Source organism: Staphylococcus sp. NWU MK-U1 (assembly GCF_033283505.1).
Taxonomy (GTDB): Bacteria; Bacillota; Bacilli; order Staphylococcales; family Staphylococcaceae; genus Staphylococcus; species Staphylococcus haemolyticus.
The window spans coordinates 1-57,671 of record NZ_JAVSMG010000010.1 but is presented as its reverse complement, the minus strand read 5'-3'; the positions used below and the strand labels follow the sequence as shown (position 1 = coordinate 57,671).

At 32.6% G+C, this 57,671-nt stretch carries 62 protein-coding genes, 2 tRNA genes and 1 riboswitch (1 of these 65 running past the window's edge); of the genes, 8 read left to right on the top strand and 56 right to left on the bottom strand.

Annotation, left to right across the window (positions count from 1 at the left end):
• The 4 genes from thiD to SBL16_RS11275 all read right to left on the bottom strand — a co-directional run.
• A protein-coding gene (gene thiD, locus SBL16_RS11290; protein WP_037538797.1) for a bifunctional hydroxymethylpyrimidine kinase/phosphomethylpyrimidine kinase crosses the window boundary here: on the bottom strand, nt 1-535 show its 5' portion. 287 nt of this gene lie to the left of the window's left edge; 535 of the gene's 822 nt are visible here — the first part of the coding sequence; its start codon is at nt 533-535; its stop codon lies off the left edge, out of view.
• Nucleotides 528-1,217, bottom strand: a complete 690-nt coding sequence (gene tenA / locus SBL16_RS11285; RefSeq protein WP_037538799.1) for a thiaminase II — start codon at nt 1,215-1,217, stop codon at nt 528-530. The genes thiD and tenA overlap by 8 nt, the downstream gene beginning before the upstream one ends.
• A gap of 75 nt (nt 1,218-1,292) precedes the next feature.
• A riboswitch (TPP riboswitch) is annotated at nt 1,293-1,395 on the bottom strand.
• Between the two features lie 110 nt (nt 1,396-1,505).
• Nucleotides 1,506-2,213, bottom strand: a complete 708-nt coding sequence (locus tag SBL16_RS11280) for a transglycosylase family protein (RefSeq protein ID WP_107611863.1) — start codon at nt 2,211-2,213, stop codon at nt 1,506-1,508.
• A gap of 337 nt (nt 2,214-2,550) precedes the next feature.
• Nucleotides 2,551-2,949 carry a single-stranded DNA-binding protein gene (locus SBL16_RS11275; protein ID WP_011275249.1) on the bottom strand — a complete coding sequence of 133 codons (399 nt, stop codon included), beginning with the start codon at nt 2,947-2,949 and terminating at the stop codon, nt 2,551-2,553.
• A 188-nt stretch (nt 2,950-3,137) separates the two neighbouring features.
• Between SBL16_RS11275 and SBL16_RS11270 the strand changes: the two genes are divergently transcribed.
• Nucleotides 3,138-3,581, top strand: coding sequence for a YwpF-like family protein (locus SBL16_RS11270; protein WP_011275248.1), 444 nt, complete (start codon nt 3,138-3,140; stop codon nt 3,579-3,581).
• Between the two features lie 50 nt (nt 3,582-3,631).
• On the opposite strand, the gene fabZ is transcribed toward SBL16_RS11270, so the two are convergent.
• From fabZ to fdaB, 27 genes are all read right to left on the bottom strand, one after another.
• Nucleotides 3,632-4,069 (bottom strand): 3-hydroxyacyl-ACP dehydratase FabZ, encoded by a 438-nt coding sequence (gene fabZ / locus SBL16_RS11265; protein ID WP_016931213.1) that lies wholly within the window; start codon nt 4,067-4,069, stop codon nt 3,632-3,634.
• A 39-nt stretch (nt 4,070-4,108) separates the two neighbouring features.
• Nucleotides 4,109-5,374, bottom strand: coding sequence for a UDP-N-acetylglucosamine 1-carboxyvinyltransferase (murA, locus tag SBL16_RS11260; protein WP_016931214.1), 1,266 nt, complete (start codon nt 5,372-5,374; stop codon nt 4,109-4,111).
• Between the two features lie 108 nt (nt 5,375-5,482).
• Entirely contained in the window at nt 5,483-5,716 is a 234-nt protein-coding gene (locus SBL16_RS11255; protein WP_011275245.1) for a DUF1146 family protein, read from the bottom strand.
• A 127-nt stretch (nt 5,717-5,843) separates the two neighbouring features.
• Nucleotides 5,844-6,245 (bottom strand): F0F1 ATP synthase subunit epsilon, encoded by a 402-nt coding sequence (locus SBL16_RS11250; protein ID WP_011275244.1) that lies wholly within the window; start codon nt 6,243-6,245, stop codon nt 5,844-5,846.
• A 20-nt stretch (nt 6,246-6,265) separates the two neighbouring features.
• On the bottom strand, nt 6,266-7,678 hold the full coding sequence (gene atpD, locus SBL16_RS11245; RefSeq protein WP_011275243.1) for a F0F1 ATP synthase subunit beta: 1,413 nt from the start codon (nt 7,676-7,678) through the stop codon (nt 6,266-6,268).
• Between the two features lie 21 nt (nt 7,679-7,699).
• Nucleotides 7,700-8,566 carry an ATP synthase F1 subunit gamma gene (atpG, locus tag SBL16_RS11240; protein WP_107611861.1) on the bottom strand — a complete coding sequence of 289 codons (867 nt, stop codon included), beginning with the start codon at nt 8,564-8,566 and terminating at the stop codon, nt 7,700-7,702.
• Between the two features lie 31 nt (nt 8,567-8,597).
• Nucleotides 8,598-10,106: a F0F1 ATP synthase subunit alpha gene (gene atpA, locus SBL16_RS11235; protein WP_107611860.1), complete on the bottom strand. Its 1,509-nt coding sequence runs from the start codon at nt 10,104-10,106 to the stop codon at nt 8,598-8,600.
• Between the two features lie 20 nt (nt 10,107-10,126).
• Nucleotides 10,127-10,666, bottom strand: coding sequence for a F0F1 ATP synthase subunit delta (locus tag SBL16_RS11230; protein ID WP_107611859.1), 540 nt, complete (start codon nt 10,664-10,666; stop codon nt 10,127-10,129).
• The gene (locus SBL16_RS11225; protein WP_016931216.1) at nt 10,666-11,196 is read right to left on the bottom strand and encodes a F0F1 ATP synthase subunit B; all 531 of its coding nucleotides are present in this window, start codon (nt 11,194-11,196) and stop codon (nt 10,666-10,668) included. The genes SBL16_RS11230 and SBL16_RS11225 overlap by 1 nt, the downstream gene beginning before the upstream one ends.
• Before the next feature lie 85 nt (nt 11,197-11,281).
• Nucleotides 11,282-11,494 carry a F0F1 ATP synthase subunit C gene (gene atpE, locus SBL16_RS11220; RefSeq protein ID WP_011275238.1) on the bottom strand — a complete coding sequence of 71 codons (213 nt, stop codon included), beginning with the start codon at nt 11,492-11,494 and terminating at the stop codon, nt 11,282-11,284.
• 32 nt (nt 11,495-11,526) lie between these two features.
• A complete protein-coding gene (gene atpB, locus SBL16_RS11215; RefSeq protein ID WP_107611858.1) occupies nt 11,527-12,252 on the bottom strand; it encodes a F0F1 ATP synthase subunit A in 726 nt (241 codons plus the stop codon).
• Between the two features lie 27 nt (nt 12,253-12,279).
• Nucleotides 12,280-12,630: an ATP synthase subunit I gene (locus SBL16_RS11210; RefSeq protein ID WP_107611857.1), complete on the bottom strand. Its 351-nt coding sequence runs from the start codon at nt 12,628-12,630 to the stop codon at nt 12,280-12,282.
• A 154-nt stretch (nt 12,631-12,784) separates the two neighbouring features.
• Entirely contained in the window at nt 12,785-13,918 is a 1,134-nt protein-coding gene (wecB, locus tag SBL16_RS11205; protein WP_107611856.1) for a non-hydrolyzing UDP-N-acetylglucosamine 2-epimerase, read from the bottom strand.
• 18 nt (nt 13,919-13,936) lie between these two features.
• Complete coding sequence (gene upp, locus SBL16_RS11200) at nt 13,937-14,566, bottom strand: uracil phosphoribosyltransferase (protein WP_011275234.1); 630 nt, start codon at nt 14,564-14,566, stop codon at nt 13,937-13,939.
• A 26-nt stretch (nt 14,567-14,592) separates the two neighbouring features.
• Nucleotides 14,593-15,831: a serine hydroxymethyltransferase gene (glyA, locus tag SBL16_RS11195; RefSeq protein WP_016931218.1), complete on the bottom strand. Its 1,239-nt coding sequence runs from the start codon at nt 15,829-15,831 to the stop codon at nt 14,593-14,595.
• 26 nt (nt 15,832-15,857) lie between these two features.
• On the bottom strand, nt 15,858-16,382 hold the full coding sequence (locus SBL16_RS11190; protein ID WP_107611855.1) for a TIGR01440 family protein: 525 nt from the start codon (nt 16,380-16,382) through the stop codon (nt 15,858-15,860).
• Between the two features lie 110 nt (nt 16,383-16,492).
• Complete coding sequence (locus SBL16_RS11185; RefSeq protein ID WP_107611854.1) at nt 16,493-16,909, bottom strand: low molecular weight protein arginine phosphatase; 417 nt, start codon at nt 16,907-16,909, stop codon at nt 16,493-16,495.
• Nucleotides 16,906-17,949, bottom strand: a complete 1,044-nt coding sequence (locus tag SBL16_RS11180) for an L-threonylcarbamoyladenylate synthase (protein WP_317954121.1) — start codon at nt 17,947-17,949, stop codon at nt 16,906-16,908. The genes SBL16_RS11185 and SBL16_RS11180 overlap by 4 nt, the downstream gene beginning before the upstream one ends.
• A gap of 83 nt (nt 17,950-18,032) precedes the next feature.
• Entirely contained in the window at nt 18,033-18,869 is an 837-nt protein-coding gene (gene prmC, locus SBL16_RS11175) for a peptide chain release factor N(5)-glutamine methyltransferase (RefSeq protein ID WP_107611852.1), read from the bottom strand.
• The gene (gene prfA / locus SBL16_RS11170; RefSeq protein WP_107611851.1) at nt 18,856-19,932 is read right to left on the bottom strand and encodes a peptide chain release factor 1; all 1,077 of its coding nucleotides are present in this window, start codon (nt 19,930-19,932) and stop codon (nt 18,856-18,858) included. Before prfA ends, prmC begins: the two co-directional genes overlap by 14 nt.
• Nucleotides 19,932-20,531 carry a thymidine kinase gene (locus SBL16_RS11165; protein ID WP_317954115.1) on the bottom strand — a complete coding sequence of 200 codons (600 nt, stop codon included), beginning with the start codon at nt 20,529-20,531 and terminating at the stop codon, nt 19,932-19,934. Before SBL16_RS11165 ends, prfA begins: the two co-directional genes overlap by 1 nt.
• 150 nt (nt 20,532-20,681) lie before the next feature.
• Nucleotides 20,682-20,939, bottom strand: a complete 258-nt coding sequence (locus SBL16_RS11160; protein WP_011275226.1) for a type B 50S ribosomal protein L31 — start codon at nt 20,937-20,939, stop codon at nt 20,682-20,684.
• A gap of 119 nt (nt 20,940-21,058) precedes the next feature.
• The gene (gene rho / locus SBL16_RS11155; RefSeq protein ID WP_107611850.1) at nt 21,059-22,375 is read right to left on the bottom strand and encodes a transcription termination factor Rho; all 1,317 of its coding nucleotides are present in this window, start codon (nt 22,373-22,375) and stop codon (nt 21,059-21,061) included.
• Between the two features lie 266 nt (nt 22,376-22,641).
• Nucleotides 22,642-24,069, bottom strand: a complete 1,428-nt coding sequence (locus SBL16_RS11150; protein WP_107611849.1) for an aldehyde dehydrogenase family protein — start codon at nt 24,067-24,069, stop codon at nt 22,642-22,644.
• A gap of 168 nt (nt 24,070-24,237) precedes the next feature.
• Nucleotides 24,238-24,573, bottom strand: coding sequence for a winged helix-turn-helix transcriptional regulator (locus SBL16_RS11145; RefSeq protein ID WP_011275223.1), 336 nt, complete (start codon nt 24,571-24,573; stop codon nt 24,238-24,240).
• A gap of 186 nt (nt 24,574-24,759) precedes the next feature.
• Nucleotides 24,760-26,031, bottom strand: coding sequence for a UDP-N-acetylglucosamine 1-carboxyvinyltransferase (locus SBL16_RS11140; protein WP_317954110.1), 1,272 nt, complete (start codon nt 26,029-26,031; stop codon nt 24,760-24,762).
• A 282-nt stretch (nt 26,032-26,313) separates the two neighbouring features.
• On the bottom strand, nt 26,314-27,171 hold the full coding sequence (gene fdaB, locus SBL16_RS11135; RefSeq protein ID WP_011275221.1) for a class IIb fructose-bisphosphate aldolase FdaB: 858 nt from the start codon (nt 27,169-27,171) through the stop codon (nt 26,314-26,316).
• Between the two features lie 200 nt (nt 27,172-27,371).
• Here fdaB and SBL16_RS11130 point away from each other — a divergent pair, with 200 nt between their 5' ends.
• The gene (locus SBL16_RS11130) at nt 27,372-27,893 is read left to right on the top strand and encodes a DUF2529 family protein (protein WP_037538834.1); all 522 of its coding nucleotides are present in this window, start codon (nt 27,372-27,374) and stop codon (nt 27,891-27,893) included.
• 75 nt (nt 27,894-27,968) lie between these two features.
• Here the strand turns inward: SBL16_RS11130 and SBL16_RS11125 are convergent, their stop codons facing one another.
• The 3 genes from SBL16_RS11125 to SBL16_RS11115 all read right to left on the bottom strand — a co-directional run bounded on the left by SBL16_RS11125 (nt 27,969) and on the right by SBL16_RS11115 (nt 31,285).
• Complete coding sequence (locus SBL16_RS11125) at nt 27,969-29,576, bottom strand: CTP synthase (protein ID WP_037551917.1); 1,608 nt, start codon at nt 29,574-29,576, stop codon at nt 27,969-27,971.
• Between the two features lie 215 nt (nt 29,577-29,791).
• Entirely contained in the window at nt 29,792-30,310 is a 519-nt protein-coding gene (rpoE, locus tag SBL16_RS11120) for a DNA-directed RNA polymerase subunit delta (RefSeq protein WP_011275218.1), read from the bottom strand.
• A 114-nt stretch (nt 30,311-30,424) separates the two neighbouring features.
• Complete coding sequence (locus SBL16_RS11115; RefSeq protein ID WP_037538840.1) at nt 30,425-31,285, bottom strand: GNAT family N-acetyltransferase; 861 nt, start codon at nt 31,283-31,285, stop codon at nt 30,425-30,427.
• 190 nt (nt 31,286-31,475) lie between these two features.
• Here SBL16_RS11115 and coaW point away from each other — a divergent pair, with 190 nt between their 5' ends.
• The gene (gene coaW / locus SBL16_RS11110; RefSeq protein WP_011275216.1) at nt 31,476-32,276 is read left to right on the top strand and encodes a type II pantothenate kinase; all 801 of its coding nucleotides are present in this window, start codon (nt 31,476-31,478) and stop codon (nt 32,274-32,276) included.
• A 157-nt stretch (nt 32,277-32,433) separates the two neighbouring features.
• Here the strand turns inward: coaW and SBL16_RS11105 are convergent, their stop codons facing one another.
• From SBL16_RS11105 to SBL16_RS11095, 3 genes are all read right to left on the bottom strand, one after another.
• Nucleotides 32,434-33,099: a DUF2750 domain-containing protein gene (locus SBL16_RS11105; protein ID WP_037538845.1), complete on the bottom strand. Its 666-nt coding sequence runs from the start codon at nt 33,097-33,099 to the stop codon at nt 32,434-32,436.
• 255 nt (nt 33,100-33,354) lie between these two features.
• The gene (gene ldmS / locus SBL16_RS11100; protein WP_107611847.1) at nt 33,355-34,548 is read right to left on the bottom strand and encodes an L-aspartate--L-methionine ligase LdmS; all 1,194 of its coding nucleotides are present in this window, start codon (nt 34,546-34,548) and stop codon (nt 33,355-33,357) included.
• Complete coding sequence (locus SBL16_RS11095; protein WP_107611846.1) at nt 34,545-35,729, bottom strand: M20 family metallopeptidase; 1,185 nt, start codon at nt 35,727-35,729, stop codon at nt 34,545-34,547. Before SBL16_RS11095 ends, ldmS begins: the two co-directional genes overlap by 4 nt.
• Before the next feature lie 255 nt (nt 35,730-35,984).
• Between SBL16_RS11095 and SBL16_RS11090 the strand changes: the two genes are divergently transcribed.
• Entirely contained in the window at nt 35,985-36,455 is a 471-nt protein-coding gene (locus SBL16_RS11090; protein WP_107611845.1) for an S-ribosylhomocysteine lyase, read from the top strand.
• 70 nt (nt 36,456-36,525) lie between these two features.
• Here the strand turns inward: SBL16_RS11090 and SBL16_RS11085 are convergent, their stop codons facing one another.
• The 4 genes from SBL16_RS11085 to deoC all read right to left on the bottom strand — a co-directional run bounded on the left by SBL16_RS11085 (nt 36,526) and on the right by deoC (nt 40,100).
• On the bottom strand, nt 36,526-36,876 hold the full coding sequence (locus SBL16_RS11085) for a hypothetical protein (RefSeq protein WP_107611844.1): 351 nt from the start codon (nt 36,874-36,876) through the stop codon (nt 36,526-36,528).
• Entirely contained in the window at nt 36,876-38,063 is a 1,188-nt protein-coding gene (gene deoB / locus SBL16_RS11080) for a phosphopentomutase (protein ID WP_107611843.1), read from the bottom strand. The genes SBL16_RS11085 and deoB overlap by 1 nt, the downstream gene beginning before the upstream one ends.
• A gap of 11 nt (nt 38,064-38,074) precedes the next feature.
• The gene (locus SBL16_RS11075) at nt 38,075-39,376 is read right to left on the bottom strand and encodes a pyrimidine-nucleoside phosphorylase (protein ID WP_107611842.1); all 1,302 of its coding nucleotides are present in this window, start codon (nt 39,374-39,376) and stop codon (nt 38,075-38,077) included.
• Nucleotides 39,377-39,437: 61 nt separating this feature from the next.
• The gene (gene deoC, locus SBL16_RS11070) at nt 39,438-40,100 is read right to left on the bottom strand and encodes a deoxyribose-phosphate aldolase (protein ID WP_107611841.1); all 663 of its coding nucleotides are present in this window, start codon (nt 40,098-40,100) and stop codon (nt 39,438-39,440) included.
• A gap of 166 nt (nt 40,101-40,266) precedes the next feature.
• Between deoC and deoD the strand changes: the two genes are divergently transcribed.
• Nucleotides 40,267-40,977 (top strand): purine-nucleoside phosphorylase, encoded by a 711-nt coding sequence (deoD, locus tag SBL16_RS11065; protein ID WP_033079614.1) that lies wholly within the window; start codon nt 40,267-40,269, stop codon nt 40,975-40,977.
• Nucleotides 40,978-41,050: 73 nt separating this feature from the next.
• Here deoD and SBL16_RS11060 read toward each other — a convergent pair whose 3' ends face one another.
• The 6 genes from SBL16_RS11060 to SBL16_RS11035 all read right to left on the bottom strand — a co-directional run bounded on the left by SBL16_RS11060 (nt 41,051) and on the right by SBL16_RS11035 (nt 46,127).
• Nucleotides 41,051-41,494: a Dps family protein gene (locus SBL16_RS11060; protein WP_029376676.1), complete on the bottom strand. Its 444-nt coding sequence runs from the start codon at nt 41,492-41,494 to the stop codon at nt 41,051-41,053.
• A 239-nt stretch (nt 41,495-41,733) separates the two neighbouring features.
• Entirely contained in the window at nt 41,734-42,129 is a 396-nt protein-coding gene (locus SBL16_RS11055) for a thiol-disulfide oxidoreductase DCC family protein (RefSeq protein ID WP_107634606.1), read from the bottom strand.
• A 190-nt stretch (nt 42,130-42,319) separates the two neighbouring features.
• Nucleotides 42,320-43,693, bottom strand: a complete 1,374-nt coding sequence (locus SBL16_RS11050; protein WP_107611839.1) for an EVE domain-containing protein — start codon at nt 43,691-43,693, stop codon at nt 42,320-42,322.
• A 227-nt stretch (nt 43,694-43,920) separates the two neighbouring features.
• On the bottom strand, nt 43,921-44,151 hold the full coding sequence (locus SBL16_RS11045; RefSeq protein WP_107611838.1) for a hypothetical protein: 231 nt from the start codon (nt 44,149-44,151) through the stop codon (nt 43,921-43,923).
• Nucleotides 44,152-44,204: 53 nt separating this feature from the next.
• Nucleotides 44,205-45,137, bottom strand: coding sequence for a type I phosphomannose isomerase catalytic subunit (locus tag SBL16_RS11040; protein ID WP_107611837.1), 933 nt, complete (start codon nt 45,135-45,137; stop codon nt 44,205-44,207).
• A gap of 333 nt (nt 45,138-45,470) precedes the next feature.
• Nucleotides 45,471-46,127, bottom strand: a complete 657-nt coding sequence (locus tag SBL16_RS11035; RefSeq protein ID WP_107612579.1) for an NAD(P)-binding oxidoreductase — start codon at nt 46,125-46,127, stop codon at nt 45,471-45,473.
• A 141-nt stretch (nt 46,128-46,268) separates the two neighbouring features.
• On the opposite strand from SBL16_RS11035, the gene SBL16_RS11030 reads away from it, so the two are divergent.
• Nucleotides 46,269-46,598, top strand: coding sequence for an ArsR/SmtB family transcription factor (locus tag SBL16_RS11030; protein WP_053041906.1), 330 nt, complete (start codon nt 46,269-46,271; stop codon nt 46,596-46,598).
• On the top strand, nt 46,591-47,541 hold the full coding sequence (gene czrB, locus SBL16_RS11025; RefSeq protein WP_107612581.1) for a CDF family zinc efflux transporter CzrB: 951 nt from the start codon (nt 46,591-46,593) through the stop codon (nt 47,539-47,541). The genes SBL16_RS11030 and czrB overlap by 8 nt, the downstream gene beginning before the upstream one ends.
• A 77-nt stretch (nt 47,542-47,618) precedes the next feature.
• On the opposite strand, the gene SBL16_RS11020 is transcribed toward czrB, so the two are convergent.
• The gene (locus tag SBL16_RS11020; protein WP_107612583.1) at nt 47,619-48,350 is read right to left on the bottom strand and encodes a metallophosphoesterase family protein; all 732 of its coding nucleotides are present in this window, start codon (nt 48,348-48,350) and stop codon (nt 47,619-47,621) included.
• Nucleotides 48,351-48,481: 131 nt separating this feature from the next.
• Here SBL16_RS11020 and SBL16_RS11015 point away from each other — a divergent pair, with 131 nt between their 5' ends.
• Nucleotides 48,482-49,600 carry a lytic transglycosylase gene (locus SBL16_RS11015; RefSeq protein ID WP_107612585.1) on the top strand — a complete coding sequence of 373 codons (1,119 nt, stop codon included), beginning with the start codon at nt 48,482-48,484 and terminating at the stop codon, nt 49,598-49,600.
• A 56-nt stretch (nt 49,601-49,656) separates the two neighbouring features.
• Here SBL16_RS11015 and SBL16_RS11010 read toward each other — a convergent pair whose 3' ends face one another.
• From SBL16_RS11010 to SBL16_RS10975, 8 genes are all read right to left on the bottom strand, one after another.
• The gene (locus tag SBL16_RS11010; protein ID WP_233641638.1) at nt 49,657-50,511 is read right to left on the bottom strand and encodes an HAD family hydrolase; all 855 of its coding nucleotides are present in this window, start codon (nt 50,509-50,511) and stop codon (nt 49,657-49,659) included.
• A gap of 71 nt (nt 50,512-50,582) precedes the next feature.
• Nucleotides 50,583-51,365: an ABC transporter ATP-binding protein gene (locus SBL16_RS11005; protein ID WP_107612589.1), complete on the bottom strand. Its 783-nt coding sequence runs from the start codon at nt 51,363-51,365 to the stop codon at nt 50,583-50,585.
• Nucleotides 51,366-51,624: 259 nt separating this feature from the next.
• A complete protein-coding gene (gene glmS / locus SBL16_RS11000; RefSeq protein WP_037538885.1) occupies nt 51,625-53,430 on the bottom strand; it encodes a glutamine--fructose-6-phosphate transaminase (isomerizing) in 1,806 nt (601 codons plus the stop codon).
• 668 nt (nt 53,431-54,098) lie between these two features.
• Complete coding sequence (glmM, locus tag SBL16_RS10995; protein WP_107612591.1) at nt 54,099-55,451, bottom strand: phosphoglucosamine mutase; 1,353 nt, start codon at nt 55,449-55,451, stop codon at nt 54,099-54,101.
• Between the two features lie 23 nt (nt 55,452-55,474).
• The gene (locus tag SBL16_RS10990) at nt 55,475-56,407 is read right to left on the bottom strand and encodes a YbbR-like domain-containing protein (protein ID WP_107612593.1); all 933 of its coding nucleotides are present in this window, start codon (nt 56,405-56,407) and stop codon (nt 55,475-55,477) included.
• Between the two features lies 1 nt (nt 56,408).
• Entirely contained in the window at nt 56,409-57,215 is an 807-nt protein-coding gene (cdaA, locus tag SBL16_RS10985) for a diadenylate cyclase CdaA (RefSeq protein WP_011275189.1), read from the bottom strand.
• Between the two features lie 223 nt (nt 57,216-57,438).
• Nucleotides 57,439-57,511: transfer RNA gene (locus tag SBL16_RS10980), tRNA-Lys, on the bottom strand.
• Nucleotides 57,512-57,514: 3 nt separating this feature from the next.
• Nucleotides 57,515-57,589: transfer RNA gene (locus SBL16_RS10975), tRNA-Gln, on the bottom strand.
• Between the last annotated feature and the right edge of the window lie 82 nt (nt 57,590-57,671).

The window sequence follows — 57,671 nt, the reverse complement described above, 5'->3', positions numbered from 1 at the left end:
CACCTTTTATAACGACGCCTTTACTACCTATCTCGTTAATAAATATGTTACCAGCTTTTCGTATATTTTCTTCAGTGTCTATTTTGATACCAGTAATTTCCTCTGCTTCAGGAATATTAGGCGTAACGACATCTGCTAAAGGTAGTAATGTATTCTGTAAATGTTTCTTAGTATCATCATCCATAAGTGAATCACCACTTTTAGCAAGCATAACTGGATCAATAACGTATGGAATATCTGAATGTTGTTTCAAATAATGTTGGATTAACTCCATTGTTTCATGAGTTGCAATCATGCCTGTCTTAATAGCATGTGGTAATTCATCATTAAAGACACTGTCTAATTGTTCTTGTACCCAACTTGTCTCAAGATTATGGATGTGTTGAACGCCTTTAGTGTTTTGCGCAACAATACTTGTTATTGCTGCCATACCGTAGACGCCACAGGCATGAAATGATTTTAAATCGGCCATCACACCAGCGCCACCTGATGGATCAGTTCCTGCAATTGTTAAAGCAATTTTGGGTTTATGCATTTTTGTCGCCTCCGAAGTTCCACTGTTCATTAATATAAGCCATATTAAAGAAATTACGTTCATGTATAGTACTTTGTAAGAAACTTTCTTTAATATCTTTTTTCTCTTGTTCTGTACAATTTGCTGTTAATTCATCTAATAAATTGTCAAATACTTCGATTAATGGTCGCATTTCTGTGCTATAGAAATCAAACCATTTCGCTGTTACTGAATCTCTATTTAGATTTTGATCATCTAATGCCATTTTAGCTACTACTTCATATACATAAGGACAAGGTGCCATTGCAGCTATAGTATACGCAGCATTTTCATGTGCATATGCGTGATAATACATATGTTTAATATAATGATCTCCACTAGGTGGCCATACTTTTTCTTTAACAATTTCTTCATAAGGTTCGTTGATATAATCTGCTAGGATTTCATGTGCCTCAACCTCACCATCAAGCATAAATTCAATTTGTTCAACTAAAAATTTAACATCCTTCATTGATGGCGCTTTTGGGATAAGAAGTGCATATAAATTTGTAAATTCTTTCAAATATGATGCATCTGCTCTTAAATATTGACGTACTGCTTGAGCATCTAAATCCCCTTTTAATAGGTCTTGTATAAAACCATCATTATAAATTTCTTCAATAATAGGTTGCGCAGCCTCTTTAATCTCAGTTGAAAATGTCATATTAATCCTCCTTAAAATTAAAAAATGCTACATTTCAACGTAGAAATGTAGCTATCATTCAATAAAGAGAACGTAACATTTACATAACTACTTTCCTACGTTGGTGCTAACCAAATCAGGTTATAAGGGTCTGAATTAATCATCTCAGCCATTTACTATGGCTCCCCTAGTAGCATTAATTTATTAATTTAACAATATCAAAATGACTGCGTTTTATCAAACAAAACAAAAAAGAGTGGAACAAAATTCACTGTTCCACTCTTACTTTAAAATGATTAAATTACTATATTATGCAGTTACCCATTGTGAAGCGCCTGCAGTGTTATATAATTTAACTGCTGCAGCATCTTGTACGTCTTCAGGAGCTTGTGCTGGTGAAACACCTTTATATTCATCAGGAGCTACTGAATCCCAAGTAGATTGTAGGAATTGATATTTACCTGCTGCACCTGAACTTGGGTTGATAGCAGTAATGTCGCCACCAGATTCACGTTGTGCAATTTGTTGTAAATGACTGTTAACATTTACAGAAGAACCACTTGAAGTATTGTTATTTGAAGAACTTGAGTTAGAAGTTGTAGCTTCAGTTTGTGGTTGTTGTGTTTGTTCAGTTTGAGGTGCTTGTTGAGTTTGAGTTGGTTGAGCTTGACTAGATTGTTGTTGTGAACCAACTTGTTCAGCTGAAGTTTGATTAGAAACAGTTGAAGCTTGTGCACTTACATCTTGTTGTTGAGAAGCTTGACCTGATTGTGCATAGTTCCAACTCCAATTAGTACCATCTGATTCAAAATGGTAAGTGAAACCTTCATAATCAAAAGTTACATTGTAAGCACCCTCTTGGATAGGGCTATCATTTAATGATTGATCATTTGATTGAGCTAATTGAGCTAATTCTGCTTTATTTACTTGAGCTTCGCTCGCATCTGCGTGTCCAGCGTTGCCAGCAACTACTCCTAAACCTACTGCTAATGATGAAGCAATAATTGTCTTTTTCATAATATATATATCCTCCTAAGAATGTTTGTGTCTTAATTAATTTTATAAGTAACACTTTAACATCCATAAAATCATAGTAGGTTACAGTGAAATAAAAAAAGACAGGACTTTTTTACATAGAAATTACATTAGTAAAACCATAATTATTTCAATTGCAAACTATCATGACAGTTTTGAATAGGTATATAAACATCTTATCTTTGTAATATTTATGAAATCTTTCAGATAATTAAATGGATAATTTAATAGCCTCCCTTATAAATTCTTTATATAAGAGAGGCCATGAGTATAATTAAAAGAAGTTTTTATAGTAAATAGGGATGGAGTTATTAGAACATTAGTTAACATCAATCACTTCAAGGTGATCAAAGGAATAAGCGTCTTCATCATATGAGGTGTTAGGAAGAATATTATCGTTTTTAGATTTAGGGGACATAAATTTAATTGTTTCAACATATAATTCAGTCACAAAGTGCGTTTGGCCATCTTTATCGTATTTACGAGATCTCATTTGTCCTGTAATACCAACTAAAGTGCCTTGGTCTGTATATGATTCTATATTTGTTGCTGTTTTACCAAATGCCTTACAAAAAATATAATCACAAGCTATTTCATTATTTTCATCTTTATAATTACGTTCAGTTGCAACACAGAACGTAGCTATCTTCACCTCCTCGTTTTCAAATATTTGTGCCTTTTTGGTCAATCGACCTACTATCACAATTTTATTTAGCATGTGTCACCTCCTTCTATAACTATATTATTCATTTATAATTTAGGCGTCAAAATTCTATTTTTAATATTTTTATTCCTCTTAATACACAAAGTTTGATATATTTAAAGAAAATAATTGTAAAACTCATATTAGATTATTAATAATTTCATTTTTTTGCATAATTTTAAATTTTTTGGGGATGTGATGAAGTGAAGACATTTAAAGCTGTACGTTTTCAAATCGTAAACGAGAATGGTGGAATAACTGAATTCGAGTTAGAAGATGGTGTAATCATTAATAAAGAAAATAGTGGCACAGGTTGGCTCTTAGAGGTTGTCATTTCAAATGCACATTATGAGACAATGAAAAAATATTATGATGATCAAACTTTATTGGACATTAGAGTCGTGATAACGCGTCCTTCAAATGATCCCGCTTTATTTGATGCCACAATTAAAAGCATTTCTGAATTCGAAACAACAATGTCAATAGTATTTGACTGTCATATTTATACTTTACGTCAAGTATATGCAGAGAGTTTATTAGAACAGTTAATTGATGAAGGTCTTTCTGGTGAAGAGTTAAAAATAACATTCAATCGAATGATGCAATCAAAACCAAAACTTAAAGAAGAAAAATTTGAGAGAGAATAAAAAATTGCCTCCTAACACTTTATTAAGTTAGGAGGCAATTTTTTTATTATTTAGGCATCTTGAATTGCGAAAGTTAGTTCACAACTGCAAGCTAATTGTCCATCAACAGTTGCTTTAGCTGTACCTTTTCCAATCGGACCTTTAATTTTAGTAATTTCTACTTCTAACATTAAAGTATCACCAGGAGTTACTTGCTTTTTAAATCTACATTTATCAATACCTGCAAATAAAGCAATTTTACCTTTATTCTCTTCACTGTTAAGCATAGCAACAGCCCCTGTTTGAGCTAATGCTTCAGTAATTAGTACGCCAGGCATTACAGCATAATCTGGAAAGTGTCCTTGGAAAAATGGCTCATTACCAGATACTTGTTTTAAGCCCACACATCTTTTGCCTTCTTCATATTCAACTACACGGTCAATTAGTAAAAACGGTTGTCTATGTGGAATGATTTGTTTAATTTGATTATAATCGAAAATTGTTTCCATAATGTAAGTCCTCCAGAAGTTTATACGATAATTATCTTATTAATCATTTACTCTTTCAATGTTGGCGCCCAATGATTTTAATTTCTCATGGAAATTAACGTAACCACGGTCTAAATGTTTCAATTCAGTAACCTGGGTTGTACCTTCAGCTACTAAACCAGCTAATATTAATGCCGCAGCTGCACGTAAATCCGTTGCTTTAACTTGAGCACCTTGTAATTGACTCTTACCTTGTATTTTAGCGCTTCTGCCTTCTACAGTAATATTTGCATTCATACGTCTGAATTCGGCAACGTGCATAAATCTATTTTCGAAGACTGTTTCAGTTATCACTTTATGACCTTCAGCTGTTAATAATAACGCCATCATTTGTGATTGCATATCTGTTGGGAATCCAGGATGTGGCAATGTTTTAACGTCAACTGGTTTAAGTTCATCCTCAGCAGTGACTCTTACACCATCTTCTTGGAAATCTAAATTAACACCCATTTCTTCTAGTTTATAAATTAAACTAGTCATGTGTTCCTTCACAGCGTCTCTAACAAATACATCACCACGTGTAATTGCAGCAGCTATGATAAGGGTACCTGCTTCAATTCTATCTGGAATAATTGAATGTTCAACACCTCTTAATTTTTCGACACCATGAATTGTAATAGTATCAGTACCAGCTCCGGTAACTTTACCACCCATTTCATTGATATAGTTTGCTAAATCAACAATTTCAGGTTCTTTAGCAACATTTTCAATTACTGTTTTACCCTTTGCAAGTGAAGCAGCCATAATAATGTTTTGAGTTGCACCTACACTAGGGAAATCCAAATGAATATCTGTACCTTTTAAACCATCTTTTGTACTTGCATAAATATTTCCATTTTCAAGGTGAATTTCAGCACCTAGAGCTTCAAAACCTTTAATATGTTGCTCTATTGGTCGTGCACCAATTGCACAACCACCTGGTAATGCGACAATGGCATGTCCTAATCGAGCTAGTAAAGGACCCATAACCAATATGCTCGCACGCATCTTACTAACATATTCATAAGGTGCCTCTTCTTTTAATGTTGTAGATGCATCAACTAATACAGCACCTTCTTCTTTGTTATACTCCACATTAGCGTTTAATGTTGATAACACATTATTTATTGTTACAACATCACTTAGATCTGGAACGTTAACAAGTTTACTTTGACCTTCTGATGCTAACAGTGATGCAGTTAGTACTGGTAAAACTGCATTTTTAGCTCCTTCAACTTTAACTTCTCCAGTTAGGCGATTGCCACCTTTTATAACTATTTTATCCATAATAATCCTCCACTTTAAACTCCTATTACTATCATCATTTCCCGATTTTCAATCAATTATTTATTTATTTATTATATCCATTTTTAAAAAGAATTTACAATAACCTCATTATTGAAATAAAAATTTCACTTGTGTTGAGAATTGTAATAAATCAATTAAAAAATTACTAACAGCTGTACCCAATAATACCGCTAAAAACATTAGACAAACTTGTACTTGAGTAGCATAGCCTTTTTTAAAAAATTGATCTAATTTAAGAGAGTTTAATGCCCAATAAGCTATACAAATACACAGAACATGTAAAATTAAGTGTACTATTGCAAATTGTCCAATATAATCCATGACATTCTCTCCTTTTAGATTTCTGTACTATATTGTACATTAAATAAGCACAGAATGATACTAATCGTGACTATGATACAACATAAAAAAGGTTTGAAAACTAAAGTTAGTTTCCAAACCTTTTTTATTATTTTAATTCTGCTACGCGTAAGCGGTTTTCAGCTCTTGCCAACGCTCTTTTAGCTCTGTTTATATCACTGTTATCCTGATCTTCTAAATGAGATTGTGCTCTTTGACGAGCTAATTTAGCTCGTTCTACATCAATTTCACTTGCAGTTTCAGCTGTTTGAACAATGACAGATACTTTATGTTGTCTAATTTCAACAAAGCCACCACTAACAGCTATATATTCAGTACCATTTCTAAAATTCACTTTTACATGGCCTGTTTTTAATGCGGCAACTGTCGGAATATGCCCACTCATGACACCCATTTCACCAGCTGTAGTTTGAAAAACAACTAATTCAACGTCATCTTTTTCGTAGACTGAACCATTAGGAGTGACAATATCAAGATTAACTGTACTCATTATCTATACCTCCTAATTGTTTAGACTTCAACACCCATATCTTTTGCTTTGGCAATTACATCTTCCATACTTCCAACTAAACGGAAAGCATCTTCAGGAATATGGTCATATTTACCATCTAAAATGTCTTTAAAATCAGCTACTGTAGTTTTAACAGGAACGTATGAACCTTTTTGACCAGTGAATTGTTCTGCTACATGGAAGTTTTGTGACAAGAAGAATTGAATTCGACGTGCACGTTCTACAGTCAATTTATCTTCTTCTGATAACTCATCCATACCTAAAATAGCAATGATATCTTGTAATTCTCTATATTTTTGAAGTGTTGATTGGACATCTCGTGCCACTTCATAATGCTCTTGACCAACAATTGCTGGTTCTAATGCTCTTGATGTAGATGCTAAAGGATCCACGGCAGGATAGATACCCATCTCAGTTAATTTACGTTCTAAGTTAGTTGTAGCATCTAAGTGAGCAAATGCAGTTGCTGGCGCTGGGTCAGTATAGTCATCGGCTGGTACGAATACAGCTTGAATTGAGGTTACTGAACCTTTATTCGTTGATGTAATACGTTCTTGTAATTGACCCATTTCCGTAGCTAAAGTAGGTTGATAACCTACAGCTGAAGGCATGCGTCCTAATAATGCTGATACTTCCGAACCTGCTTGAGTAAATCTGAAAATGTTATCGATGAATAACAGAACGTCTTGTCCTTGTTCATCACGGAAATACTCAGCCATTGTCAATGCAGAAAGTGCCACACGCATACGTGCACCAGGTGGCTCGTTCATTTGACCAAATACCATTGCTGTTTTCTTAATAACACCACTATCTCTCATTTCATAATATAGGTCGTTACCTTCACGTGTACGTTCACCTACACCAGCAAATACTGAGATACCACCATGTTCTTGTGCGATATTATTAATCAATTCTTGGATTAAAACGGTTTTACCAACACCGGCACCACCAAACAGACCGATTTTACCACCTTTGATGTATGGTGCTAACAAGTCTACAACTTTGATTCCAGTTTCAAGAATTTCTACTTCAGTAGATAATTCGTCAAAGTTAGGTGATTGTCTATGAATTGGATCACGTCTTACTGAACCATCTAATTTATCTTCTAAATCAATTGTGTCACCTAATACGTTAAATACACGTCCTAAAGTTACTTCGCCAACTGGTACTGAAATGTCTTTTCCAGTGTTCTGAACTTCCATACCACGTTGAACACCATCTGTTGAATCCATAGCAATTGTACGGACAACGTCATCACCTAGTTGTAATGCAACTTCAAGCGTTAATTCAAAAGTACCATCTTCTTTGGGAACTTCGATGATTAAGGCGTTATTAATTTCAGGTACTTCATTATGTTCAAAACGAACGTCAATAACAGGACCCATAACCTGAGTTACACGGCCATTACTCATGTTGTTTCCTCCTTTAAATTATTATTCAAGTGCTGCGGAACCACCAACAATTTCAGTGATTTGTTGAGTGATTTCAGCTTGTCTAGCTCTATTATATTGTAATGATAAGTCATCAATAAGTTCAGTTGCATTATCAGAAGCATTTTTCATTGCAGTCATTCTCGCTGCATGTTCACTAGCCTTAGCATCTAAAATCGTTCCATAAATTAAACTTTCAACATATTGAGGAAGAATAACACTTAGGATAGACTCTTTATCAGGCTCAAATTCATACGAAGACATTTGACCTTGACCTTGGCTAGAATCTTCACGAGATAATGGTAAAACTTGTTTAGTTGTTGGTTTATTCTCAAGAACACTAACATAGTGACTATAATAAATTTTTAATTCGTCAATATGTTCTTCACTGAATAAGTCAATCGCATGTTTAGCAATTGCTTGTATTGATTTAAATGAAGGTTGATCAGGAACATCAACAAGCGAATTCTCAATTTCATAACCTCTATTTTTAAGGAAATCAACACCAGATTGACCCAATACAATAATGCTATATTCGTCACTACTAGTATGCTTTTCTTTAATGTCATTAATAAGTCGTTTTAGTACATTTGAACTATAAGCACCTGCTAAGCCTTTATCACTTGTAATAACTAGGTAGCCACTACATTGAACTTGTCTAGGTCTAAGCATAGGATGACTAGAATTTTTACTAGCACCTGCAATTGCAGTAATAGCATCTTGCATTTTCTCCATATAAGGTTCAAATTGTTTAGTGTTTTTTTCAGCTCGACGTAATTTTGAACTTGATACCATGTTCATCGCTTTGGTAATTTGTTTCATTTTTTTCGTCGATTTAATACGACCATCTATTTCTTTTAATGAAGCCATTATCTCACCACCCTTTCAATTTAAAGTTTAATTATTCAGATTTGCTAAAGCTTTTCTTGAATTCATTAATAGTTGCTTCAAATTTATCATCAGATGGTAAGCCACCAGTTTCTCTAATTTCATTTAATAAGTCTGAACCATTTGATTTAGTCCAACTATTCAATTCATTTTCAAAACGTGTGATGTCTTCTACAGGAATATCATCTAGGTAACCTTTTGTTAATGCATAGATAATTAAAACTTGATTTTCAACAGGAAGTGGTTTGTTTTGATCTTGTTTCAAGACTTCAACCGTACGTTTACCTCTTTCAAGTTTTCTAGCTGTAAATTCATCTAAATCAGAACCGAATTGTGCAAATGATTCTAATTCTCTATACGAAGCTAAGTCTAAACGTAGTGTACCTGCTACTTTCTTCATCGCTTTAATTTGAGCAGATCCACCTACACGTGAAACTGATTGTCCTGCGTTAATCGCTGGTCTTACACCTGAGAAGAATAAATCAGATTGTAAGAAAATTTGTCCATCTGTAATTGAAATTACGTTAGTTGGTACGTATGCAGAAATATCCCCTGCTTGTGTTTCAATGATTGGTAACGCAGTAATTGAACCGCCACCTAAATCATCATTTAGTTTAGCTGCTCTTTCTAATAATCTACTATGTAGGTAGAATACGTCACCTGGATACGCTTCACGACCTGGTGGTCTACGTAATAATAATGATAACTCACGGTAAGCAGCAGCTTGTTTAGTTAAATCATCGTAAACGATTAATACATGTTTACCATTGAACATAAACTCTTCACCCATAGTTACACCTGAGTAAGGTGCAATGTAAAGTAATGGTGAAGGTTCAGATGCTGAAGCTGAAACAACAATTGTGTAATCTAATGCACCAGCTTGACGCAATTTTTCTACATTTGCACGTACAGTTGAATCTTTTTGACCAATTGCTACGTAAATACAAATTGTATCTAAACCTTTTTGGTTTAAGATTGTATCAATACCGATTGTTGTTTTACCTGTTTGTCTATCTCCGATAATTAACTCACGTTGACCGCGTCCAATTGGAACTAGTGCGTCAATCGCTTTAATACCAGTTTGAAGTGGTTCGTCAACAGATTTACGAGCCATTACACCTGTAGCTTTTTGTTCAACAGGACGTGTTTTAGTTGTATTGATAGGACCTTGTCCATCAATAGGTTGACCTAGTGGGTTAACAACACGACCAATAAGTTCTTCCCCTACTGGAACTTCCATAATACGTCCAGTACGTCTAACTTCGTCGCCTTCAGTAATTTCAGTATATGGTCCTAAAATAACTACACCCACATTTGATTCTTCAAGGTTTTGAGCTAAACCAAGAACACCATTTGAGAACTCTACTAGCTCACCAGCCATACAGTCATTTAATCCGTGAATTAATGCGATACCGTCACCAATTTGGAGTACCGTACCAACATCAGTTACAGACATTTCAGACTCATAATTTTCAATTTGTGAGCGAAGTAATGCACTGATTTCTTCAGCTTTTATGGCCATCTATGTCACTCCTCTTTATTTTAGTTTACTCTTCTAAATTTGCGTTCGATTTGTTCTAAATCTTTTTTAACACTGCCATCTAGCACAGTAGTACCAACTTTAACTCTAAATCCTCCAATTAATTCTGGATTTATTTTCGTAGTAATATGTACTTGTGATAAATTAGTTTGTTTTAAAATTAAGTCTTTAATGCGATCAAGTTCTTCATCACTTAATTGATAAACTGATTCAACAATTGCTGAATCTTCATTATGATATTCATTATATAAACTTTTGAATTCTTTAAAAATTGAATTGATAAGTACTAAATGACGATTATTAGCTAATATCATTAGCATATTTTTTAAGTAATAATTAGCATCTCCAAAAACGATACCAACAAATTTGCGTCTTTCAGAAGCTGGTTGGTTTGGATTTGAGTCAATTGCTCTTAAATCTTCACCATAGTTTCTTGTAGCTTCACTAACTTCACTCAATTCATCATACATTAAATCTAATCTGTCTTTATCAATAGCGACGTCAAATAATGCTTTAGCGTATTTATTTGCTACATTTGTCATTATTTATCGCCTGCCTCTTTTAAATACTTATCAACAAGTTCTTTTTGATCTTGTTCTGAAATTTCTTTTTGAAGTACTTTAGAAGCAATCAATACTGATAATTCAGACACTTGATTGTTAATATCCGCTAATGCACGTTCTTTCTCGCTATTGATTTCACTTTGAGCAGTTTCAATCATACCGTTTGCACGAATATTTGCTTCATGAATGATTTCTTCATGTTGTTTACGTGCTTGAACTCTAGCATCTTCTAAAATACGTTGAACTTCATCTTGAGTTTGTTTTAGTGTCTTTTTGTTTTCTTCTTCAAGTTTTTGTGCATTTAATTTTGCTTCTTCGGCTTCATCAATGTCTCTGTTGATGTCACGTTCACGTTTATCCATTACTTCTTTTAATGGACCCCAAGCAAATTTCTTAAGTAGTGCTAGTAATATAGCAAATGTGATAACTGTTACAATTACAGTACCCCATTCAACACCACCACCTGCTGCACCTAGAACGAATGAATTAGTTAATGCATTCACTGGCATTTGACACTCCTTTCATAATTAATCACCACTTGCCATTAAATAAAACGAACGGCGAAGATCCAAGTGACTTCGCCATGAAATTTTCTTATTGGAAAAGAGTCATGAATGCGATTACAACACCGATGATAGGTAATGCCTCAACTAAACCAATACCGATGAACATGATACTCATTAATTGTCCACGTGCTTCTGGTTGGCGAGCTACACCTTCTACTGTTCTTGAAACGATAAGACCGTTACCGATACCTGCGCCTAGTGCTGATAAACCAATTGCAATTGCTGCTGCGATTAAACCCATATTAATAATTCCTCCTAAAATGTTTGTTTAAGTTAATGTGTGTCCGCTACTTTGTGGGACATGTAAACCATTGAAAGCATGATAAATATATATGCCTGGATTGAGCCAACAAAGATTGAAAATCCTTGCCATACGATTAAACCTGGAATACCTATAATCCAACCCCAAGCACTACTTACAACTAAACCGGCTAATAATGAAAGTAATAATTCACCGGCAAAAATATTACCGTATAAACGTAGTCCAAGTGTTAGTGTTGAAGAGAATTCTTCAAAAACATTGATAATTGCTAAGGGCCAGAATGGTTTGAAGTAATTACCTATGTATGCCTTAGTACCACGCATTTTCACACCATAATAGTGTGTAAGTAATATCATCATAGTTGACAATGTCAATGTGACTGTTGCATCTGCTGTTGGTGATTTCCACCATAGATAATGATCTTTAGTCACTATAGCAAATGGTAACCCTAACATGTTTGCAACAAAGATAAATAATATCAATGTTACAGCTAAGAAGTGAAAATGACCACCTTTTTTCCAAGCCATATTACTCTCAATGATGCTTCTCACAAAGTCAAAGATCCATTCGATAAAATTCTGTTTACCTGATGGTCTTTTCTTTAAATTACGTGTACAAATAATAGCTATAAGAAAAACAATGATTGCTGTAATAACTAACATCATGATGCTTGCTAAATTGAAAACGAGATCAAAACCAAACACATTCCAACTCACGAGCGGGTTTTTGTGATCCATGTACTCACCTCTTTCGTTCTTAAAATTTTAACTCTTTAGCAGTAGAGGGCGTAGTATGATTAAAACATAAGAAAACATAAGACCTATCATTACTCCAATAATATTGACATAATCTTTTAATAAAAACCATATTACGCACGCAATGATAGCGACTAAGTACCTCCAAGTATTGCCCGTAGAAATATGTATGTTATCTGGTTGCTTTGCCCGAGATAAATATAATTCGAAAATATAGGTATTTATTAAAGATCCAACTGTGCCGATTATCAATCCAAGAATAAAAGGTTTTGGAATAATGATATACAATACACCAAATAAAATTAGAAAATAAATATAATATTGAATGAATTGTTTAAATATGATGCTGAAACGCCTCATTTTTTTCCTCCAAATTAACTTATGACAACCATGTAAACCGTTCCACTCATACAAATTTAATAATAATATAGGGTAAATAGTGTGTCAATTCTATTCAAATTGTTGTAAAAATTAACTCTTTAATTGTCACAAAATGTTCACAATTATGATTATTTTATGAATTGAAAGACTTTGGCATTTTTGAAGTTAAGCCGAAATAATATTTTATACTCTCACATATTCTCAAAGATGCATTTCCATCACCATAAGGATTTTGAGTTAGCGCCATTTGATCATAAATCATTTGATTTTCTAAGATTTCTGTTGTTGATTTAAAAACATTATCAAAATCAGTACCTACAACCTTTAAAGTACCTGCTGTTACACCTTCTGGTCTTTCAGTTACATCTCTTAGAACAAGAACAGGTTTATTTAATGAAGGGGCTTCTTCTTGAATCCCCCCTGAATCAGTCAAAATTAAATATGCTTTATTTGCAAAGTTATGAAAATCTACAACATCGAGTGGTTCAATTAATTCTATACGTTCATGTTCTCCTAAATACTCGTAAGCTAGTTTTCTTACTTTAGGATTTAAATGCAATGGAGACACAATAACGATATCTTCATATTCATCCACAATTTTGCGCATCGCTTTGTAAATATCAATCATTGGCTGTCCGACATTTTCTCGTCTATGTACAGTTAATAATATAATACGTTTACCTTGATGTTTTCTTATAATATCTGAAGTATATTCTTTTTGTATTGTTAGTTCGAGTGTGTCGATAGCAGTATTTCCAGTAATAATTATTGAATCAGGACTCTTGTTTTCTTGAAGTAGATTATTAGCCGCCCCTTTAGTAGGTGCAAAATGTAAATCGGCTAAATTGCTAACCATTTGCCTATTCACTTCTTCTGGAAATGGCGCATATTTATGTCGCGTTCTTAAACCTGCTTCAACATGACCAATAGCAACTTTATTATAAAAAGCAGCAAGAGCACCAGAAAATGTTGTAGTTGTGTCGCCATGAACTAATACCATATCTGGTCTCTCTTTTTTTATAACATCTTCAAGTTTCGTCATAGCTCTTGAGGTAATGTCGGAAAGTGTTTGACCTTCCTTCATAATATTTAAATCATAATGTGGCTTAATGTTAAAAGTATGTAATACTGAATCTAACATCTCACGATGCTGAGCAGTTACAACAATCATTGGTTCTAACTCAGCATCATATTCGAGTGCCTTTACTAAAGGTGCCATCTTAATTGCTTCTGGTCTAGTTCCAAAGACTGTCATAATTTTTTTCATACTTTAAGCTCCTAAATACTATTTTGTACCAAATAATCTGTCCCCAGCATCACCTAAACCAGGCGTAATGTATGCTTTGTCATTTAATTTTTCATCTAATGCTGCAATATAAATATCTACATCATCATGCGCCTCTTGCATCTTTTCTACACCTTCTGGTGCTGCAATTAAACACATAAATCTAATATTTTTTGCACCGCGTTTCTTTAATGAATTGATGGCTTCAATTGCTGATGCTCCAGTTGCTAGCATTGGATCTACAACAATGATTTGTCTCTCATCAATATCTTGTGGAAGTTTAGCAAAGTATTCTACTGCTTTTAATGTGTTAGGATCACGATATAGACCAATATGACCTACTCTAGCTGCTGGTACTAGACTTAACACACCATCTGTCATACCTAAACCAGCTCTAAGAATTGGAACGATAGCTAATTTTTTACCAGCTAATCTTTTTGCAGTCATTGTTGTTACTGGCGTTTTAATTTCTACATCTTGTAGTTCTAAATCTCTAGTAACTTCATACGCCATTAACATGCCTACTTCATCAACAAGTTCTCTAAATTCTTTAGTTCCCGTATTCATATCACGGATGTAACTTAATTTGTGTTGAATTAGTGGGTGATCAAATACATGTACTTTACTCATTTATATTTCCTCCAAAATTTTATAAATTATTCATATAGCGGATATTTAGCAGTTAAACGACTTACTCTTTCTCTTGCTTCTTTTAATTTAGTATCATTATTAGGATTTTTTAGTGCTAAGCTAATAATACGACCTACTTCTTTAAACGCTTCCTCATCAAAGCCTCTCGTAGTCGCTGCAGGTGTACCTAAACGTATACCACTTGTTACGAAAGCTTTTTCTTGATCAAATGGGATTGTATTTTTATTACATGTTATTCCAATAGAATCTAAAGTCGCTTCAGCTTCTTTACCAGTAACATTAACTGAATTTTTAACATCTACAGAAAGTAAATGATTATCAGTCCCTCCTGAAACAATTCTAAAGCCTTCTTCTTGCAATGTTTGTGAAAGTACTTTAGCGTTTTTAATTACTTGTTCTTGATAAACTTTAAAATCTTGCTCAAGCGCTTCACCAAACGCAACTGCTTTAGCTGCAATGACATGCTCTAATGGGCCACCTTGAATTCCAGGGAATATTGTTTTATCTATATCTTTCTTATACTCTTCTTTACAAAGAATTAAGCCTCCACGTGGACCACGTAATGTTTTATGAGTAGTTGTAGTGACAAAGTCTGCATGTTCAACAGGATTTGGATGTAAACCTGCTGCTACTAAACCAGCGATATGGGCCATATCAACCATTAATTTAGCACCAACTTCATCAGCGATTTCTTTAAACTTTTTAAAATCCAGTTGTCTAGAATATGCTGATGTACCTGCAACTATTAATTTAGGTTTATGTTCATGTGCTAATTGACGCACCACTTCATAGTCAATTTTTTCAGTTTCCTTATCTACACCATAGTCAACAAAGTTATAGAATTTACCACTAAAATTAACTGGTGACCCGTGTGTTAAGTGACCACCATGACTTAAATTCATTCCTAAAACAGTATCACCCATCTCAAGAGCGACAAGATAAACTGCCATGTTTGCTTGAGAACCTGAATGTGGTTGCACATTTACATGTTCAGCACCAAATAATGCTTTAGCTCGTTCGATAGCAATTGTTTCAGTAACATCTACATAATCACAACCACCATAATAACGACGACCAGGATAGCCTTCAGCATATTTATTAGTCATTACAGAACCTTGTGCTTCCATTACCGCTTCAGATACAAAATTTTCAGATGCTATTAATTCAATGTTGTTATTTTGTCTATTGTATTCATTTTGAATCGCTTCATAGACAGCTTTATCTTGATTTTGGATATAAGACATAAAAATCCCCTCCTACGCTTTCAAGCTTATTCGTATTTAGCTCGTTCACCACCGATTTTCTTAGGTCTTGAGGTTGCAATCGTTACAATTGCTTCACCAACCTGTTTGACACTTGTCCTAACCGGTACACAAACGTGTTTAATATGCATTCCAATTAATGTTTGACCTATATCAATACCTTTAGGTACAGAAATATGTTCAACTACGATTGGGTCATTCATATGCTTATAAGCATATGTAGCAAGACTACCTCCTGCGTGAACATCGGGAACAACAGTGACTTCTTCCATAGTTAGAGGGTTGAAATCTTCACTTTCAATTGTGACTGCCCTATTAATGTGTTCACAACCTTGGAATGCAAAAGAAACACCAGTATCTTGTTTCACTTCTTCTAATGCATTAAAGATCGCTTCAGCAACTTCCATTGACCCTACAGAACCAATCTTCTGTCCTATAACTTCAGAAGTCGAACATCCTATCACACAAATTTCATTTTCATTGAAAAATGATTGCGATTTAAGTTCATCAAGCAAAGTTTTAAGTTCTTGCATTGAAATCTCCACCTTAAATACATAATTAAAAAGAAGCATAGCAAACTAGCTATACTTCTTCATTATAACTTATTTAAAGCTTAACATATACTAATTGTATAATATTTGACTTATGAATTTGTACGTAACTTACCTATCAAATACAGAAGTTGTTCAAAGGTTTGACGGTAAGTATCTATGCTACCACCAAAAGGATCAACAATGTCACCTATTTCTCCAACATATTCACTGAGTTGATAAATGCGACCATTGTCACCATAATGAGAAACCAGTTGTTGTTTATGCATATCTGTCATCGTTAAAATTAAGTCACTATTCAAATCTTCCTCACTAAATTGCTTAGCTACAGTAGGTTCAGGCAAATTATGCTCCATAATGACTTCTAATGACTCTGGTGATACGGATTGACCATCAATCGCGAACAGTCCTCTAGAATTAATTGTGTCATCTACAAGCATTTTCTTCGCGATACTTTCGGCTATTGGACTTCGGCAAGTGTTTCCAGTACATACAAATGTTATTCTCATAAGTTATCACCTCGAACAATGTGATTACCTGTAGCTTTAATAATCCGATTCATTATTGCTTCAGATTCATCTGTTTTATCAAAAGCATAAATATATGCTTGATCTATTGATGGATTTTCATCAATACTATGAAGTATTTGATACAAGTTATGATTAGCTTGTCTTATATCTTTTTCATCTTTACAAAGTTTAATGAATAGTGCATCACTTGGAGCATACTGCTTCAAAGTTTCCGGTAAAATAAAAGCTATATTACTCCATTCTTTAATTGTTTTAATAGGTTTACTAAGATGCGTTAGCATCGTTACTGGTGTATCAGGGGCATAGTGCTTATACTTCATTCCAGGTGCTATTGGTTGGCTATTGACGTCATAATGATAATCCTCAACACTTCCTGGAAAAACATCATTAAGCATTGCTTGTGTTATTGATCCTGGTCTTGCTATTCTGAAAGGAAACTGTGTACAATCTAACACAGTGCTTTCTAATCCTTCTTCACTTTGATCACCATTGACTATACCGTCAATTTTGCCATTTAAATCATTAAAAACGTGTTGAAAGGTTGTAGGAGAAGGTCGCCCACTTACATTAGCACTAGGGGCAGCGATAGGCATATCAATGTATTGAAGTATAGCTCTTCCTATTGGATGGCTTGGCATTCTTACCGCAATTGATTGTAAGCCACCTGTTACTTTCTCACAAAGATAACCCTGTCTTAAAGGTAAAATAAATGAAATAGGTCCAGGCCAAAATTCATCCATCATACATTTGGCTTCTTCAGGCAAATGAGAAACAATTTGATCAAGCTGAGATTTATCATGTATATGGACAATTAATGGATTATCAGAAGGACGTCCTTTGGCTTGATATATATTTGAAACTGCATGTTGGTTTCGAGCATCTGCACCCAATCCGTAAACAGTCTCTGTTGGAATTGCAATTAACCCACCATCATTATATACCTGTTTTATATTTTCCAATTCTGGATAATCCAATGGCGATTCTTGATAATCACGCATATCCCATATCTCAGTTTTCATCAAGCTCACTCCTTCATTATTGTTTTATTCATATATATGAAAAGTTACTCATCTAAATTTTATCAGATAAGTAACTTTGAGTTTTACCATTTAAATGACACTATTCTTTCATTACCGTTTATATCTTTAATAACTTTAACATCAAGTTTTGGATACTTTTCTAAAATAATATTTTTTAACCTTTCACCTTGGTTATAACCAATTTCGAAGGTGACATAAGCATCTTTATTTAAAACTTTAGGCAAATCATTAAGGATTAATTCATAAATAGCGAAACCCTTATTCTCTGCAAACAATGCTGTATGAGGTTCATACTTAACAACTGTGTTCTCCATCATTTCCATCTCATCGACATCGATATATGGTGGATTAGAAACAATACCATCCAATTTTATATTATTTTGTATGAAAGGTTTCAATGCATTGCCTTTTAAAAAAGTTACAGCTGCCTCATGATAATGTGCATTATCTGATGCAACTTCTAAGGTCTCTTGAACAATGTCTGTTGCATAAACAGTGAAATCTTTATTCAACTTTTTTAAAGTAACAGCTAAAACACCACTGCCAGTTCCAATATCAGCGATTGTAGCACTTGATTTACAATTTTCAAGAAAATGCAACATCACTTCCTCCGTTTCAGGACGTGGAATTAAACAATGTTCATTAACTTGAAATTGATAGCCATAGAAAGATTGAAAACCAACAATATATTGTATAGGTTCACCTAAAAGCATCCGTTCAGTCGCGAGTGAAAACTTGATTTCTTCTGCTTTTGACATGTCATCATACATGTGAATTAAATAATCAGTTCTTGACCACCCAAATAAATCAAGCATCAACCATTCTGCTCTCGATTGTTCATAACCCTTATCTACAGCTTGTTTAATCGCATAATCTAATTGTTCTTTAAAGTTCACCATTGTTTAGTTCTTTCAACTTCTCAGTTTGTTCAGATAAAGTTAATGCATCAATAATTTCATCTAATTTACCTTCCATAATTTGATCTAACTTTTGTAAAGTTAATCCTATTCTATGGTCAGTTACACGGCTTTGAGGATAGTTATATGTTCTAACTCTTTCAGATCTATCTCCTGTACCCACTGCTGATTTACGTTGTGCTGCATATTTTTGTTGTTCTTCCTGTAATTTCATATCATATAAACGTGCTTTTAAAACTTTCAACGCTTTTTCACGGTTTTGAATTTGAGATTTTTCAGAAGAAGTTGCAATAACACCAGTAGGTAAGTGAGTGATACGAACAGCTGAGTCAGTTGTATTAACGTGCTGACCACCAGCACCACTTGAGCGATATGTGTCTATTTTCAAATCTTCATTACGGATTTCAATCTCAACATCTTCAACTTCAGGAAGAACAGCAACTGTCGCTGTTGAAGTATGAATTCGTCCACCTGATTCTGTTTCAGGTACACGTTGAACTCGGTGTGCACCATTTTCAAATTTTAATTTACTATAAGCACCGCTACCTGAAACTGAGAAACTAATTTCTTTATAACCACCATGGTCACTTTCAGCCGCTTCAACAATTTCAGTTTTAAAGTTTTGAGATTCTGCATACTTACTATACATTCTTAGTAAATCGCCAGCGAAGATTGCCGCTTCATCTCCACCTGCTGCTGCTCTGATTTCAACGATAACGTCTTTCTCATCATTAGGGTCTTTTGGAATTAATAAAAATTTAAGTTGTTCTTCCAACTCAGGAATCGCAGTTTTCAAACTAGCACTTTCCTCTTTCAACATTTCAATTTCTTCTTTATCTTCTGTTTCATTTAACATTTCATCAATTTCAGCAATTTCTTCTTTTTTACTTTTATAATCTCTATATACATCAACTGTTTTTTGTAAATCAGCTTGTTCTTTTGAATATTTACGTAACTTATCTGAATCATTAACAATCTCAGGGTCACTTAACATTTCATTGAGTTGTTCATATCTTTCTTCAACGATATCTAATTGATCAAACACTACATTTCCTCCTCGTCACTTGTACTTGGTGCTACGATATGATGTGCACGACATCTCGGTTCATAACTTTCTTTCGCCCCAACTAAAATGATAGGATCATCTACTTTAGCTGGCTGTCCATCGATTAAGCGTTGTGTTCTACTTGATGATGAACCACATACTGCACATACAGCCTGTAATTTAGTAACTTGTTCACTTACCGCCATGATTTGTGGCATGGGTTCGAATGGTTCCCCTCTGAAATCCATATCTAAGCCTGCAACCACTACTCGATGGCCATTTTCAGCAAGCTTTTCCACTATATTTACAATTTCTTTATCGAAAAATTGAATCTCATCAATACCAATGACATCAACATGAGACAAATCCTGTAATAATATATCTCTTGAAGTAGAAATATTAATTGCTTCTAATTCATTACCGTCATGAGAAACAACTTTTTCTTTATGATAACGATCATCAATCGCTGGTTTAAACACTACTACTTTTTGTTTAGCATATATCCCTCTTCTTAGTCTACGAATTAGTTCTTCTGACTTACCGCTAAACATACTTCCAGTAATGCATTCAATCCAACCGGAATGGTAAGTTTCATACATTATAAGTTCCACCTTTTACAAAAACATAATCGCTTAATTATATCATATTTCTATGTATTATAAATATCTCTTTAAATACTACTTAAATTTAAAAAAACTGTCTACGCATTTCTATATAAAATAGATTAGGCAGACAGTTTAAACTTATAATTAGTTGTTGTTTGATTTGAGACCAAACTTTTTGTTGAAACGTTCCACACGACCATCCGCAGCAGCGAATTTTTGACGTCCTGTGTAGAATGGGTGTGAATCAGAAGATACATCTAAACGAATAACTGGGTATTCATTACCATCTTCCCATTCCATTGTTTCTGAAGATGTTTTAGTTGAACCACTTAAAAATTTAAAGTTAGTAGTTGTATCTAAAAAGATAACTTTGTGATAATCAGGATGGATTCCTTGTCTCATTAATTTTCAGCTCCTTTGCCCTGAACCATCTGGAACAGAGTTATTTGTGAGTTTTTTACCCAATACTTGGTAATTATAATAGTTATTAGATTAAAACGCAACCCTCAAACTGACATTCGTTAAATAATCGGTTTTCCTGTTTTTGTACTTTCTTCAGCAGCCTTTTGCAACTGTTGGAAAAATTCTTTATTACTTTTAGAGCGTTTTAATTTTCTAATAAATCTTTCTGTGAAATCTGTGGAGTCTGTGAACATGTTTCTTAACTGCCATAGTGAATCAAGTTCAGATTTACTAATTAGTAATTCTTCTTTACGCGTAGAACTTCTTCCAATATCAATCGCAGGGAAAATTCGACGTTCAGATAATTTACGATCAAGATGAAGTTCCATATTTCCTGTTCCTTTGAATTCTTCATAAATCATATCGTCCATGCGTGATCCAGTTTCAACTAATGCAGTGGCTAATATCGTTAAACTTCCTCCTGCTTCAATGTTACGTGCAGCACCAAAGAATGCTTTAGGTTTGTGTAATGAAGCAGGATCAAGACCACCTGATAATGTTCTTCCACTTGGCGGTATAACTAAGTTATACGCTCTTGCCAATCGAGTAATTGAGTCCATCAGAATAATAACATCTTGACCAATCTCAACTAATCGTTTAGCACGTTCTAGTAATAATTCAGCTACTTTAACATGGTGTTCTGGTGGCTCATCAAAAGTCGAGTGCACTACTTCAGCAGATTCAACAGATCTTTCAATATCAGTTACTTCTTCCGGACGTTCCCCAACTAATAAAATAAATAATTTTGCATTAGGTTTATTTTTACTAATCGCATTTGCAATTTCTTTTAATAAAGACGTTTTACCCGCTTTAGGAGGTGCAACAATAAGTCCACGTTGACCTAGACCAATAGGCGTAACTAAATCCATTATACGTGTTGAATAATTTTGGGGATCTGTTTCTAAAACGATTCTTTCCTCAGGATAGAGAGGCGTTAAAGCTTGAAAGTGAGGGCGTTTTTTTACAACTTCAGCATTCTCATCATTAACAAAGTCAACTTGCAATAAACCATAATATTTTTCATTATCTTTAGGTTTACGAACTTTTCCGGTTACTTTATCACCACGTTTAATTTCGAAACGTCGTATTTGACTTGCAGATATATAAATATCTTTTTCACCTTTTGAATAGTTGACTGTTCTTAGGAACCCGTAACCATCAGGCTGGATATCATCTAAGACACCCTCCATGTAATAGTTACCATCTTTTTCCATTTGGGCTTCCATGATAGCTAAAACTAATTCACTCTTATTCAATTTACTATAATTAGTAAGTTTTAATGTTTTTGCTTTTTGTGTTAATTCTTTCGTTGTGTAATTTTTATACAATTCATGAAACGACTCATACTGTGGAGATGTACGTACTTTTTCAGGCATAAATTGCACCCATTTCTTATATATTTATAAAGACTTCAATTTGATTAGAGAAGAGATATTTTAAATAGTTTCATTTCAAGAACTCACTAAATCTATTTGTGATATCTCATAAAATAATATTTAAAGTCTTGAATACTAGAATTAATATAGCAAATTTTCAATTTAAATACAAAACGATTTTATTAAATTTCCAAAAATAAAACAGCTCATGGAACTAAAAATATTCCATGAACTGATATAAATAATATATAAATTAATTTTTTAAATTAACTGAAATAACCAGCAATTGATTTCACTTCTAAGAATTCTTCTATACCATAATCGCCCCACTCACGACCAATTCCAGATTGTTTATATCCACCAAATGGTAAATCTGGTTGGTTGCCAGCTTCATTGATTTCAATTCTACCTGCTTCAATTGAACGAGCTACTTTTTGAAGTGTTTCTTTATCTTTACCTATTACATATCCTGCTAATCCATATTTAGTATCATTAGCAATCTTGATTGCTTCATCTAAATTATTATATGTGATTACAGAAGCAACTGGTCCAAAGATTTCTTCTTGAGCAATTGTCATGTTATTGTCTACATTGATAAAAATAGTTGGTCTCGCGAAATAACCAGTATTTAATCCTTCAGGTTTACCAGGACCACCGTAAAATAACTCTGCACCTTCTTCAATACCTTTATCAATATATGATTGGACTGTATCAAATTGTTTCTTACTAATAATCGGTCCAACTTGAGTACCTTCTTCTCGTGGATCTCCAACTTTAACTTTACTAAATTCTTCTTTGAGTGCAGTTAAGAAGTCTTCTTTTTTGCTTTCAGGAATTAAAATACGAGTACCTGCAGTACATACTTGACCTGTGTTGTTAACTACTTTGCCAGTAGTTGCTTTCGCTGCTTCTTTAACATCAACATCATCTAATACGATATAAGGCGATTTACCACCTAATTCAAGTGATACTTTTTTGAAATCTTTAGAAGCTTTTTCCATTATTTTTGAACCTGTGCGTCCTGAACCAGTAAATGACATCATTCTAACTTTTGGATGTTCACTTAGTGGATTACCTACACCTTCGCCGTCACCATTAACAAGATTAAATACACCTTTTGGTACGCCTACTTTATCGAATATTTCAGCTAAAATGACTGCAGCAAATGGTGTTTCTTCAGAAGGTTTTAGAACTACAGGACTACCTGCTGCAAAAGCGGCTGCCAATTTCAATGAAGTTTGATTAGTTGGGAAATTCCAAGGTGTTACTAAACCTGAAACACCAATTGCCTCTTTAGTAACTAATGCATCTCCACGTCTTTCTTCAAATTCGAATGAATCTAGTGCTCTACTTGCCTCTTCAAAATGATTTAGTCCCATTTGGTAGTGGACATTCTCAGATAATGTTAAAGGTGCACCTAATTCATCCGTTATAGCTTCTATAATATCTTGTTTTCTATTTTTATATTCTTCTACAATTTTATCTAATAGTTCTTTTCTTTCTTTCACTGAGCTATGACGAAATTCTAAATAAACGTTATTTGCAGCTTCTACTGCTTTTTCCACATCATTAGCATTACCTTTAGCTACTTTACCAATAACTTCTTCAGTTGCTGGATTGATTACTTCAATCGTTTTATTACTATCGCTATCAATCCATTCGCCATTTATATATTGTTGAGTATAATTTCTCATCAATTCTTCACTCCTTAAGAATCGTTATATCATTTGTGTACCTTTTTTCATCGAAAATTAAACATACCATCTTAGTATGAAATAGCAAAAGAGTTTTGCACCTGGCAATGATGAACAATTATAAAAGTGATTATTCATTCTATATAAGGCACAAAACTCTTTATTATATTATTTAGATTTAACTTCTTCTTCAAGTGTTACATGTTCTTGAGCCCATTTTTCAATGGGTTTTAAAGCTTCTGCTAAAGCTTTACCTTTATCAGTCAATTCATAAATGATTGAAACTGGACTAGTTGAGACTACTTTCTTTTCAACTAATCCCCATTCACCTAAATCAGTTAATTTAATACTTAATGCACGTGGTGTAATGGTCTTTAAATCCCTTTTCATATCGGAAAAGTGCGCAGTATAATCAGTGCATCGTGATAGATAATTAATGATTAAACCGTTCCAACTTCTACCAACAATTTTAAAGGTTTCTTCAAGATATGGACAGATTTCCATTGTCTTCACCTCTATTCAAAACTTCTTTAGATTGTAGGTACTAAAAATCGCTTATAAATATAAACATTGTATAGGCTTTAATGATATCTATAAGCCAAAATCTTATTAGTATCTAATATAATTATTATACCAGAAAAAGCTAATATGTCGAGAGTTGAAACTGCCAATATTAACTTATCAATACCTTTAGACTTCTTCAGTCCAAATATTTGCACCTAATTCTTTTAAATGCTTAACAATGTCAGTATAGCCTCTATAAATATGTCTAACGTTATAAATTGTAGTAACGCCTTCAGCTAAAAGACCTGCAATAATTAAACATGCACCTGCACGCAAATCACTTGCATATACTTCAGCACCATTAAGTGATGATGGTTTAATTGTAGCAGTTCCAGTTTCCATATCGGCTTCAATATTAGCACCCATATTTTTTAACTCATCGACATGTCTAAAACGTGCAGGATATATTGTTTCTGATACAAATGAAGGGCCGTCTGCCATAAACAATAAAGGCGTGATTGGTTGTTGTAAATCTGTTGCAAACCCAGGGTATACTAATGTTTTAATATTTACATTTTTATAAGATGATTTGCGTTTGATGATTGCTTTTTCAGCATCACCATCTACTTGGATGTCTACACCAAGTTCTTTTAATTTAACAGTAAGTGCTTCAACATGTTTTGGAACAATATTATTAATAGTAATTTCTTCTCCAACTGCTGCCGCTATACACATGTACGTCCCTGCTTCAATACGATCAGGGATAATTTGATATTCAGAACCATGTAAGCTATCAACACCATTAATTTTTAACGTACTTGTCCCTGCCCCTTTAATATCTGCACCAAGACTGTTCAAGAAATTAGCAACATCTACAACTTCAGGTTCTTTAGCTGCATTTTCAATGACTGTTTGACCAGTTGCATGAACAGCTGCCAACATAATGTTGATTGTTGCGCCTACACTAACCATATCTAAGAAGATATTAGCACCATGTAGTTCTTTAGCTTCTATTTTCATAGATGTATCATTTGATTCATCTATTTCTGCTCCTAATGCTTTAAAACCTTTAATATGTTGATCAATTGGACGTGGCCCTAATGGACAACCACCAGGTAATCCTATTACACATTTTTTAAAATGCCCTAACATTGCTCCCATCATGTAATAAGATGCTCTAAGAGATTCAACTTTATTGTTAGGCAGTGGTGCATTTTCAATTTCTGTAGTATCTACTTCTAAAGTTTTTCCATTTAAATGGGCTTTAATATTTAAATCTTCCAATAAACTAACTAGCGTCTCTACATCGGAAATTTGTGGTAAGCCATCTAATTTAACTTGGCCTTGAGCTAATAATGTTGCTGGGATAATTGCTACCGCACTATTTTTGGCACCACTTATCGTAACGTCTCCCTTTAGTGTTTGACCACCGCGAATTTTTATTACCTCTTGAGTCATAAGTTTATCTCCTTTGTTTCTCATTTATTTAAAATAATACATTAGTAGCATTATAAAAAACATATTCTTTATTTGTAAAACATAAATTATTACGAATTAATGATAATTGCAATTATTAAAATTATCGATTCAAACTTTATAAAACTAATTCGAGAATTATATATACAAATATTATAAATCATTTTTGAAAAATATTTAAATATGAATACTCAAATTATAAAGAAAAAGAGTGAAACGACTTAACGTTTCACTCCTAGTTCAAAACATCTTCAATTACATTATTTATTTAGCACGATTAGAAGTACCAAATTCTCTAATTTTACCTTTAACTGTTTCTTTAATCGCTTCACGAGCAGGTCCTAAATATTTACGTGGATCATATACATCTTGATCATTATTTAATACTTCTCTTACTGCTTTAGCTGAAGCAATTTGGTTTTCAGTATTAACATTAATTTTAGCAGTACCATAAGGGATTGCTTTTTGAATGTCTTTAGTTGGGATACCAGTACCACCATGTAAAACTAATGGTAAACCAGTTGATGCACCAATTTCTTCCATTTCTTTGAATCCTAATTTAGGTTCACCTTTATATGGCCCGTGAACTGAACCTAATGCTGGAGCTAAAGTATCAATGCCAGTTCTTTCAACTAATTCTTGGCATTCTTTAGGATCAGCATAAATAATGCCACCTACAACATCATCTTCTTGTCCACCAACTGTTCCTAATTCAGCTTCTACTGATACACCATGTTGATGAGCATACTCTACAACTTTTGAAGTGATTTCGATATTTTCTTCAAAAGGACTATGAGAAGCATCGATCATTACTGAAGTGAATCCAGCATCAATCGCTTCTTTACATTTTTCAAAGCTTGAACCATGGTCTAAGTGAATAGCTACAGGTACAGTAATGTTTAAGTCATGAATTAAACCTTCAACCATTTTAACTACTGTATAGAAACCACTCATATAACGTGCAGCACCTTCTGAAACACCTAAGATAACTGGCGCGTTCTCTTCTTGTGAAGCTTCTAAAATAGCTTGAGTAAATTCTAAGTTATTTAAGTTGTATTGACCAACCGCATAACCATTTTCTTTCGCATCGATTAACATTTCTTTCATTGAAACTAATGGCATGAAAGTTCCTCCTTGTGTGCAACTGCACAATTTTTAAAATCATTATATCAGATATTTTTTTGAATTGCATGTGAATGCATGCTTGATTTAAAATAAACTTTTACTATTAAATACTAAATTACTAATAATTCAATATATGAACGGTTTCATTGCACATAAGTTTGAGTTTATTTACAATACATATGAAACGGAGGAACAACATGTCTAAAATATTACAAACTCAATTAACGGGTATATTTAATCGGTTAGAAGATCAAGCTTTAGATATTCAAATGGCTGCTCAATGTCTAATACAAGCAATCGGTGGCGAAGGTTATGTATACATTAAAGGCTATGGCGATTTGAAATTTTTCGAGCCTTTCGTTATAGAAAGTGAAGAGCACCTTAAATCTAGTAAATTATTATCCACGCTCACAACATTTGATGATATAGATTCAACTGATCGCGTGTTACTCTTTTCACCATATTACACTGAAGAAGTAGCTAAAGATGTACAAACATTAGTAGATAATGATATAGATGTTGTCTTAATTTGTAATCGACCCAAAGATTTAGAAATACCAGAACACTTTATACATTTCATCAATCTAGCTACCCCTAGACCAATTGTTTATACTGAGGATTATGATAAAGTGGTTCAACCTCATACGATATCTTTTAATTACATATATTATGAAATTTACACTCAAATGATTGAAATGACACGAGATTTAGAATTGTAATGTCATATACCAATACTCATTTTAAAAATCAACCCTTACGTCACCATTTCAGTACGTAAGGGTTGATTTATTATATTATTTATTTTGATGTTTATAAGCCGCTTCTACAAACGATTTGAAAATAGGTTGAGGTCTGTTAGGTCTTGATAAGAATTCAGGATGGAATTGACATGCGATATAGAAGTCATTCTCTGGAATTTCTACCATTTCTACTAATCGACCATCTGGACTAGTACCAGAGAACACCATACCATTAGCTTCTAATTGTTCTCTAAATTCATTGTTAAATTCATATCTATGACGGTGTCTTTCTTCAATATTTATTGCGTCATAAATTTGATGTGCTAATGTGTTTTCTTTGATTTTACATGGATATAATCCTAAACGTAACGTACCACCTAAATCTTCAATATCCTTTTGCTCAGGTAATAAATCAATTATTGGATAAGGTGTGCTAGGATCAAGTTCTGCTGAGTGTGCTCCCTCTAAACCTAGTACATTGCGCGCAAACTCAACAGTCGCTAATTGCATACCTAAGCAAATACCAAAGTATGGAACATTATTTTCACGAGCGTATTTAATTGCAGCAATTTTACCCTCGCTTGCTCTAAATCCAAAACCACCTGGTACAAGAATGCCATCTACATCTTTTAAATAGTCTTCAACATTATTATCATTAACTTCGCCAGAATCAATCCACTTAACTACAACGTCTTTCTTCAATGGGTAGCCAGCATGTTTCAATGACTCTACAACTGATAAGTATGCATCTTGTAAGCTAACATATTTACCTACTAATCCGATAGTGATTGTACCATCAAGTGAATTAACAGTATCTAGTAAATATTGCCATTCATCTAATTGCGTTTCATATTTAGCATCTAAATCTAATCGCTTGATAACAATATCATCCATATCCTGTGCACTTAATTGTAATGGAATTTCATATAAAGATGATGCGTCTCTACATTCTATAACGCTCTCTTTATTAATATCACAGAATAATGCAATTTTATCTTTTAAATCTTGTGTCATTTCATATTCTGTACGCACTACAATTAAATCTGGCTGAATACCTAAACCACGTAGTTCCTTAACACTGTGTTGTGTTGGTTTTGTTTTCATTTCACCAGCAGCTTTAATGTATGGAAGCAAAGTACAATGTACATACATTACGTTTTCACGACCTAAATCACTTCTAATCTGTCTAATTGCTTCGATAAATGGAAGTGATTCAATGTCTCCAGTTGTACCACCGATTTCAGTAATAACTACATCTGCGTTTGTACTCTCACCAGCAAGTAGTAATCGTTCTTTAATTTCATTAGTAATATGTGGAATAACTTGAACTGTTCCACCTAAATAATCACCACGACGTTCTTTCTTAAGTACATGTGAATAAACTTTCCCAGCTGTAACATTTGAATATTTATTTAAATTAATATCAATAAAGCGCTCATAGTGTCCTAAATCTAAGTCAGTTTCAGCACCATCATCTGTAACAAATACTTCTCCATGTTGATACGGACTCATAGTTCCTGGATCAACATTTAAATATGGATCAAATTTTTGAATTGTTACTTTTAAGCCTCTATCTTTTAACAATCTACCTAGAGAAGCGGCTGTGATACCTTTTCCTAATGATGATACTACTCCGCCCGTTACAAAAATAAATTTTGTCATTTCCTGACCTCCTAATTTATAAAGGGATGCTTCCTTACCTATTTATTCTTTTTAAATAATCACTTTTGAAAAATAAAAAAATCGCTCCCTCTCACATATCTGTAAGGGGAGCGTATATGATTTATACACGTGTCCTATTTAAAGGAGCCCGAATAAAATTCTATCATTTTTTAAGTAAAAGTCAATTAAAACTAAAATTTAGTTTTAAAATCTTCTTAGTCTTCGAATTCGTCCTCGTCTTCTTCGTCGAGTTCATCATCTTCGTCATCTTCAATTACTAAATCTGATTCACTAATCTCGTCTTCTACTTGTTCATCTTCAGGGTCGTCTAAAGTTTCTTGATCATCCGTTTGGGCTGGAATGTCATCGTCGTCATCCATTTCGTCATCACCCAATAATTTAAGATTTTTATCTTCTTCATCTTCATCATCAAGAATATCGAATTTTTGAATTGTAGGTGCGATTTTTTCTTCAATATCGTCTACAGAATACCAATCACGTAATCCCCATTGATTTTCACCAACGTTTAAGAAACGTCCATCAGTATTTAAATCTGTATAGAACTGAACTACACGATTTTCAATCTCTTCAAATTCATAACCACCTAAATCTTTGAATTCATCGATGATATCGTATAAATTCATCGTTGCACCTTTATCATTTAATAACGTATAAGCCATATCGATAAATGACTTTTCATCAACCATTTCTTTAGTATAATCTTGGATTTTCATTATAGCTAATCTTCCTTTCGAAGAATTTTTTAATTATGTCGTTGGATTTCATTAATTAATAGTAACAAAAATAAATTATAAATGACAATACACGATTTCGCAATTACGACTATCTTAGTAATTTACATATTTCTCGAAAATAATTAAATCATCTGACTGGTCAATTTCTACGAAACCACTATTTACACATAATGATTTTAATTCATTGTTTTCACCAAATAACGTAATCATAATCGTTTTAGCTTGTTTGAAATGCTTTCGTACATATGTAGGAATTTGTCTTAATGCACTTTCAGCGATACCTTCTTTTCGTTGTTCTTTATACACTTCAATAGCAACAATATTAATTCGATTATCCGTTTGTTCAAGTGCTATAAAACCTACTTTGTGGTTATCTTTAAGTAAATCAACAACACTATAAGATGAAATACTTGATGCTTCATTTTCCGTTAATCGTAGTGAAGACACATGTTTTGAATCTAAGTCCAAATAATATAAGCGTTCTTTACCAATAGGACCTTCTTCTTTAGTAGCAGTGTGCATAAAACCAGCACGTTCATACACATTCCAAGCCCCTTTATTTTCAGCATCGACAACCAGATACAAGTGATTGAAATCAGGGAATAAATCTTGTACATATTGAGGTAAATACATCATCATCGTAGTTCCATACCCATTTCCTTGAAACTTCTCATTTATTGATAATGATCTTACATATACGACATTCTCAGGTGTATCATACCCTTCATGTTGGTAATATTGATGTAATACAAAGAAACCTACAACATCACCATACTCATTAATAGCTATATTTGCCACTCTATTTGAATCTGAAAGAGCATCATCTAGAACTGATTTCGGTAAGGATGAGTATATTTGTTGTCTCTCACTTAATTCAAAGTTAACTACATCCTGTCTATACTTTTCTTCAAATTCTTGAATCGTTATATTTTCAAACTGCTTTTTTATAGTCATAACCACTAACCCCTATGCCTCTTTTAATTAATCAATTTTATTATAATTGTTTTTTTACACTTATCAAAATAAAATCCACTTTAATTAGGTACAATTGTTTTAAATTTTTACAATTTAAAAATAATCTATTGAAATTTAGCTAATTTGCTTTACTATAAATATGACATATAAAATCACGAGGTGAACTAGAATGAAAGTCGGTATAGATGCCGGTGGTACGCTAATAAAAATCGTCCAAGAATCTCAACAAGGACGTTCGTATGAAACAAAACTTACTACAAACATTTCAGAAGTAATTGCATGGTTAAACGCAAACACTTTTGAATCAATCAGTCTTACTGGCGGAAATGCAGGTGTTATTGCTGAAAATTTAAATGTGGATGCAACTATATTTGTTGAATTCGATGCATCATCTAAAGGTTTGGGTATGCTTCTTAAAGAGCAAGGTCATCATATTGACGAATATATATTCGCTAATGTCGGTACAGGCACTTCGTTACACTATTTTGATGGCAAACAACAACGTCGTGTAGGCGGTGTAGGTACTGGTGGAGGTATGATTCAAGGACTGGGATACTTATTATCACAAATTACAGATTATGAAGCACTTACAAATCTAGCTCAATCTGGAGATAGAGATACGATTGATCTTAAAGTTAAGCATATTTACAAAGATACTGAACCACCTATTCCAGGTGAATTAACAGCTGCTAACTTTGGAAACGTCTTACATAATTTAGACGTAGATTTTTCACCTGCTAATAAATTAGCATCAGTGGTTGGAGTTGTTGGTGAAGTAATAACTACTATGGCCATAACCGTTGCTCGTGAAAATAAAACTGAGAATGTTGTATATATCGGGTCTTCTTTCAATAATAATCCACTTTTACGTGAAGTAATTGAAGATTATACGGTATTACGTGGTTTCAAACCATATTACATTGAGAATGGTGCTTTTTCAGGAGCACTTGGCGCAATTTATTTAAATTAATTACTTTTAATTTTTATAAAAAACCCTTAATCACCAAAAGATGTGATTAAGGGTTTAACAATTCATCTAAATCTCAACTGCATCGACATATTTAACATCGACGATTTATTAATGTATATATAAAGACAAGATTTCACTAAATGCTACGTGCTTAAAATTAAAAAGTTAATTCATTTGATAATTTTTGTGCAGAAATGACTGTTCCTACCACACCAGGTTTCAAATCAATTGCGACAGCTTGGTCATTATCACGCAACTTATCTAACCAATCGCTAAATACACTACCTTCGATTTCAATTAATTCACATTCTTCAAAATCTTCATCACGAACTTTGAGCGCTCTATTTTTCAAGCTCCAAACCGGCATGATTTGAGGTTTTTCTTCACTATGATCACTAATCAATATAAAGTGATTTTCGCCATGTTTTGATAAACCAAATACTTGGTCTTCTTTGGCAACATCCTTTACAAATTCTTTAATACGAATTTTATCCAACTCTGACATTAATTCATCAGTCATTTTAACGACTTTTACAATTTGACCAGTTTCTTGTGATGTTTGATTAATGATAACTTGATCATCCTCATCAAATAAGTCGTCCAATTCATATGTAACGAATGTATCAATATCAATTTTTAGCACACGGTCATAATCAATTGACGCATGTTTTAAATAGTCTTCCGCTTGTCCTTCTTGAGTCCAAACGCCAACATAATCTTGGTTATTACTATTTAGTCTGACCAGTTTTTTATTTTTGTTAGCAACATAAAACACTTCATTAATCAGTACATCTTTAAAGTACGCCTCATTCTTATAAGACAATGCATAACCCTCCATTTCTAATTTGCAACTATTAAAATACTAAATGACAATACTTATGTCGTCAAATTTCTATTCTAAAAAATAAGGGACCAAGACTGTATTCTTGATGAATGCCATGTCTTGATCCCAAATTGACGCATAGAGTTATAACTATATTAAATTAATATTTTTTGATTCATTTAAATGCTAAGAATTGAAATTCTGCTTTTTAAAATTATTGCTATATACCTATCAACGGATATTGATTAGGGTAATTTAATTTTTATCTAATTCAGCTAAAAAGGATTTTTCAATTTTCTCTATGGCTTCTTTTGAATCTCCAGTCCATATACAACCAAAACGAGAATTAACTGCATTCTTTCCAAACCAATCACCATCATAATAAGATAATGGATATAATACGCCCTTTTTAACATATTTTAAAATTGTATTAAAGAAATGTTCATTATCACCATTAGAGAAGTAACTATAAAATTTCTGATATGATGAATTTAATTCTTCTTGTAATAATAACATACTTGTAGAGCCATTTTGTCTAAAGTTTAAATCGATCGCAAAAACATCATCGTTTTTATCTAATAGTAAATCAAATCCAGCTACACCGAAGAAACCCAACTTTACACCATTTTCCATAATTTCTCTTCCTGCATCAATGACTTGTTGAGGAACATCATGAACATTTTCATTTCCAGCATAAAATCCATATTTATCAGTGATTTGATGTGCAGTGCCTAAATATGTCACACCTATTTCTTCAGAATAAGCATACTGAACACAATAATTCTTTACCGCTTCAATTTTTTGTTCAATTATTAAATTATCCGTAGCATCACTTGCTTCTAAAATACGTTGTGTTGCTTTAGCTAAGTCTTCTTCATCATAGCAAATCATTACACCATATCCACCAGCTGTTGGTAAGTCATCACCTGGTTTAATTACAAAAGGGAAATCCCATTCTTTTATGCGCGCTTTAAAATCATTTATCGATACAATTTCTCGCTCTGGTAAATATTTATGATTCGTCCATTCTGGTATTCGCGCTTTATTGTTCAAAGCTACAAAGGTCTCTTTATCTACAGCGTAGCATTTATCTGAAACAACATCTTCACTATGAATATATTGAAAATATATATCTTTACCTTCTTCTTTAACAATTCGATTTAATAGTGCTTCATATGTTTCACGGTTTTTAAATTGATACGTATTTGTGGGAACTTTTTTTCCAACAAGATTAAATAATTGATCTAATTTTTCAGTAATACTTGCTGCATGTACAATCATTGGCATTGAATCTGCAATAAGCATTTCCCGACCAGTTAAGAAATTAGATTGATGTTCCTCAGGCTTTAACCATGGATTTGAAACATAAGATGGTCTCGAGTTATACACTATATTTTCATTATATAAGTCACTTAAAGTTAATTTTAGACCCTTTTCATTTATCGTCATTTTGACTGCCCCTTTATATGAGAGTGCTGTTGAACAATTTCATCAAACATTCCCTTATTTTCAATTAGTTCTAATCCCATTAATGCTATGATTTTCGCACCATGAATTAACGCTTGATCACCATGTACACTTGCCGCAGCCTCTCTAAATCTATGTGTATGACCAACTAAGTTTCTAGATCCTATCTTCACATGAGGATGAATCGTAGGTACTATATGACTGACATTACCCGTATCTGTTGATCCAAAACCAAAATCATCATGACTTACATCTTCACCAACTTCGAGCGCGTACTTCTCAAATAATTCATCTAATTTAGGTGTCTTAATAAATTCGTTCACACCATTTTGTATAGGGCCAAATTCATAATCGCAACCTGTTTGAATTGCAGCACCCCTAGCAATTTGATTAACTTTTTCTGTTAAAATATCTAGTTCTTTTCGAGTGGTTGCACGTGTATAGAATCGAGCATGTGTAAAATCCGGTATAATATTTGCAGCTTTTCCTCCGTCTAAGATAACACCATGTACGCGTTGACTTTTTTTAATGTGCTGTCTTAATTGTGCTACACCGTTAAAATATGAAATCATTGCATCTAATGCGTTTAAAGCTTCGTCAGCATTTTCAGAAGCATGTGCACTTTTGCCATAAAATTTTATATCTAATACATCCACCGCTAGTGTATCAATGGTTGGATAAGTTGCATTACCTGGATGAATCATTAATGCTATATCGATATCATCGATAATACCAGCCTTAACATATGACGCTTTTGCACTTCCATTTTCGCCACCTTCTTCTGCAGGACAACCGAGCACGACAACTTTGCCACCGATGCGGTCTATAACTTGTTTCAATGCTGAACCCGCAAGTACACTAGCAGTTCCAATAATATTATGACCACATGCATGACCTAGGCCTGGTAATGCATCATATTCAGCTAAATAACCAATAACTGGGCCTTCTTGTCCAGAATCATATGTAGCTATAAATCCAGTAGCGTGTCCAGCAATATCCATTTCTATATCGAAATCATTCTCTTTCAATTTATCTATAAGCGTTCTAGACGCGAAAATTTCTTCATTGCCTAATTCAGGGCGTTCATGTATTCTATGACTAATTTCAACATAATCATATTTATTATTCTCTATATAATCTAAAATTCCTTGTTTATTACTCATAAATCATAACTCCCTTATTATTGTAAAAATCTTTAAAAATATTTTGGATATTGTAACCATATCGTTTCTCAATTAATTATTACTTATTTTATCGGATTTAAAGATTGTTGTCATTAAATAACCTTATATTTACGAAATTTTCTCACAATTCACTTTGTTTAACTATAATTTTGAAAATTGTAAATACCCTTAACTATTGATACAATCAAATCGTTAACTTAATAATTAAGCTTATTTAATATAGGAGGATTTATCATGACTAAAATGAACGTTGAAAGTTTTAATCTTGATCACACTAAAGTTGTTGCACCTTTCGTCCGTTTAGCTGGTACAATGGAAGGCTTAAATGGTGATGTTATTAAAAAGTATGACATTCGCTTTAAACAACCTAACAAAGAGCACATGAAAATGCCTGGGTTACACTCACTAGAGCATTTAATGGCTGAAAACATTAGAAATCATACTGATAAAGTTGTAGATTTAAGTCCAATGGGTTGTCAAACTGGTTTTTATGTTTCATTTATTAATCATGACGACTATGAAGATGTGTTAAATATAATTGAAAAAACACTAAATGATGTTTTAGAAGCTACTGAGGTACCCGCTTGCAATGAAGTACAATGCGGTTGGGCAGCAAGTCATTCACTTGAAGGTGCAAAAGAAATTGCGCAAGCATTTTTAGATAAACGCAATCAATGGTCAGATATTTTTGGTGAAGGCAAATAAATTTCATATTTAAAATAAAAACCACCAATACTTAAGTATATTTAAGTATTGGTGGTTTTACTTTTCTCTTTTATAATTTTTTTACTAAAGCAATTAAAACAAATTGCATTGGTAGTCTTGAGTATAATGCCCATTTAGGTACTTGTTTATCACCTAAAGGTAATTCTTTTCGTGCCATATATATATTTGCCGGTAATACAGCTAGTAAGAAAAGATTTATACCTGTTTTTAACCAATTGGCAGGACGTTTTAATAACAACATAAATCCAAAGAAAATTTCAAATACACCTGTTACCAAAACAGCTGTTTTACGTAATGGTAAGTATTCTGGAACAATATTTCTAAATGAGCGTTCATTTGTAAAATGTAGAACGCCAGCTGTTCCAAAAGCTAAACCTAATAAATAACGCAATACTTTCATTAATGTTCAACTCCCATTTCATTCAAATAACTCTTACCAAATTCAGGTAATTCCACATTGAAATTATCTGCAATAGTCGCACCGATTGAACTAAACGTACTGTCTCCTGATAATTCATGGTATTTATCAATTTTAGGGCTAAACATAAGTACTGGGATATACTCTCTAGTATGATCAGTACCATCGGCAATAGGGTCATTTCCGTGATCAGCCGTGATAATAACTAAATCATCTTCTTGAAGATTGTCGATTAATTCAGGTAATCGCTCGTCGAAATCTTTAATAGCTTGTGCATAACCTTCTTTGTCTCTACGATGGCCGTATAATGCATCGAAATCAACTAAATTTAAAAAACTTATGCCATTAAAATCTTTTTTTACGACATTTATTAATTGATCCATACCATCCATATTATTTTTTGTTCTTATTGCTTCAGTTACACCTTCACCATCATAAATATCATTAATTTTTCCAATAGCAATAACATCATAGTTATTATCTTTTAATGTATTCATAACAGTTTTGCCAAATGGTTTTAGCGCGTAATCATGTCGATTAGAAGTACGTGTAAAGTTTCCAGGTTCACCTACATACGGACGTGCAATTACGCGACCAATTAAGTATTTAGGATCTTTAGTTAATTCTCGAACCTTTTCACAAATATCATATAATTCTTCAAGAGGGATAATATCTTCATGTGCAGCAATTTGAAGTACTGGGTCAGCGCTAGTATAGACGATTAAGTCCCCAGTTTTCATTTGATGCTTACCTAATTCATCAATAATGGCTGTCCCTGAAGCGGGCTTATTTGCTACAACTTTACGACCTGTCATTTCTTCAATCTCTTGTATTAACTCATCAGGAAATCCGTTTGGATATACTTTAAATGGTTGCATGATATTTAAACCCATGATTTCCCAATGTCCTGTCATGGTATCTTTACCCACGGAAGCTTCACTAAGTTTAGTATAGAAAGCACCTGGTTGTTCAACTTTATTGACCACAGGTAATTCTTCAATATTACCCAATCCTAATTTTTCCAAATTAGGTAGCGTTTGGTTAAATCCTTCTAATGTATGCTTTAATGTATGAGATCCTTCATCATTGAAAGCTGCAGCATCAGGTGCTTCACCGATACCTACTGAATCCATAACAATTAAATGTACTCTTTTGAATGGTGTAGTCATATTTAACACTCCTACTCTGTAATTATTTTATGAATTAATGTTGGTGTTGTTGCTTGTGCTTGAATTGCAATACTTTCATCAAGTTTCTTAATAACGTCGTCAACATTTTCACGATTACTGTGAATGGTTAATAAAGATTCTCCCTCTTTAACAACGTCTCCTACTTTCTTGTTTAATACAATCCCAACACTTAAATCTATTTCATCCTCTTTAGTTTGTCTCCCTGCACCTAACATCATTGAAGCAACACCAATTTCATTTGCAATAAGTTCTGAAACTACGCCACTTGATTGAGCTTTATACTCGATTTGATATGTTGCTGTTGGTAATAGTTCAGGCGCATCAACTACTGAGGCATCGCCACCTTGATTCTCTAAAAATGTTTTAAATTTTTCTAAAGCTGAACCATTTTCAATTGCTTCATTTAATAATTGACGTGCTTCCTCAAGTGTATTTGCTCTATTAGCTAGAACCACCATTTGAGAACCGAGTGTTAATACAAGTTCAGTTAAATCTTCTGGTCCTTTACCATTTAATGTATCAATAGCTTCTTTCAATTCTAAAGCATTACCAATTGCTCGACCAAGTGGTTGGCTCATGTCAGAAATAATAGCCATTGTATTTCTACCTACATTATTCCCTATACTAACCATAGCATGAGCTAACGCTTCAGCGTCCTCTAATGTTTTCATGAAAGCACCGTTACCAGTTTTAACATCTAAGACGATAGCATCAGCACCCGCAGCAATTTTTTTACTCATAATAGATGATGCAATTAAAGGAATTGAGTTAACTGTCCCTGTTACATCTCTCAATGCATAAAGTTTCTTATCAGCTGGAGTTAAATTACCTGACTGTCCAATAACAGCAACTTGATTTTCATTAACAAGTTTAATGAAATCCTCTTCAGAGATTTCAACGTGGAATCCTTTTATTGATTCTAATTTATCAATTGTTCCACCCGTATGTCCTAAGCCACGACCACTCATTTTGGCTACTGGGACACCCACTGCTGCCACTAGAGGCGCTAATACTAATGTAGTGGTATCACCAACGCCTCCTGTTGAATGCTTATCAACTTTAATACCATTAATTTTTGATAAGTCAATCACATCACCTGAATTAACCATTGCCATAGTTAATGCTGCACGCTCTTCGTCATTCATATCTTGGAAAAAGATAGCCATAGCTAAACTCGATGCCTGATAATCTGGAATATCCCCATTCGTGTAACCTTTGATAAAGAATTCAATTTCTTCTTTTGATAATGATTTACCATCGCGTTTTTTTTCAATAATATCTACCATTCTCATAATTCTGAACCCCTCTCAAAATAAGCTGTTGTATCTGTGTGCTGTTACGTTAATTGCATTATTAATAATCAGAATCTGACTCTAAGCCTTGAATAATTTGAACACCTGCACTCGCACCTATGCGCGTAGCACCTGCATCAATCATTTTGTTGAAATCTTCCAAACTGCGAACGCCACCTGATGCTTTAACCTCTAATTCGTCTCCCACCGTATCTTTCATTAATTTCACATCTTCAGGTGTAGCGCCTCCCCCAGCAAAACCAGTTGATGTTTTAACGAAATCAGCACCAGCTACTTTCGCTAATTCACTTGCTTTAACTTTTTCTTCATCTGATAAAAGCACAGTTTCAATAATCACTTTTACTGTTTTTCCATTTGCTGCTCCAACTACGCCCTCAATATCTTTTTGAACATCTTCAAATCTTCCATCTTTAAGTGCGCCGATATTGATAACCATATCAATTTCAGATGCGCCATTTTTTATGGCATCTTCAGTTTCAAAGATTTTAGTAGCAGTTGTAGTAGCACCAAGTGGGAAACCTATAACGGTACAAACCAATACATCAGAATCATTTAATCGTTCTGCTGCATATTTTACATGTGTAGGATTTACACAAATAGATTTAAAGTTATACTCTTTGGCTTCATCAATAATTTGATCGATTTGTTGACGTGTAGATTCAGGTTTCAATAATGTGTGATCAATAAATTTAGCATAATTCATAGTAGTTTCCTCCAATATGTTGTTAAATTTAAATGATATTCCATCTAATTGGAATATTAACTATTTAAATTAATATAGTCCTCTCATTTCTATAGTACAAAAATTCGCAAAAAAGTTAAACAAATGTTATCTTAATCTTAACAATCATGATAAGGAGAAGATATTAATGACAAATGGCACACCTCATATTCAACCTAACGGAACAAAAATCGCAAAGACTGTTTTAATGCCTGGCGATCCATTACGTGCAAAATATATTGCTGATAACTTTTTAGAAAATGTTGAACAATTTAATGAAGTTAGAAATATGTTTGGTTACACAGGTACATATAAAGGAAAAGAAGTTTCTGTAATGGGATCAGGGATGGGAATACCAAGTATCGGTATTTATTCTTATGAGTTATATAATTTCTTTGATGTTGATACTATTATTCGCGTAGGTTCATGTGGCGCATTACAAGAGAATGTAAATTTATATGATGTCATTATTGCTCAAGCAGCATCTACAAATTCTAATTATGTTGATCAATTTAATATACCTGGTCACTTTGCTCCAATAGCTGACTATGAACTCATCACTAAAGCTAAAAATGTAGCAGATGAAATAGGAGCAGTAAGCCATGTAGGTAATGTTTTATCTTCAGATACATTCTACAATGCTGATAAAACATTCAATGATAATTGGCAAAAAATGGGTATATTGGGTATAGAAATGGAATCAGCCGGTTTATACTTGAATGCAATTAATGCTGGTAAAAAAGCGTTAGGTATTTTTACAGTTAGTGACCATATTCTAAGAGACGAAGCAACTACAGCTGAAGAAAGACAAAATTCATTTACTCAAATGATGGAAATAGCATTGGAAATCGCCGAGTAATATCAAATTCTAATAGATAATAAAAGGTGCTTGAGACGATAATGAAATCTCAAGCACCTTTTTATATGATTAATTAAACTAAATATGATTTGAACATCCAATTGTGTTTATCAACAGAATTTTTCATACCGATGAACATATCTTCTGAAACATCATCGCCAGCTTCTCCAGCTACTTCTATAGATTTAACTAATTGCTCTGAGATATGAGTTAAATCATTAGAGAAGGCTTCAACCATTTGTTCAGCTGAGTAATTTTTACCCGCTTCATCAACGATAGAAATTTCAAGACTTTCTTTCAATGTACCTACTGGATTTCCACCAATTGCTAAAATACGTTCAGCTAAGTCATCTACATATTGGCTAGCTTCATTGTATAACTCTTCGAATTTCTCATGTAATGAGAAGAAATTAGGTCCTTTAACATACCAATGGAAATTGTGTAATTTAGTATACGCTACAGTCCAGTTTGCAACTTGTTGATTTAATTCTTTTACTACATCTTGTTGACTCATTATATTCTCTCCTTGTACTTCTGAATTAGTTTCTCTTTATTACAATTATTATTATATTATAATTATTATAATCTGTAAATGGTTATGCTTAACATTTTTTGCATTGATTTTTATAACTACCTTTTCCTATTAACTATTAAAACTTATATATCAGTATTTGAAAAGTGATTTGCATCAGCAACTAAAATAATATATATTTACAAACAAACCTCTAATTATCAATTATGATAATATTTTATCAATTAGATGCGTTTATCATCTATGAAAAAGGATTTTTCATATTCATTTGGTTTATGCCAATGCGTCTTCCACATCCTATTTCGATTATTTGCAAATAAATTATACGCTAAATCTCTTATTTGACGTGGAATAACTTTAATTAACAATCCTAACCACTTGTAATTCGTTGTAGTCATGATAAGACTAGCAATCGCATTGGATTTAAACTCTAAATGTTGACCACGTTGTAAAATCACGCTGTTTTTATTTAATGCTTCTGGATGTTGTTCAAATAAGTGTTGCCCTGATTTCCCTTTTAAAGTTGCGAATTCATAACTCTTAGGAAGTCCATTCTGTATTAACCAAATGCAATAGTTATAACAATAAACACAATTACCATCGTAATAAATAATAGGCATTTCTTTCACCTTCCTCTAAGTCTTATTATTAATATTCCATTCTATGCCATACATTAAACACTAAAAATGTCCATAGCATAGCATGCCTTTAACTATGAATGATTTAAATTTGATACATAATGTTAAAGCAATAATAATAAAATTAAAAACCTGAGACATAGTAAAACGTCTCAGGTTTAGTTATCTTAAGTTATTCATGATTTACTTTTACAATTCTTGTATATTTAAGAAATTGATTTGAATATTTGCGTTTTATATCTTCTAGACGGTCGTAAGTTACACCAATAATATGCCAGTTCGGATTAAAATGATAGAATGAATCTTTTTCTCTTGACCATTTTACCATTTGTCCCTCTTTATTATATCTAGGTAATGTTACTTCATATCCTTCTAACACATTGATGTAAGTTTGGAAAATGTCAGGATCAATTCTATTAAAATTATCGATGACTAAATAACTTTTATCATTTTTAGGCATTAATTGAGTGATAAAACCTTCGCGATAGTATAGGGCACCAGTTTCATTTGGTAAATATTTACCATATAACATGTCCTCTGTAAAATTCGGATGTCCACTAGTTATTACAGGATTTGCATTTGTCTTTTGTAATAAATTATTTGCCGCTTTCAATCCTTCTTCTCGTTGTTCTACAACCAACAATATAAAAGGTTTTAATGACTCATCATGACTAGCTGAATCAATTTCAGTTTTTTTAATTGTTTCAAAAGGTGTTTTCACGCCATCATTATTACTCATTTCAATAATAGCATCGTATTGAGTTTGACTCATGCTTGCGATGGCCTGTTTCGCATTTTCTTGTAAAAAATAAAGATTTTTTAATTTAGGATGTTTATTTAATGCACCTAATGTCACTGGAGTAATATGCTTATCATAATATATTTCAATGGCGGTACTATTTGTTCTCCCAGGAATAGGTGGTTTCTCATGAATATGTCGAGAAACTTCTCCAATACCTACCACTGACTGATCTTCATATTTATTATAGAAGATAAGATTATCTCCTATTTCTAACTGATTGTAAAAATGATATCCATTACGTTTAATGCCGTTATACGTATGAGTATAAATAGTATAATATTCTCCTGATTCAAATGACTCAGTTTCAGAAAGGAAGAAATAACGTGGAAGTTTCTCTTCACCTTTACCTAGTGAAACAATTAATTCATACTCTTCTTTAGTTAATTGATTGATTAAAGTTTCACGCATATTATTCATACGAAAATCAAGCGTTTCACTACGTTTTAAATAATCAGTTGTAAGTGGTTTTAATAGTTCATTAAATTTAAATTCAACTCTAATTTTATTTTGAGCACCTGTTTGAACACTAATAATTTCTCCAATACCAAGTAATCCGGTATCTGTTTGGACTTGATAAAATATAACTTGATCCCCTGTCTTAGCCTTTTTGAAGGCTCTAAAACCTTGAGTAGGGTTGAATTGAGCTCCAGATTCAAATAATGTTGTTTGACCTACTAACGGTTCATTGTGATTCCATCTAGTATAGCCACAGTTAAGCCAAAAGTAATTTACTTCTTCTTCCATTGTGGGTCTCCTTTAAATTAATTCTCGAAAGTTATTATGTATTTTAATTGATTTCATTGTATTTTAATTAAAAGCTATGTTTATTAAGTTATGCTATAAATCTTAACATATCGTCGTTATTTATGTTTAATTTTTTTTAGTATTTTATCTCAATTTAATAAGTTGCTAAAAAGGGGAACATTCAGAATCCATTATAAATAATTCTAAATATTCCCCTATACATTAATTTAATGAGGTGCTAGTAAACTACCTAATAATGGCATTAGATTGATCATGATGCCACCAAGTTTTAGTAATCCACTTAAATCTTTATCTTTAAAGGTAATAATTGCACTTATAATACCTAATATAGCAACAACTCTAGGAATAACAAGTGAAGGATATTGTGGCATATTGAAAAAGACACCTGCCCCAGCTATCACACCACATACTAAAGAGATATATAAAAACTGTTTCAATATTCACACTCCTCTTTAATACAATGAATCATTTATAACACGAACTATAAAAATCAAATATAACTAATGATTAGTGTAAAGTCTCCTTCAAAGACACTATCTAAGTCTTCTGAAGTCAGCACAAAATTGGAACCTTTTTGAATCTTGAAGATTTCTCCATCAATAATAATTTGTCCATCACCATTTAAAACTGAAACAAGACAAAATTCTCTAGGTTTCATATAATTTAATGTCCCACTAACTTCCCATTTAACCATTGTAAAGAAATCATTAGACACAATATGACTACATTTATGATTTTCAATAATTTCATTTTCAGGAACGATACTAGGTAGTTCTTGAGAATATTGAATAACATCTAATGCTTTATCAACATCTAACGAAGAACTATTTTCACGTTGTCTATTATAATCATATAATCTATATGTAATATCTGAAGATTGCATTGTTTCATATACAGTTATACCTGAACCGATTGAATGTATAGTACCAGCAGGAATAAAATAAAATTCCCCAGGTTGTACTTTAACTCTTTTTAAAGATTCCAAGAAATTATCTTGGTTAATCTGATTTTCGAGTTCTTCTTTAAAGTTAACCGTAGTACCAATTAAAACTTCAGCATCTTCTTCTGCATCAATAATATACCAACATTCTGATTTGCCATATTGCCCATTTTCAAATTCATAAGCATAAGAATCATCTGGGTGAACATGAATCGATAGCGGCTCGTTCGCATCAACTATTTTGCACAATAACGGAAAATCTTTGCTTGGAAAATCACCGAACAATTCTCTATGTTGCGTCCAAACTTGGTCTAATGTTTGTCCAGCATAAGGCCCGTTAAGGATCATACTCTTTCCATTTGGGTGTGCAGAAATCCCCCAACATTCTCCTGTGGATTCACTAGGTATATCATAATTGAATTGAGTTAATTTATTACCGCCCCAAATTTTTTCGAAAAAAATAGGCTCTAAAAATAATGGCATAGTTGCACCCCCTAAAACCATTTAAGGCTATATTCTCTATTTCTAAAGTAAATGATAATATCTGATTTATATGTATAAAACTTAAACGTTAATTATGTAAAAGTGAAATTATATTCAAAATAATTATTTAACATCACATGTGTTACCATTCGTATCTTTATTATATCAACTTTATCTCTATTTTAATAGAAATTATTTAAATGATAAAACACATAAAGAAGCGGGACAGAATTCAATTAGAATTCATTATCCCACTACAACTGAAATATTTACTATTAGTTAAAGTTTAATGAAAGCATTTTTTAAGTCAATGATTATCTTTAAACAACTCATTTATTCAAATGAAGACAATGCTTCGCTTATTGATTGATTACCTGTAATAACTTGGAATTCTTTATTTATGAATTTATTCTCAGATAAAGCAACCTCTTTTAACACAGATGCCACATCTTCTCTAGGTATAGAACCTCTTCCATCAAAGTATAAATCAGTCTCTATTTTAGAAGTTCCTTCTTTATCTTCTAACGCACCTGGATGAACAATCGTATAATTTAATCCAGAATTTTTCAAGTGTTCATCAGCATAGTGCTTAGCAATAGTATATGGTTTTAAATCACCGCTTGGATCAAATGCTTCACGACGAGCATCATACGTTGACACCATAATATAATGTTTAACATTTGCTTGTTTACTAGCTTCAATTGTCTTAATCGCACCATCTAAATCTACAATAATAGTTTTGTCAGCACCTGTACTGCCTCCGGAACCCACAGTAAATAAAACTTTATCATAACCGTTAAATGTTTTAGTTAAGTCTTCAATACTATCTTTTTCTACATCAACTAAAGTTGCTTTAATATTATCTTGCTTTAATGTTTCGATTTGTTCGTTTTTACGTACACCAGCTGTAAAATCTACCTGATCTTCTTTTAGTTGCTTTACTAATTTAGAACCTACTCCACCGTTAGCACCTATAACTAATAAACTCATTCAAATCGTCCTCCTTAATATTTCTACTTCCATCAATTTACCACTTAAATAAAAATTAAAACGTAAGTCATTTTTGACATAGTCAATCATGTATATTAAATTAATACATGAACATATATTCATATATAAGGGGTGATTTATTTGAATGTACCTTTAAACAATTGGAACGAAGATGCTACCTTAATACAGACTACTGAAATTTTTAAAGCACTAAGTGATACAAATAGATTAAGAATACTATTATTGTTAGAGCAAGAAGAATCTAGCGTTGGTCATATTACACATACGCTAAACTTGAGCCAGTCTAATGTTTCTCATCAACTTAAAATCCTTAAACAAGCTAGACTTGTTAAGTCCTTAAGACAAGGTCAATCAAAAATCTATTCAATTGATGATCAACATGTTTCAACCCTATTGAAACAAGCCATTCATCATACGAAACATCTAAGAGGTGAAGTTTCAAATGACTAATCATTCTCATACACATTCACACAACCATTCACATGTACACACTAATAATAAAAAAATTTTAGCCATTTCCTTTATTATTATTGGGCTTTTCATGGTGATAGAAATTGTAGGTGGCTTTATTGCTAATAGTTTAGCATTATTATCTGATGGACTACATATGTTCAGCGACACATTTTCTCTAGGTGTTGCCCTTATTGCATTTATTTATGCTGAAAAGAATGCCACATCTAGTAAAACATTTGGTTATAAACGTTTTGAAGTTTTAGCTGCATTGTTTAATGGCGTCACTTTATTTGTTATTAGTATAGTTATTATCTTTGAAGCAATTAAAAGATTTTTTTCACCACCTGAAGTTCAATCAACAGAAATGTTTATTATTAGTTTAGTAGGCTTAATAGTTAATATCGTAGTAGCACTTATTATGTTTAAAGGCGGAGATACCGATCACAATTTAAATATGCGTGGTGCGTTTATTCACGTACTAGGAGATTTATTAGGATCTGTTGGTGCAATTATTGCCTCAATACTCATATGGACATTTAATTTTACAATTGCAGATCCTATTGCGAGTATAGTGGTTTCACTGCTAATTTTGAAAAGTGCATACGGAATTACGAAATCAGCTATTAATATTTTAATGGAAGGCACGCCCTCTGACATAGATTTAGAACAAGTCATCTATACAATAATGGGGCATGAGGAAATACAAAATGTACATGATTATCATGTTTGGACTATTTCTAATGATATGAATGCTTTAAGTTGTCATGCAGTAGTAGATAAATCACTTACGATAGAGGCTTGTGAACAATTACTTAAACAAATAGAACATGAATTAGCACATCTTAATATACAACATATGACGATTCAATTAGAAACACCAAAACATCAACATGACGAATCAATTTTATGTTCTGGAGTTATACATCAACACTCACATTAGTATAACTTATTAAAAATTAATCAGGGGTTAGACGTTGAATTCGAGTTGAATTCTGTCTAACCCCTGTTTTTTACAACTTATAAAAAATGTTCAAAAATGAGTTGCTTCGCTGGCACTTGTTTTTCATCAAACCCTTGTAAATATTCTTCATTATCATAAGGTAGCTTAATTCTTTCGATTGAAAACTCATTATCATTAATCGTTACAATACCGTAGACGGCATTGGCTCCATTGTTTAAACCTACTGCGCCAGGATTAAAATAAATTGTTTTATTATCATCATATAAATGCATTTGATGATTATGGCCAAATGCAATTAAATCAGCATCTTTATCTTTAAATAATTCAATAATATTGTCTTTACTATTTTCAGTAATTGGACTAAACGGCTGTCCTTCAATGCCAGTCTCCAATTTTTGATTCTCAATTTCATAATGAATGAATAGTAATTTTTTTCCACAAATAGTTTTTTCGATATATCTAGGTAATAAATTAAGTTGGTCATAGTAATCTTCATCCATATGACTTTCTATCCATTGATGATGCTCATAAAATTTATCCTTCAAATCTTCAGGATAAGGCGTGTTATTTACTAATGACATAACCGCTTCATCATGATTACCAGCTATAATTTCCATATCATTACGATCAAATATTGTATCGAGTACTTTATTTGTTTCATGACCAATTCCGATATTGTCCCCGAGATTGTAAATTTTATCGATGTCTTCTCTATTATCAATATCATCTAAGACAGTTTGTAATGCATCGAAATTACCATGCACATCTGTAATAATCGCGAATTTCATGATGATATCTCCTTTCAAAATTTAATCATTAGCATATTTTAACACTTAATCTTCAAATATGTTAGATATTATTTTAAAAAAAGTATAAATTTTGATATTGTATTTATATTAAAGTAAAGGAGTGCTTATATTTGTTCAAATATCATAGTTTGGCATTAAAAAATGCTAAACCGCAAATTCTTAAGACGATTTTGTTTAGTATCGTTAGTTTCATCGTAGTATTTGCGGTTTTTGCTGTTGCTAGAACTTTCTTTATGCAATATTTCATGCAAATGCAGCTAGCAGCGCAATTACAACAATCATCGGGTCCATATTTAATTATTATGATCCTGGCTTTATTATTGGGATTATTATTCTTTATATTTGCAGGTTATCAATTACTAGCAGGTGCAATTAATGTTATTGCAAAAGCAATTTCAAGAGAAGATGTTCATTTCAATGACTTATTTGTTGCATTCAAAAAAGGTAAATATGGCAAGAGTTTAATTTTATCATTAATCTCAATTGGCTTATTTATAGTGATGTACTTAATTATAATGGCATTAAATTATTTATTTAATTTAGCATTAACACCTTTATTTACATCATTACAGTCAGCTGTAAGTTCATCTGATAATGCAATTGCCATTTTACTAACAATTCAAATCATTATTTTAATTATTATTGGATTAATTACATCAATCGTATCATGGTTCTTTTTCATTTTAATGATTAATTATACTGTTTCATTAGTAAGAGAATCTAACTATAGTGCCATGTCTCACTTTAAAGATGGCTTTAGAGGTATTAGAAATGGCCATAAAACTTGGTTTAAATTCTTTATAGCTGTTCTTTTAATAAATTTAATTATTATTATCATTACTCAACCACTTGGTACAATTCTTTCTGTAACAACTGGAAACATGTCTCAAAAAGTTGCTACAGTCATTCTGTATGTAGCACAAGTAATTATTGTTGTATTACGATTAATCCTTTATTTTGTTCTTATAATGGGTGCAGTTCAGTACTTCTTAAAACGTGGTGAAAAATTAAATAAAACTACTAACGAGAAGAAGAAAAAGCACAAAAATAAAGATAAAAGCGTAACTCATAAAAATGACACATTGAGTAATCAACAAAAAAATGACTATACTCATCAATCTTCTAAAAACAATGTTGAAGAACATTCAAATAATGTTACAAACAATATTAAACAAAAAGCTGAGAACGCCAAAGATGAAGCAAGTCATAATTTCAATAAAGATAAATAACACAAATAAGGTGGAACCCAATTAAATAAGGGTTCCACCTTTTATGTTCAACAATTTTATTTTAGGAAATTGCTTTCTAAGAATAATGCAGCACCATCTTCTTCATTAGTGAATTGTGTCACTTCATTAGTAATTTCCTGTATTTCTTGTCGTGCATTTTTCATTGCGACGCTATAACCACCAAATGCAAACATAGCTCTATCATTATCACTATCCCCTATTACAAGCGTGTCTTCTTGTTTAATATTAAAGTGTTCTATCATTTCTTTAATACCCGTTCCTTTATCGGTATGATATGCCATAGTTTCAGCGTTAAATCTTGATGAATTAGAAACACTAATGTTTAAAAGCACTTGATTTTGAATAAGTTCATCTCTAAAAGTTGTTATTTTTTCTAAGTTTGGCGTAAATAAATAAATTTTAGCATAGTCATCTTCAGGTATGTCCTCTTTCCAATCAATCTTACCAGACATTGCATCTAATCTTGATTTCCATTCACTTTCGCTTACATGATTTGGAGGCGTATCACCTTTAATCATCTCTTGCATCCATGCTTTATCTTCATTTAGCGCAATTCTTGATCCATTAAATGGGAAAACTTCATAATATATTTCTTGCTGTTGTGCTAAAGATACGATTCGTTTAACACTTTCACTTGATAAACTATGCATGAAAAGATTATCACCGTTTACTTCTCCACTCGTACCATTAGAACTGATGATTCCATCAACTTCAAATTGAGGAGGTACAAGTTGATTAATCTCTGTATATGAGCGACCAGTTGCTAAAAATACCTTATATCCCTTTTCTCGTAATTCATCAATAACTGATTTTGTTTTAATTGAAGCTTTATTATCCTCATGTAAAATTGTTCCATCCATATCTAGAAAAATCGCTTTGATATTATTCAATGTCATGTAGCCTTCTCCTTTACGTGTCTTTCTTAAAATTGTGGCATTATTTGATGAAATGTGCAACGAGATTACCCTATCATGTGTAAAGAAAATCGATTTTTATAATTCACAACTTCTACATTTCTATTGAAAAGAGATGACATCGTCTTATTAGTTAAAACATCATCAATATTTCCTTGTGCAAAATTCACGCCTTTACTTAAAATAAAAATTTTATCAAATATTGGTATGATTTCCTCAATGAAGTGTGTCACATAAATGATAGTAATTTCAGGTCGCTCATGTGATAAAGTTTCTAATACTTCCAATAGTGTTTCACGCGCTAAAAAATCTAAGCCTGAAGCTGGCTCATCTAAAATTAATAATTCTGGATTACTAATAAGCGCACGTGCAATCATAACCCTTTGTTTTTGTCCAGTTGATAAATAACCGAGGTACTCATTCTCAAATTCTGCCATGCCGACTAATTTTAATAATTTCTGCGCCTCTATCAATTGTTGTTGATTGAATGTTTTGTATAGGCCAATAGATTTAAAATAACCACTTAATACCACATCTATCACATGCTCTCCATCATGAAATTGATTAGTGAGCTTGTTTGAAATGAAACCTATATGTTGTCTCACATTATCTGCTGAATATCCAACCATTCCAGGTGTCATACCAAAAAGGACTATGTTGCCGCTTGTAATTGAATCATAAGCGTTTAGAATATTTAATAAAGTTGTTTTTCCAGCACCATTTAAACCATATAATATCCATTTATCCCCTTTTTTAATATTCCAATCAATACCGTCTAATATATGCTTTCCTCTTCTATATCGACGTACATTATTCATTGAAATTAGCATAGTATCACCTCACAATACGATAATTGTAAGATAATTCAGATAATTTTTCAAAATAACAGACTGCTTATTTTATAAGTTAGTATTACAAATAAAAAAAGGAGCAAAATCAAATTCTTAATGAATTTAACATCTTGCTCCTACTAAGGTAACTATATTAGAGAAAAGCATGCTATTAACGCTTTCACATTTAAGTTAGCCACTTCAATTTCAATGTTGTCTAACCTTATTAAATTTTACCGCGGCTCAAAATTCAAACGAACTATTCAACTGTAACTGATTTAGCTAAATTACGAGGTTTATCTACGTCTAATCCTCTGTGTAGTGCTGCATAGTAAGCAATTAATTGTAATGTAACTACAGATACAAGCGGAGTTAATAACTCATGTACATGTGGAATTACATAAGTATCTCCCTCTTTTTCTAAACCTTCCATAGAGATAATACATGGTTTTGCTCCACGTGCTACTACCTCTTTGACATTACCACGAATAGATAAGTTAACCTTTTCTTGTGTAGATAATGCGATTACAGGTGTGCCGTCTTCAATTAATGCAATTGTACCATGTTTAAGTTCTCCACCAGCGAATCCTTCAGCTTGAATATATGAAATTTCTTTTAATTTTAATGAGCCTTCAAGACTTACATTATAGTCCATTGTACGTCCGATGAAGAATGCATTACGCGTTGTTTCTAAGAAATCCTTAGCAATTTGTTCCATTACTGGAGTATCATCTACAATTGTTTCAATTGCAGTTGTTACTTTAGCTAATTCTCTCAATAAATCAATATCATTATCTCGACCATGTGCTTTAGCTACAACTTGAGATAAGATTGATAAAACAGCAATTTGAGCTGTATATGCTTTTGTTGAAGCAACTGCAATTTCAGGACCAGCATGTAATAACAATGTATGATCTGCTTCACGTGATAATGTTGAACCAGCCACATTTGTAACTGTTAATGATTTGTAACCTAATTTGTTAGTTTCAACTAACACTGCACGGCTATCAGCAGTTTCACCTGATTGAGAAATATAAATGAATAATGGTTTTTCAGATAATAGTGGCATGTTATAAACAAATTCAGAAGCTACATGTACTTCAGTAGGTACACCAGCCCATTTTTCTAAGTATTCTTTACCAACTAGACCTGCATGATAACTTGTTCCTGCTGCGATGATATATATACGATCTGCAGCTGCAACATCTTTAACAATTTCAGGATCAATTTTTAAGTCGCCATTTTCATCTTCATACTCTTGAATAATACGACGCATAACTGCTGGTTGTTCATTAATTTCTTTTAGCATGTAGTGATCATAGATACCTTTTTCAGCATCTGAAGCATCGATTTGAGCAGTATAAGTGTCTCGATCTTGTACATTGCCATCAAGGTCTTTAATAGTTACACTGTCTTTTTTAACAATAACAATTTCATGGTCATGAATTTCTTTGTATTCATTCGTTACTTTAATCATAGCTAATGCGTCTGATGCAATGACATTAAAACCTTCTCCAACACCAACTAATAAAGGTGATTTGTTTTTAGCTACATAGATTGTATCGCTATCTTGATTATCAAGTAAGCCCAATGCATATGAACCGTGTAATAAAGAAACTACTTTAGAGAAAGCTTCTTCAGTTTCTAAACCTTTATTCGAGAAGTGTTCAACTAATTGAACAATAACTTCTGTATCTGTCTCAGATTGGAATGTTACATCTGATAAATATTCACTTTTTAATTCTTCATAATTTTCAATCACACCATTATGAACTAATGTAAAACGTTCATTATTAGATTGATGAGGATGTGAATTCACTGTACTTGGTACACCGTGTGTAGCCCAACGTGTGTGACCGATACCAACGTGACCATCAGTGTCATTGTTGTCAGCAACTTTTCTTAATTCTGCAATACGACCTTTTTCTTTGAAAACAGTTGTCCCATTATCGTTTGCAACTGCAATACCAGCTGAGTCATATCCTCTATATTCTAATTTTTCTAATCCTGATAATAACAATTCTTTTGCATTATCATATCCAATATATCCTACAATTCCGCACATAAATTTTTCCTCCGTTAAATATAGCTTGAAAATTTTATCTGTTATATAAAATTTAAAAAGGTAAAATGTTTTTAAACATTAGTAATTTTATTAACAATTCTATTTATTATTAATGTTTTATCTTTATTGTATTTACCCATTAAAGCCATATTATATTTCTAAGATTTTATAAATTTTAGGCATTCTTATTATTTTTGTGCATTTAGTTACCTAAATGTTTTAAATAATAAGCTAACGAATGAGCCTCATCCGGAATAGCATCCGCCGATATTTTCGATGACTATTCTCCTCGTCTGCAAAGAAATAAATTGCCCTACAAAAGCTCTCATATTTAACTTTTGATTATAGGTACATTCATATTTTGCCCTGGCGCTTTATAATTAATTTTGAACTATCCTCCTTCCAATATTATTTATTTTACACTTTTCAGATAAATGAATGCAAACAATTTCCGACCTTTTTAGTAAAAATTTAAAATAAATATCTTTTGTAATCTTCTAAAATACATAATAATTGTTTCTAATTATTAAATTATTACCGAACAATATCGCAACCAATTAAATGAAAGCGCTTTAATAAGAACCATTAATTAAACATTAAAAAAACCTCCAAAGTTACACATTAAATGTAAACTTTGAAGGAAAACAAAAATTGTTTTATTAAATTGGTTACTCTAAGCCCATTTTAGATTGAACTTCATCAGCAATTCGCTGTGCAATACGTTGCGCATCTTCATCAGTTGAAGCCTCGACCATTACACGAACTAATGGTTCTGTACCTGAAGGTCTAACTAAAATTCTACCTTCACCATTCATTTCAGTCTCTACTTCACCCATCACTTTTTTAACATCTACATTTTCTTCTACATGATGCTTATCTGTAACTTTAACATTGATTAGAGATTGCGGATATTTTTTCATTTGAGCAGCTAACTCACTTAAAGGTTTACCACTCATTTTAATAACAGCAGCTAATTGAACACCAGTTAATAAGCCATCTCCTGTAGTATTGTAATCCATCATAACAATATGTCCAGATTGCTCACCACCAAGGTTGTAGTTACCTTTTCTCATTTCTTCTACTACGTATCTATCTCCAACTTTTGTTTTATTAGATTTGATACCTTCGTTTTCTAAAGCTTTATAGAAGCCTAAATTACTCATAACAGTAGAAACAATCATATCGTTGTTTAATTCTTGGTTTTTATGCATTTCTTGACCAATAACAAACATGATTTGGTCACCATCAATAATATTACCTTTTTCATCAACAGCAATTAATCGGTCACCATCGCCATCAAATGCTAAACCAAAGTCGCTTTCAGTTTCAAGAACCTTTTCAGCTAATAATTCAGGATGCGTTGATCCACAATTATCATTAATATTATAACCATCTGGGCTGCAGCCAATTGTTTCAGTATCAGCTTCTAAATCTCCAAATAAGAAAGGTGCTAGTGCTGATGTAGAACCATTTGCACCATCAAGTGTGATTTTTAATCCTTCTAAATTAACATCAATAGTTGATTTTAAGTAGCTTAAATATTTCTGAGCACCTTCGAAGTAATCAGAAAAATGTACAATATCTGTTCCTACTGGTCTTGGTAAATCAGGATTTTCTTGATCCAATAATGTTTCAATCTCTTCCTCTTGAGCATCAGATAATTTAAAACCATCTGCACCGAAGAACTTAATTCCATTATCAGCCACTGGATTGTGCGAAGCTGAAATCATTACACCTAGTTCAGCTCCCATTTCTCTTGTAAGATAAGCTACTCCAGGTGTAGATATAACACCTAATCTCATAATTTCAGCCCCAATTGAAGCTAATCCTGCAATCAATGCAGATTCAAGCATTTCACCTGACACACGTGTATCTCTACCAACTAAAACTTTTGGTCTGTTAGCACCTTCATTATGTGCTAATACATAACCACCATAACGACCCAACTTAAATGCTAATTCAGGTGTTAACTCTTTATTGGCTATTCCTCTTACTCCATCAGTACCAAAATATTTTCCCATCATTAATACTCCTTTTTAATTTGTTATTTTAAGCTAATATGTGCTGTTATTTCATCTGGATCAGATTTCTTTACTTTATCTGGTAAATTTAATTGAACATTCTGATCTGTAGATTCAGTTATATTATTAAGATCAACATTTGCCTCTATCTCATTGATATCTTGCAAATCATCTCTATTACCATAAATCTCTATCTCATTCTCATCAAGTCTTATATCATCCAAGCTAGCACCATCAGGTAAACTGCCTTTTTTATTAATTTTAACTTTAACCTTCTTGCTATATTCTTGGAGTTTAACATTTAATTTGACTTCATTAGGCTGTATATTAACAACTAATTTATTTAATGATTTATCAAAAGCAGTAACATCTGCTACATCAGAAGTATCTTGACTTAATTTGTTAGCTTCTTTATAAGTAGCTTTTAAATATGCGATTTTCTTAAGTTGTTCTCGTCCTCCAGTTACTTTGACAGAATTAGGCTCAACAGAACTGTCTTTCACTTTATAGTTTGGGTCTATATCATCTTTCCCTATATCTGCTTGAACATGCATCGTTTTAGTTTCTTTATTTTCCAAAGTAACATAAGCTTGCTTAGGTTTAACATTGTAATTAATATCATTACTTAAGCCTTTAACGATATAGTCTTCTTTGTATTTTCCGGCTTTAGCGTTGGATAAATCCACTGCAACTTTGATATCATCGGTGTTTTCGATTTTTAATAATTTAGATTGTGGACCTGAAACAGTTACATTAACAGTCTCAGGAGCTTTAGTTACATGTAAATCTTTGGAATTATAGATTATCTCAACAGGTACATCTTCAATTGTTTTAGATGAATTTTGTGATAAATTATCATTACTAAAAATATTTCCAAATACATTATTAACTGATAAATAGAAAAAGATTGCCAATAGTAAAGCAATAAATCTGAGACCCCATTTACTCTCTAGCATCTTATTTCACACCTTTCTTTTGAAAGCGTGTGCCAAACCAATGTTCGGCTAATAATTCTTCAAATACCTCAGTTGAGATATCTCTACGTAATTTACCATCAAAAGTTACAGATATTGAACCTGTTTCCTCTGAAACAACAATTGTAAATGCATCTGAAACTTCAGAGATACCCACTGCAGCTCTATGTCTAGTTCCTAGACTTTTAGAAATTTTAGCACTATCTGATAAGGGCAAGTAACTAGCTGCACTAGCAATCTTAGAATTTTGAACAATCATTGCACCATCATGTAGTGGCGTATTTGGTATAAATACATTAATTAATAATTCTTGAGATATTTCAGAATTCATCGCTATACCCGTTTCAATATAATCTTGTAATCCCGTTTCCTTTTCAAAAACAATCAAAGCACCAATACGTCTTTTAGCCATATATTGAACAGCTTTCGATACTGCTTCAATTAACTTTTCTTCATCATGACTGTATGTATTAGTATAACGTTTAAATAAGCTTCCACGACCTAACTGCTCCAATGCTCTTCTTATTTCAGGTTGGAAAATAACAATAAGCGCAAGAACACCCCATTGAATTACAATATCAAAAAGTTTAGATGTAGCAGTTAAATTTAGAATTTTACTCACTTGTTGACCAATTACAATAAAAAGAATACCTTTAAGTAATTGAATTGCTTTGGTTCCTTTAAATACAGTTATGAGAAGATAAAGGACATACCATACTATAAGTAAATCCAGCACACTCGTTACAATTTTTAATGTACTAAGATTATCAAAAAAGTTGGAAAAATCCATAGCATCTCCTCCGAATATATTTTCCATAGTCATAATTATACCAATGATAATTACAACTGTCATATGAACAAATAAATTGTATTAAAAAAAGTAGATTATTCAAATAATCAGCAATTGATTAATGATTTATTCCCAATATAATCAATCTTCAAATAGATAAACTATATAATACTTTTATTTAATTTTATAAAAAAAAGCACTCCTGATTAGGAGTGCTAATAAGTGAGCCATAGAGGATTCGAACCTCTGACCCTCTGATTAAAAGTCAGATGCTCTACCAACTGAGCTAATGGCTCTAATGGCTGGGCTAGCTGGATTCGAACCAGCGCGTGACGGAGTCAAAGTCCGTTGCCTTACCGCTTGGCTATAGCCCATTAGAATGGTGGAGGGGGGCAGATTCGAACTGCCGAACCCGAAGGAGCGGATTTACAGTCCGCCGCGTTTAGCCACTTCGCT

Excerpts from the sequence above, each read along its gene's own strand:
- SBL16_RS11180 (WP_317954121.1), bottom strand. The coding sequence starts at position 17,949 with ATGAAAACTGAGATATGGGATATGCGTGATTATCAAGAATCGCCATTG.
- upp (WP_011275234.1), bottom strand. The coding sequence starts at position 14,566 with ATGAGTAAAGTACATGTATTTGATCACCCACTAATTCAACACAAATTA.
- atpD (WP_011275243.1), bottom strand. The coding sequence starts at position 7,678 with ATGAGTAATGGCCGTGTAACTCAGGTTATGGGTCCTGTTATTGACGTT.
- SBL16_RS11150 (WP_107611849.1), bottom strand. The coding sequence starts at position 24,069 with ATGAGAAATTATACTCAACAATATATAAATGGCGAATGGATTGATAGC.
- SBL16_RS11115 (WP_037538840.1), bottom strand. The coding sequence starts at position 31,285 with ATGACTATAAAAAAGCAGTTTGAAAATATAACGATTCAAGAATTTGAA.
- SBL16_RS11275 (WP_011275249.1), bottom strand. The coding sequence starts at position 2,949 with ATGCTAAATAAAATTGTGATAGTAGGTCGATTGACCAAAAAGGCACAA.
- SBL16_RS11020 (WP_107612583.1), bottom strand. The coding sequence starts at position 48,350 with ATGAAATTCGCGATTATTACAGATGTGCATGGTAATTTCGATGCATTA.
- fdaB (WP_011275221.1), bottom strand. The coding sequence starts at position 27,171 with ATGCCATTAGTTTCAATGAAAGAAATGTTAATCGATGCGAAAGAAAAT.
- atpA (WP_107611860.1), bottom strand. The coding sequence starts at position 10,106 with ATGGCCATAAAAGCTGAAGAAATCAGTGCATTACTTCGCTCACAAATT.
- cdaA (WP_011275189.1), bottom strand. The coding sequence starts at position 57,215 with ATGGATTTTTCCAACTTTTTTGATAATCTTAGTACATTAAAAATTGTA.
- coaW (WP_011275216.1), top strand. The coding sequence starts at position 31,476 with ATGAAAGTCGGTATAGATGCCGGTGGTACGCTAATAAAAATCGTCCAA.
- czrB (WP_107612581.1), top strand. The coding sequence starts at position 46,591 with ATGACTAATCATTCTCATACACATTCACACAACCATTCACATGTACAC.
- SBL16_RS11005 (WP_107612589.1), bottom strand. The coding sequence starts at position 51,365 with ATGCTAATTTCAATGAATAATGTACGTCGATATAGAAGAGGAAAGCAT.
- deoC (WP_107611841.1), bottom strand. The coding sequence starts at position 40,100 with ATGAATTATGCTAAATTTATTGATCACACATTATTGAAACCTGAATCT.
- SBL16_RS11225 (WP_016931216.1), bottom strand. The coding sequence starts at position 11,196 with ATGCCAGTGAATGCATTAACTAATTCATTCGTTCTAGGTGCAGCAGGT.
- SBL16_RS11165 (WP_317954115.1), bottom strand. The coding sequence starts at position 20,531 with ATGTATGAAACTTACCATTCCGGTTGGATTGAATGCATTACTGGAAGT.
- SBL16_RS11050 (WP_107611839.1), bottom strand. The coding sequence starts at position 43,693 with ATGGAAGAAGAAGTAAATTACTTTTGGCTTAACTGTGGCTATACTAGA.
- atpE (WP_011275238.1), bottom strand. The coding sequence starts at position 11,494 with ATGGGTTTAATCGCAGCAGCAATTGCAATTGGTTTATCAGCACTAGGC.
- SBL16_RS11250 (WP_011275244.1), bottom strand. The coding sequence starts at position 6,245 with ATGAGTACAGTTAATCTTGATATTGTCACTCCTAATGGTTCAGTCTAC.
- SBL16_RS11085 (WP_107611844.1), bottom strand. The coding sequence starts at position 36,876 with ATGAAAGTATTGCGTTATTTATTAGGTTTAGCTTTTGGAACAGCTGGC.
- SBL16_RS11210 (WP_107611857.1), bottom strand. The coding sequence starts at position 12,630 with ATGAGGCGTTTCAGCATCATATTTAAACAATTCATTCAATATTATATT.
- atpG (WP_107611861.1), bottom strand. The coding sequence starts at position 8,566 with ATGGCTTCATTAAAAGAAATAGATGGTCGTATTAAATCGACGAAAAAA.
- prmC (WP_107611852.1), bottom strand. The coding sequence starts at position 18,869 with ATGGTGAACTTTAAAGAACAATTAGATTATGCGATTAAACAAGCTGTA.
- glyA (WP_016931218.1), bottom strand. The coding sequence starts at position 15,831 with ATGTCTTATATCCAAAATCAAGATAAAGCTGTCTATGAAGCGATTCAA.
- SBL16_RS11255 (WP_011275245.1), bottom strand. The coding sequence starts at position 5,716 with ATGGATTATATTGGACAATTTGCAATAGTACACTTAATTTTACATGTT.
- SBL16_RS11145 (WP_011275223.1), bottom strand. The coding sequence starts at position 24,573 with ATGGAAATCTGTCCATATCTTGAAGAAACCTTTAAAATTGTTGGTAGA.
- rpoE (WP_011275218.1), bottom strand. The coding sequence starts at position 30,310 with ATGAAAATCCAAGATTATACTAAAGAAATGGTTGATGAAAAGTCATTT.
- SBL16_RS10990 (WP_107612593.1), bottom strand. The coding sequence starts at position 56,407 with ATGCTAGAGAGTAAATGGGGTCTCAGATTTATTGCTTTACTATTGGCA.
- murA (WP_016931214.1), bottom strand. The coding sequence starts at position 5,374 with ATGGATAAAATAGTTATAAAAGGTGGCAATCGCCTAACTGGAGAAGTT.
- glmM (WP_107612591.1), bottom strand. The coding sequence starts at position 55,451 with ATGGGAAAATATTTTGGTACTGATGGAGTAAGAGGAATAGCCAATAAA.
- SBL16_RS11130 (WP_037538834.1), top strand. The coding sequence starts at position 27,372 with ATGTCTAAAATATTACAAACTCAATTAACGGGTATATTTAATCGGTTA.
- ldmS (WP_107611847.1), bottom strand. The coding sequence starts at position 34,548 with ATGACGATAAATGAAAAGGGTCTAAAATTAACTTTAAGTGACTTATAT.
- SBL16_RS11190 (WP_107611855.1), bottom strand. The coding sequence starts at position 16,382 with ATGCAAGAACTTAAAACTTTGCTTGATGAACTTAAATCGCAATCATTT.
- SBL16_RS11075 (WP_107611842.1), bottom strand. The coding sequence starts at position 39,376 with ATGAGAATGGTAGATATTATTGAAAAAAAACGCGATGGTAAATCATTA.
- tenA (WP_037538799.1), bottom strand. The coding sequence starts at position 1,217 with ATGACATTTTCAACTGAGATTAAAGAGGCTGCGCAACCTATTATTGAA.
- atpB (WP_107611858.1), bottom strand. The coding sequence starts at position 12,252 with ATGGATCACAAAAACCCGCTCGTGAGTTGGAATGTGTTTGGTTTTGAT.
- fabZ (WP_016931213.1), bottom strand. The coding sequence starts at position 4,069 with ATGGAAACAATTTTCGATTATAATCAAATTAAACAAATCATTCCACAT.
- glmS (WP_037538885.1), bottom strand. The coding sequence starts at position 53,430 with ATGTGCGGAATTGTAGGATATATTGGATATGATAATGCAAAAGAATTG.
- SBL16_RS11125 (WP_037551917.1), bottom strand. The coding sequence starts at position 29,576 with ATGACAAAATTTATTTTTGTAACGGGCGGAGTAGTATCATCATTAGGA.
- SBL16_RS11185 (WP_107611854.1), bottom strand. The coding sequence starts at position 16,909 with ATGAGAATAACATTTGTATGTACTGGAAACACTTGCCGAAGTCCAATA.
- SBL16_RS11280 (WP_107611863.1), bottom strand. The coding sequence starts at position 2,213 with ATGAAAAAGACAATTATTGCTTCATCATTAGCAGTAGGTTTAGGAGTA.
- SBL16_RS11140 (WP_317954110.1), bottom strand. The coding sequence starts at position 26,031 with ATGACTCAAGAGGTAATAAAAATTCGCGGTGGTCAAACACTAAAGGGA.
- SBL16_RS11095 (WP_107611846.1), bottom strand. The coding sequence starts at position 35,729 with ATGAGTAATAAACAAGGAATTTTAGATTATATAGAGAATAATAAATAT.
- SBL16_RS11035 (WP_107612579.1), bottom strand. The coding sequence starts at position 46,127 with ATGAGTTTATTAGTTATAGGTGCTAACGGTGGAGTAGGTTCTAAATTA.
- deoD (WP_033079614.1), top strand. The coding sequence starts at position 40,267 with ATGACAAATGGCACACCTCATATTCAACCTAACGGAACAAAAATCGCA.
- SBL16_RS11040 (WP_107611837.1), bottom strand. The coding sequence starts at position 45,137 with ATGCCATTATTTTTAGAGCCTATTTTTTTCGAAAAAATTTGGGGCGGT.
- SBL16_RS11055 (WP_107634606.1), bottom strand. The coding sequence starts at position 42,129 with ATGCCTATTATTTATTACGATGGTAATTGTGTTTATTGTTATAACTAT.
- SBL16_RS11090 (WP_107611845.1), top strand. The coding sequence starts at position 35,985 with ATGACTAAAATGAACGTTGAAAGTTTTAATCTTGATCACACTAAAGTT.
- wecB (WP_107611856.1), bottom strand. The coding sequence starts at position 13,918 with ATGAAAAAAATTATGACAGTCTTTGGAACTAGACCAGAAGCAATTAAG.
- SBL16_RS11230 (WP_107611859.1), bottom strand. The coding sequence starts at position 10,666 with ATGACAAATGTAGCAAATAAATACGCTAAAGCATTATTTGACGTCGCT.
- SBL16_RS11160 (WP_011275226.1), bottom strand. The coding sequence starts at position 20,939 with ATGAGACAAGGAATCCATCCTGATTATCACAAAGTTATCTTTTTAGAT.
- rho (WP_107611850.1), bottom strand. The coding sequence starts at position 22,375 with ATGCCTGAAAAAGTACGTACATCTCCACAGTATGAGTCGTTTCATGAA.
- deoB (WP_107611843.1), bottom strand. The coding sequence starts at position 38,063 with ATGACTACACCATTCAAAAGAGTACATTTAATTGTTATGGATTCAGTA.